Genomic DNA, 57,671 nt, shown 5'->3' with positions numbered 1-57,671 from the left:
TGACCGATCTCTCGGCGACAGTATGCCCGATAGCAGCCTGTGTGCAACATGCACGTTTGAGCGCGCTCTTGTCTGCGCAGGGACAAACACGCAATATACAGGGGTACCAGACACATCATGCATGGACTGATTGCCCATGCATGAACCTCGAGTTCGAAGAGAAATCCAGACTGGAAGGTGTCGAAACCCCAACATACGGAGCATTGTTGTTATGAAACCCACATCCGCCAGGCAGCCAGACGCTCAGTTGCCCACTGGCTCAAGCAAACATTCTTCCCGCTCAGAGCGTGTGGAGCACGCCAGGCGTGAAGTCAGGTTGCTGGTGTTTGATGTGTTCGGATCGGTGGTGGACTGGCGCACCAGCATTGCCCGCGATCTCGGCCACTGGGGCCAGACGCAGGGAGTTGACGCTGACTGGGAAGCGCTGGCACTGGCCTGGCGAGGTCTGTATCAGCCGCAGATGCAGAAAGTCCGTTCTGGCGAGCGCGACTGGACCATTCTTGATGTGCTGCATCGCGAGGCATTAGACAGCCTGTTACCACAGTTTGGTCTGCAAGGGCTCAGTGAAGCCCAGAAGCAACACATTAACCGGGTCTGGCATCGTCTTGACGCATGGCCGGACTCGATTGCCGGACTGACACGGCTCAAATCCCGTTACACCATTGCCCCGCTCTCCAATGGCAACGTGGCCTTGCTGACCAACATGGCCAGACACGCGGGGCTACCCTGGGATCTGGTGTTGTCGACTGAATGGTTCAAGGCTTACAAGCCGCAGCCTCAGACCTACCTGGGGGTGGCTCACATCATGGGTCTGGCGCCTCACGAGGTGATGTTGTGCGCAGCGCATAACGACGATCTGGCTGCCGCGCGTGCGCAAGGCTTGCGCACGGCCTTCTGGCCGCGTCCGACAGAATATGGTCCGATGCAGAAAAAGGATTTCGAGGCGGATGCTGACTGGGACATCGTGGCAACCGATATCCGGGATCTGGCACGCCAACTGGTCGACTGATCGCCCTTTTTTTTCGGTGTTCGATTTGTCTTGGTGCGCGATGATAAAAAAATACCGGAGAGTCCGCTTCGGACTCTCCGGCAATATGACGCCTTGCTGATGTCACTTTTTGTTCTTTTCAGTTCCAGGTCGGTTCTGCCATTCTGTTTGTCGTGGCAATTACTTGTTCCCCCGCCGGATGGAACTGCAGTCAATGACTGGCGCCTGCCAGAGATCCAGCCTCTGGCCTTGCTCTACGTCCTACAAATCCTTAGTACTTAGAGTGCAGCGTCCGTGACTTCGTCTGCCTTGAGGGCGGTCAGACGGAAGATCCCCTCAAAATCCAGATTCCAGCAGGCTTGCGCAATCTGCTCTGCCCGTTCACGACCGATGATGGGGTCGCAGACGGCGTGGAACTTGCCGGTCAGTGCTGCATCGTCGAGCGGGTTGTCTGGCTCACCATAAGGCTGCCGTTGCGTGAACTCGTGACGCGAGCCGTCCTTCATGACAATGATGACGTGAGCGGGACGCTGCATCGGGTATACCGCCTGCATCGACTCGCTGACCTCGACCTTGACTTTGGGAACCAGTGCGGCAATATCCTGACGCTCGCGCGCCTGCCGATCAAACGCGTCGAGCCCGATCTCGTCAAACACGACGGCCGCAGCGACTGCGTAGGGAATCGACATCTGGGCATCCAGGAATGCGGTGTAGTGCGTGTGTGCGTGACGGGCAGCCACCTGGTTGGTCTGGATGATGATGCTGTCAATCTGTTGCGCATCCAGACTGGTGGTGCGCTTGATCTCGAGAATGGCGTCAATCGGCGCGTGCAGGTGACGGCAGCAGGGATACGGCTTGACGTAGGTCATGAGCAGCTCCCAGGTCTGGCCGAGCTCTTCCAGCGTGCTCGGACCATTGGCTTTACCACTGGCGTAGGCCTTGAAATATCCGTTTTTGCCTTCGATACCGGTCAAAGGACCGTCGATACCACGCTTGGCCAGTTCGGCAACCACCACGCCGTCGCGTGCGCATTTGCCTGGGTGCAAGCGCTTGACCTCGGATCCTTCGCCCAGAAACTCGAACAGGCCGCTAGAGAACGACCCCGCCATGCCCAGAGCCCAGTTCATCTGCTGGTCTGACAGGTCAAGCAGCTTGCCAACGCCGCTGGCGCAACCAAATACGCCGTTGACCCCGGTGTTGTGAAACCCGTTCTGCCAGGTGTGTGGGTGGCCTGCCCGTGCCATGCGGCAGCTTAGTTCAAAGCCGATTGCAATCGCTGCGACAATGTCTTGCGCGCTGGAGCGGTACGCCTGGGCGACCGCCATGATGGCGGGCATGCAGGCTGCGCCCGGGTGATACGAGCCTGGTGTGTAGCCATCATCCAGCTCAAGGCCATGGGCAGCGGTACCGTTTACAAACGCTGCGCTGTGCGTGGAGAGCGTGATGTCGGTCCCGACCACTCCAGCGGAATCGCCCTTTTCTGCCGAGCTGAAATAGGCCTGTGCCATCCGGCTGGTGGGGGTGGTGGATCCGGCGATCACGGCACAATAGTAGTCAAGCGTCAGCCGCTTGATCTGGTGAACAACATCCTGAGGCAGATCCGAGTGCTTCAAGCCGGCCGCCCACTGGGCGAGTTCGCGGGTGATCGCAGGAGATTGCGTAGAAGGTGCTGTATTGGTTGCAGCCTGGCTGGCTGTGGCTGTGGTGGCTGTCATATCGGTTCGGTCTCCGTCTCGTTGATAGGCACCGTGTCCTGGCATCGGTGGCCCTTGTTGTCTGGGGTCGGCTCACAACGTGGCCCGCACGCCCAGGCGTCTGGTTTTGCGTCATGCCCGGTTTTTTTAGTCAGCGCTTGCTCGATGTCGACGCTCCAGCCTTCAGGCCCAGGACTGGGCCCCGCTGCCGGTCGTTCGGGTTGACAACAGAATCAGACTACAACGACTTGATTCAAAATCAAACCAAAACACGCCACATCGTGTCGCACCCGGAAAAGTACGTCATCCCGGTGCGAGAGGCGGGATTCAAACCAAATTGATAACCAAACTCTTCACCTGACTTTACGCTATCAAAAAATATTATAAATTCTTTTAAATATACCAAAAAAAATTTATTGTATGTTTAGCGAGAGGTCCGGAGCTTTTGTCTAGGCGATTGCCAGCTTTCATGAACGCAAAGTTAGTTTACACACAAAAATAGACATCGTGTCTATTTTTGTGTGTAAACTTCTCATGCGTCTGTCGTTCAGTCGATGGATGACGATATGCTGAGTGTGAATGACGCGCGAAACAATGGCTTCCTCAGGGAGGTCGCTTACAAGAACAACGATTACCGGAGTGATCGTGGACAAGGCTACGGTCTCACGCCGCAATGATGTCAGCGTAACGCAGGTATCGCGCAGACAAGCAGACAAGCAGACAAGTTGACGATACGACGTCTCGGATGACGCTGTCGCGGCAGATCGGGAAGCCAGGGGAGTGGCGAAAGTGAACAAAGTGAAAATGTGCAAGCAGTATCGCCGGGTCAATGTGTTCCGGGCAGACAGGAAAGCCGGGTTGTCCGGTTGTGTGGATCGTCTGTCCAGACGATCTTTTTTTGCGTGCTTCGCGTCGATTCTGGCGGGAGCGATGATGTTTTCAGCGACGGGGGCCGTCGCATCGGATGCTGACTATCCGAATCAGGCGGTCAAGTGGGTGGTTCCCTACTCTGCCGGGGCTTCCAATGATTCAGTGGCTCGCATTCTCGCTGCAAAGCTCACCCAGATGTGGAATCAGCCCGTTATCATCGAGAACAAGGCGGGAGCCGGTGGCACGATTGGCGCAGCGCAGGCGGCCAAGGCGCCAGCCGACGGATATACCTTGCTGATGACCAATCCCGGGTCTAACGTCAATGCTTTCGCCCTGCGCGAGAGCAACAGTTACGCGCAGGAAGACTTTAAACATGTGGGGCAGCTGGGATGGGCTCCCATCGTTCTGGTCACGCGTAGCGACTTTGCAAGTGACTCCGTCAAAGGTCTGGTCTCCCTGGCAAAGGAGAAGCCTGGTTCGCTGACGGCGGGCTCTTCCGGGATTGGCGGCAGCAGTCATCTTGCACTTGAGCTCTTCAAGCTCAAGTCGGGTACTGACGTTCTTCATGTTCCCTATAAGGGAGCGGCCAACGCCATCAATGACCTGGTTGGCGGCCAGATCGACATGGTGTTTGTCACGCCAGCCTCGGTTAGCTCTCTGGTGCAGTCGGGCAAGCTCAAGGTGCTGGGGGTCGCTAGCGAACAACGTATCGAGAGTGCTCCGGATGTTCCGACCATGCAGGAACAGGATGTTCCCGGATTTAACATGAAGATCTGGTTCGGGGTGTCGGTGCCTGCCGGAACGCCTGACAGCATTGTTAACCGGGTCAATCAGGATATGCGCGCTGCAGTGCAGGATCCGCAAGTCAAGGCGCAGATCGAGTCACTGGGCTTGCAGATCGAAACCAGTAGTCCGCAGGCGTTTGCGCAGACGATCGAGCGCGACATCGCTGTGACGAAAAACATTGCAGTGAACGCGGGGATCACGGCCAGGTAGCAGTGTCAGTTCTTGTCTGGCTTGTTCAACCCGGTCGGGCGCGCGTAGTGGTGTAGTGGCGCAGTGGCGTAGTGGCGTAGTGGTTTTTTACTCATGTTTTGTATTCATGACGGACGATGACAGTGTCTTCGTCTCTGCTTCAGGGTCTGTTTGCTTGTTGCCCGGCCCGAAGTTTTTTTACAGGAGATAAACTTGCAATCACATCAAGAAACCGAAGACCGCACGGAAGAGTACCGGATGATTCATGACCTGGTCGCAAAGTTTGTAGACCAGGAACTCATGCCAATGGAGGCTGCGGTGCTTGAGCGCGAGGTGCGCGGCGAACATCTGCACCTGTTGCCCGAAGAGGAAGCGGTACTGTTCAAGAAGTGCAAGGAGCTGGGACTGTGGGCGCTGGATGCACCCGAAGAGTTTGGTGGTGCCAACCTGCCTGCCGTACCGCTGGTGGCAATCAACGAGGAACTCGGCCGCACTGTCACCCCGTTTACGTTTCCGCCCGACTCGCCCAACCTTCACATGCTGATGGCGATTGCCACGCCTGAGCAGCGCGAAAAGTACCTGCTGCCCTACGCAGAAGGCACTGCCAAGTCGGCAATCGCGATTTCCGAGCCCAATGCAGGTGGTGACCCCACAGGCATGATCACCCGCGCAGAAAAAGACGGTGATCAATGGGTCATCAATGGCCGCAAGATCTGGGTCAGCCGCGTTCCGTACGCTGATTTCACTATCGTTATGGCACGTGTCGGATCGGGCAAGCGTCACGAAGGGATCACTGCTTTTATCGTCGATAAAGGTACCCCTGGCTTTGAGATCCTGCGCGAGATTCCGATGCTGGCAGGCCACCGCACCTACGAACTGGTCTTCGAGAACTGTCGTATTCCGGCCAGCAACATCCTGGGCGAAGTCGGTTCGGGATTTGCACCGATGCAACTACGACTCAACATCCGCCGCCTGCAGATAGGCGCCTGGTGTCTGGGCATGTCGCGCCGTGCGCTGGAAATGATGGCTGAGCACGCAAAGCAACGCGTGACATTCGGTGCCCTGCTGGCAGATCGTCAGGCGATTCAGTGGTGGATTGCTGACGCCACGATCAAAATGCACGCTTGCCGCCTGATGGTGCAGGAGGCCGCACGCAAGCAGGACGCAGGTGAGGACATCCGGACCGAAGCATCCATGATCAAGGTCTACGCCACCGAGATGGCATCAGAGATCATCGACCACGCCATGCAGACGTTTGGCGCGATGGGTGTCACCAAGGAGTTGCCGCTGCATCTGATGGCTCAGCGGACTCGCGTCATGCGTGTGTACGAAGGTCCATCCGAAGTGCACCGGATGTCGCTGGCCAGACGCTACCTGAAGAGCATCAAGTAATCAGGTAGTCGGCTAGCCGGCGTGTGAGCCTGAAAGCTCCGCGTCGGCTCGTCTTTCGTTCGGATTGGCCCAGACTGACGAGTAGGTTTTGCGCCGATATTTCGTTCAAGTGACCGTAAGCAGTCGCGATCCCGACGGGCGCGCTCGCAGTCATGCTCGTCCGAACGTATGCAAAACATCCAGAGGCAGTGCACTGTACAGCCATGAAAGCATGCGCTGGACCCGGCGTTGCTGACGATCGAGTAATGACGCATTGAGTAAAGCTGGACGCTAAAACGTTCGGTTATGAATAACAACGACCAGACAGGCAATGTGCGACAGGCATCTGTCTGGCTAAAACCGGGGGATGGAGTAAATGACTCCACAAGATCATTCAAACGACTCAAACGAAATAGCAGACAGGCCACTGGCCGGTGTGGTGGTGGTCGATCTGACGCAGGTTTATCAGGGACCCTACGCCACGTTTCTGATGGCCAAGGCCGGCGCGCAAGTCATCAAAATCGAGCCAATTCACGGTGAACCCACGCGACTTCGGGCCAAAGTCAGTGGCGGTGCATCGCTGCCCATGGCCATGCTCAACGTCAACAAGAAGGGCATCACCCTGAACCTTAAAACGGAGCAAGGCAAGGCGCTTTTCAAGGAGCTGGTCAGGCACGCTGACGTGGTGGTCGAGAACTTTGCACCTGGCGTCATGGATCGGCTTGGTATCGGCTGGGATGTGTTGCACGAGATTAATCCGCGCCTCATTTACGGCACGGGTACCGGGTTTGGTATCACCGGACCCGACAAGGGCAATCTGGCCATGGATGTCACTATTCAGGCGTCTTCGGGCATCATGAGCGTGACGGGTACGCCAGATGGTCCTCCCCTTCGAAGTGGCGCATCGGTTGTGGACTTTTTGAGTGGTGTGCATCTTTACGCCGGTATCGTGACGGCGCTGTTCGAACGCACCCGCACGGGTAAGGGACGACTGGTCGAGGTGTCCATGCAGGAGACTGCGTATCCGACCCTGGCGTCGAACCTGGGCCTGGTCTACCGCCAGCAAGGCAAGCCGTCCGGGCGTGTGGGTAACCGGCATGGCGGACTTGCCCTCGCTCCCTACAACGTTTATGAGGCGGCTGACGGTCACATCGCCGTCGTTTGCGCGACCGAACACCACTGGCAGAATATCCTCAAGGCGATGGGCCGCGAAGATCTCAAAGACGATCCGCTGCTGTCAACCAACAAGGCACGGGTCGAGAACATCCAGAACACCGATGACTTTGTCGAGAGCTGGACTCGCACGTTGAGCCGGGACAAGCTGTTTGCGCTGAGCAAGGCATTCAGCATTCCCGCCGCGCCTGTGCGCACACTCGACGAAGTAATGAGTGACCCGCACATGCACGAGCGCGGTGCACTGGAGTGGTTTGACGATCGGGATCTCGGCCGAATTGTTCTGCCCACCACACCGATTCGCATCCATGGTGCCGAACAGGTACCCACCGTCTCAAGTCCGCTGCTCGGAGAGCACAATCAGGAAATTTACGGCAAGTGGCTTGGTTTGTCTGACGAGAAGCTTCAGTCACTGCGCGAGCAGGAGGTGATCTGAGGCCTGCCTGCCAGATCATCCATGCTGGCAGGTCGGCGCCGTTACAGATAGACATCAATACAAGTTCATGTCAGTACCGGCAGGCGTCAGACAAACGTCCGTATGGCATCACCTTGCCATCCGGATGATCCTTACGTTAGACGCGCAATCACTGCGAATTATCCAGAAATTCGGACAAGTAAGAAAACCGAATATCCCAAGTACCCCGCTTATCCCAAATCATCATGTCAACTATGGAGACAACCATGACACATGCAGTCACCCAGCCAGGTCGGCTGGCATCGGCAAGCCGCTCTTTGAAGGTGCTGGCTGGCGCCCTGCTCGCAGTGGGCACAGTTCTGTCCAGCAGTGCCTCGCTGGCACAAAACACTCCACAGCTTCCGGACGTCGTCCGGATTGTGGTGCCCTTTACACCCGGTGGCAGCAATGACGTGTACGCACGGGCACTGGCTGAGCAGCTTGGCCAGAACCTCGGCCGGTCGTTCATCATCGAGAACAAGGCTGGTGCAGGCGGGAGCATCGGGTCCAATGACGTGGCGCGCGCCAAACCAGACGGCTCCTCACTGCTGTTCAGTTCTAACTCGTTCGTCACCCGCGCTGCAGTCGACAGCAAACTGCCCTATGACGTGCGCACATCGTTTGAACCCGTCGCGCTGGTGGCACGCGGTCCAATGCTGCTCGTCACCAATACCGAGGTTCCGTTCAAGACCATTCCTGAGCTGATCAAGACCGCAAAAACCTCTCCGGTCAACTATGGATCAGCCGGAATCGGCTCGATTGGCCAGCTCAGTGCCGAGCTTTTCAATTCGCTGGCTGATACGCAGATGACGCACATCCCGTACAAGGGAATTGCAGGCGGTCTGACTGACATGATGGGTGGAAGAATTGAACTGATGATCACGACACCGGCCTCGCTCGGTGGATCGCTCGATGCCGGACGTGTCAAGGCGATTGCCGTGACCTCACCCGAGCCTTCAAAATTCTTCCCTGAGCTGCCGACCATCGCTGAATCGGTGCCTGGCTATTCTGTTGAAGTGTGGTGGGGTGTGTATGCACCGGCTGGCACGCCCAGGGAGCTGGTTGATTACCTGAACCAGGAAATCGTCAAGGTCACCAGTTCGCAACGGATGATCAAGTTGCTGGCCAACGAAGCGTCAGAGCCGAGCAAGATGAACAGCGAGGAGTTTCGCACCTTTGTTGATAGTGAGCTGACCAAGTGGAGCACACTGGCCAAGGAGCGCAATATCAGTTTGAACTAAGGTATGCCGCCACAGGCGCTTGAACCCGGTTGTGCTCACTCAGCCGCTGTGGTTCAAACGCCTGTCTGCTTCTCCACGGCTTCGGTGATTCGCGGTTATTCCAGTGTTGAGTCTGTCGGGTGTTGCAGGGGGGCTTCCCCTCTTTCCGGAAGAACCGGACCTTCGTACGTCGCGTAAGGCGGGTCGAATACAGAAGGGTTACCACCAAGGCGACGCGTCAGGTCTGCTGCGGCCTGCATGACCAGGGGTAATGCCGCTTCAAACACTTGCCGGTTCAGACGGAACAACGGCATGCCGAGGGAAATACTGCAGATGAGTTTTTGTTGTACGCCGAACACCGGGCATGCGAGTCCGATACTCTCGGAGCGGCGTTCCGCCAGGGAAAGTGCGTAGTGAGCTTTTCGGATCTGATCAAACTCCTCACCTGGCTCGCCGGCAAACGCCAGCATGATCTTGCCGGCAGCACCCTTGTGCAGTTCGACACGTTCGCCCTCACGGACATGCATCAGCACGCTACGCGGTTGCGTCATCCGGTGCAGGCAGACACGTTCATCGCCGTCTCGAATGTAGATAGCCGCAGTTTCCTTGGTGACGCGAACCAGTTCGCGCAGGACTGGTGCCGCATGGTCCCAGAGTCGAAACGACTCCTGGTACAGCATGCCGAGAAAGAACGGTGTGGAGCCGAGCTTGAAACGACCATCTTCCAGTCTGACCAGGAACCCGTAATGCAACAACGAGTCACACAGTCGCAAGATGGTGCTGTGGTAGAGGCCAGTCGCTGCGCTCAGTTCGGCAAGACTCATGCCTTCGACACTGTTCTCGAATGCCATCAGGATGGTGAGCGCACGGTTGACTGCAGCCACGCCAGGTTCGGATTTTTGAGTCATAGGCTTGGAAGGGTTTGTCATGACGCGAATTATCCCATTTTGCCGTCCATCGCGGTTGCACAGTACGCGTGTTTGCCGTGGTGGCAAGCGAGCCGGATGCCAGGTGCGCCATCGGGCATTATTTCGATTTGACCGGATTGCGCGCGAAGGTACGCGATCCGCAGCCTGGGCTAGCGCTCAGCCGGTGTTGTGGATGAAGGGCATGTGTGAATTGTCTTTGAATGGCATCCAGTATCGTTCAATGGCACTCTTCAGGCCTTGGTAGCATCGGGACAGAACGCCATTGATCGCTTTTCATTTTTGTTTGTTTTTATAAGGATTATCTGTATGACTGATCAGCTTGTATTTGAAGTCAAGGACCGTATTGCGACGATTCGCCTGAACCGTCCCGACCGCTACAACGCATTTACGCCCGAGATGCTCAAGGCCTGGGCTGACGCGCTGCGCGAGTGCAAGGACCGTGAGGACGTCTATGTGATCGTCCTGACCGGTACCGGCAAGGGTTTTTGCTCCGGTGGTGACGTTGGCAATATGCAGAACCGCACCGAAGACAGCGCCTATTCACGCCGCCTTTTCCTGTCGGATTACGTGCATCAGATCCCCTTGCTCCTGGAGCAGATCGACAAGCCGGTGATTGTTGCGGTCAACGGTGTGGCCACAGGTGCTGGCATGGACATGGCACTGATGGGCGACCTGCGTGTCGCCGCCCGTAGTGCCAAGTTTGCCGAGACATACCTGAAGGTCGGGCTGTTTGCCGGTGACGGTGGCAGCTGGTATCTGCCAAGACTGGTGGGTACGCCTAAAGCGCTTGAGCTGTTCTGGACTGCGCGCTGGGTCAGTGCTGAAGAAGCTGAAAGGATCGGTATCGTCAACCAGGTTGTCGAAGATGACCAGTTGATGGAAGCGACTTACGAGCTCGCAGCAAAGATTGCTGCGCAACCTCCTGTGGCCGTGCGCATGATCAAGCGTGCAGTCAAACAAGGCGCGAGCCTCGACATCCGGACCCACCTGGATATGGCGGCTTCGCACATGGCCTCGATGTACACGACCGAAGACCATAAGGAAGCGGTCAACGCGTTCAAGGATAAGCGCGAGCCCGTTTTCAAGGGCAAGTAAGGCGTTCCGAAAGTGTGTGGGCGGGTGGGCCGAGAATATGTCATGATCGGTATGCCACCCTGCCCGGTCGTCACGCAGATCGACCCATTGATCGAAACTGGTCGTAGGCGTGATCGCCAGTCTCGCTGTTTGCGTGTTTCCTGCTGACCCTCCTGCTGACCTCCCTGCTGGCCACAGCTCTTGAAACTCCCCTGCTCCAGTCCCGTCACCCGGGCGTCTGGTCGCCTGTCGGCGCTGTCCGGCACGCAGCAGCACTGAACTACTCTGAACTACCGCTGAACTACGCTCCGCGTGTATGTCAGGTAAAGCGCTTTACCCTTTACTGCATGACCCACTACCGCATGACCCATTACTTACACGCATGACTTGAGTGGAGCACGGGGGCTGTGCAACGGAGTGAAAAGTAAAACGCAGGATCAGTCTGAGTGCCTGCGGCGTGTGTGGCACAATTGCTGCGCTTGAATCAATGTTTGAACTTTCAACCAGAAGAGTTATGACCGATCCAACCCCAGCGCCACAAGAGTACACCCCACGCGACGCTCAGGTGATCCACCAGCGTATTGTGCAACAGCTTGCCACAGAGCTTGGCGTGCAGCCCCGACAAGTCAGTGTGACCATGGAACTGATTGATGGCGGAGCAACTGTTCCTTTTATTGCCCGCTATCGTAAAGAAGTGACAGGTGGCCTGGATGATACTGTCTTGCGTCAGCTAGAGGTCCGTCTGCTTTACCTGCAGGAACTGGAAGCCCGTCGTGACGTTATCGCCAGCTCGATCGCTCAGCAAGGCAAGCTTTCTGCTTCGCTCGCCAAGGAAGTCGAGCAGGCTGACAGCAAGCAGCGACTCGAGGATCTTTACGCACCCTACAAGCCAAAGCGACGCACCCGTGCCCAGATTGCACGCGAGGCAGGTCTGCAACCGCTGGCTGATACATTGTTGGGCGATCCCGACGCGGATCCGAAAGTACTGGCAGCGCAGTATGTTGACGCCGACAAGGGGGTTGCCACTGAGAAGGCCGCTCTGGATGGAGCGCGCGACATTCTGGCCGAGCAGTTTGCAGAGGATGCTGATCTGGTTGCCAGATTGCGTGCGCTCATCGCCCAGAAAGGTCAGCTTTACGCCAAGGTCATTGAAGGCAAAGAAAGCGAAGGCGCCAACTTCAGGGACTGGTTTGATTTCAGTGAACCGCTGCGCTCGGTGCCCTCGCACCGAATGCTCGCGATGTTGCGTGGTCGCCAGCAAGGCGTGCTGGACTTGCGTGTTGCGCTACCAGAGGCTGAAGAGGCGCTGGTCCCACATCCGTGTATCCGTATTGTCGCCGAACATAATGGACTGGACGACGGTGTGTTTGGGCCCCATGCGACGCCTCGCCAACAGTGGCTGGCTGACGTGTCTAGATGGGCGTGGCGGGTCAAGCTGGCCATGCACTTCGAGATGGAATTTATTTCCCAGTTGCGTGAACAGGCCGAGACCGAGGCAATCCGTGTTTTTGCTGCAAATCTGAAGGACTTGCTGCTCGCCCCGCCGGCTGGCACCAAGGCCGTGATGGGCCTGGATCCCGGAATTCGTACTGGCGTGAAGGTGGCTGCCATCGACACGACTGGCAAAGTTGTTGAAACAGCAACCATCTATCCATTTGAACCGCGACGCGACGTCAATGGCAGCTTGCAGACGCTGGCTCGCATCGTACGGCAACACAAAATCGAGCTGGTGGCTATCGGCAACGGTACCGCGTCACGCGAAACTGAACGACTGGTTGCCAGGCTGTGTGAACTACAGCCTGATCTCGATCTGGCGCGCATGGTGATTTCAGAAGCAGGCGCCTCGGTTTACTCGGCTTCCGAACTGGCGGCGAAGGAGTTTCCGGATCTGGATGTCAGTCTTCGGGGGGCTGTCTCGATTGCACGCAGATTGCAGGATCCGCTAGCCGAGCTGGTCAAGATCGAGCCCAAGGCAATCGGTGTGGGACAGTATCAGCATGACGTCAATCAGCGTGAGCTTGGCCGAAGCCTTGATGCCGTTGTCGAAGACTGCGTGAACGCGGTGGGGGTGGATGTCAACACTGCTTCACCTGCGCTACTGACGCATGTCTCGGGACTGAACGCAACGCTGGCCAGGAACATTGTCCAGTACCGGGACAGCAAAGGCGCGTTTCGCAGTCGCAAGCAGTTGATGGAGGTGCCGCGTTTCGGAGAGAAGGCGTTTGAGCAGGCTGCAGGGTTTCTGCGTATCAGTGGCGGAGACAACCCGCTTGATGCGTCCTCTGTTCACCCTGAAGCCTATCCCGTTGTAGAAAAAATTCTGGCCCGGATCCAGGCCGATGTCAAAGCCGTGATGGGTAACCAGGCCGCACTCAAGGGCCTGTCACCTTCCGAGTTCACCGACGAGCGGTTTGGCGTGCCGACGGTCACCGATATTCTGGCCGAGCTGGAGAAACCAGGCCGGGATCCGCGCCCGGAGTTCAAGACAGTCAAGTTTGAAGACGGTATCGAGTCCATTGACGATCTGAAGGTTGGCCTGATTCTGGAAGGCGTTGTGACCAACGTTGCCAACTTCGGGGCGTTCGTGGACATTGGCGTGCATCAGGATGGGCTGGTCCACATCTCCGCTTTGTCCGAGCGGTTCGTGAAGGATCCAAGGGATGTGGTCAGGACCGGCCAAAGCGTCAAGGTCAAGGTGCTTGAGGTCGACAAGGCGAGAAAGCGCATTGCACTGACAATGCGCCTGTCTGATGACGCCCCGGCCAGAACGGCTGACACCAAGCCTTCAGGCGGTTCGCGTCAGAATCGTGGCGCTGCGACCGGCCGTGCGGCTCAGCCTGCACCTCAGGATAACGCGATGGCGGCTGCATTTGCAAAACTCAAGCGCTAGAACCAGGGGCCTTTCGAGCCCCCCCTCCCACCCAACCGTCGGTAAGTACGGTTGGGTGGGGGCTGGTCTCCTGGTTTCCCGGGTTCTCCGGTTTCCTGATTTCGCCCAGGTCGCGAGGTCTGTCACAGATGATCTGAATTTGCTGCTCACGCTTCGTTCAGGCACCCAGCAGTCGCTTGCGCAATCCCGTGTGACGGATCACAAACTTCTCGATTTCGGATACGAAGAATACCAACAAGCCCGCACCAAGCACTTTCAGCCAGTCTATCGGTTGTAAAGGAGCCGAGCCAAACACCGTATTCATCCAGGGCAGATAGGTAAAGGCCAGTTGCAGTGGCACGCAAGCCGCGATCGCCAGCAGAACATAACGGTTACCAAACAGCCCTTCCCTGTTCATGACTGAGTCGTAAATGTGGCGACTGTTGATCAGATAAAGCATCTCGCACATTACCACCGCATTGACCGCCATGGTACGGGCCGTTTCAAGCGATGTGCCGTGTTCGTATTCCCACAGAAAGAGTCCCAGTGCACCGGCCATCATCAGTACGGAAACCATGATCACGCGCCAGACAAAGAATCCGTTGAGCAGTTTCTCCCCGGGTGGGCGCGGAGGCCGTTTCATGATGCCGGACTCTGCCGGTTCGAACGCCAGCGCCATGCCCAGTGCGCTCGAGGTCACGAGGTTGATCCACAAGACCTGGGCCGCAGTCAGCGGCAACGCCAGTTCGAACAGAATGGCAGCAATGACCACGAGTGCTTCGCCACCGTTTGTTGGTAGCATGAACAACACGAATTTCTTCAGATTGTCGTAGACCGCACGCCCTTGTCTGACTGCTATGGCAATGGTTGCAAAGTTGTCGTCTGCCAGCACCATGTCACTGGCTTGCTTGGCCGCCTCGGTGCCTTTCATGCCCATCGCCACACCGACATCAGCGCGCTTGAGTGCGGGCGCATCGTTGACGCCATCGCCAGTCATCGAGACCACCTGCCCGGCGCCCTGCAGGGCTTTAACCAGACGCAGTTTGTGTTCCGGACTGGCTCTGGCAAAGACATCAACGTTCATGACCACACTGCGCAACGTTGCATCATCCATCATGGCTACTTCTGCGCCCGTGACAGCCGGCTTGCCCACACCAATACCGAGCTGGGCTCCGATTGCCCGGGCTGTCTCGGCATGATCGCCTGTGATCATCTTGACCGCGATACCCGCTTCATGACACTGCGCGACAGCCAGTGCGGCTTCTTCGCGCGGTGGATCGATGATCCCCACAAGACCCAGCATAAAAAATCCAGATCGCGTGTCGGCAAAGCCAAGCCCGTCTCCTTCGGGCGCTGCCTGCTTGCAGGCCAGCGCCAGCACACGCAGGCCAACCGCAGCGGTGTCGGTGGCCATGCGTCGCCACTGATCCACGTTCACAGGGGCCAGATCGCTATTGGCGTACTCACGCTCACACATATCCAGAATGACTTCCGGGGCACCTTTGACGAATATCCAGGGCTTGTCATCCGTGTTTCGGTGGTAGGTCGCCATGAAGCGGTGCTGCGACTCGAACGGCAGCACGTCGAGTCTGGGCCAGGCCTGCTCACCCAGGTCCTGACTGAACCCCGCCTTGGCCCCCAGAACCAGCAATGCGCCTTCTGTCGGGTCACCCATCACTTTCCAGGCCTTGTCTTCCCGATACAGGTGCGCATCGTTGCACAAGACGCCGGCGCGAACAGCCAGTGCCAGTGCATGGTCGGTCTCCAGATCGACGATGTGACCGTCGTGGGTGATTTCACCGCGCGGGGCATATCCGACACCACTCACTTCATAGACATGATTCGCACTGACAATCCGTTGCACGGTCATTTCGTTACGGGTGAGCGTACCGGTCTTGTCCGAGCAGATCACCGTGACCGAGCCCAAGGCCTCAACTGCTGGCAGTCGGCGAATGATCGCGTTTTGTCGCGCCATGCGTTGCACGCCCAGTGCGAGCGTGACCGTCAGTATCGCTGGCAGGCCTTCCGGGATCGCCGAGGCGGCCAGCGCAACGACCATCATGAACATGTCTGCTGGCGCATTGCCGCGCCAGAATGTGCCTAGTGCGAAGGTGAGCGCACAGACCAACAGTATCGCAACCGCGAGCATCTGCCCGAACTTGTCGATCTGGCGCACGAGCGGGGTGCTCTGGGATCGGACGTCTACCAGCATCTGGTTGATCCGACCGATCTCGGTATGTTTGCCTGTGTGGATCACGACCCCTCTGCCCTGCCCGTGTACCACCATGGTGCCCGAGTAAGCCATGCCAAACCGGTCGCCTAGTGGTGCGTCTGCTGGTTGCGCGTCCGTGGATTTCTCGACCGGCAATGACTCTCCTGTCAATGCCGCTTCTTCCACGCGCAGTTCGCGGGCGTGAAACAGGCGTACATCAGCGGGGACACGATCGCCAGAACCCAGAACAACCACATCACCCGGCACCAGGTGTGCGGCGTCGACCTCGGTGGTCTGCCCACCCCGGATCACTGTCGCGTGGGGCGAGAGCATGTTGCGGATGGCCTCAAGTGCGTTCTCGGCTTTTCCTTCCTGGATGAAACCAATGACCGCATTGATCACCACGGCAAATAGCAATACGCCGGTGTCCACCCAGTGACCCAGAAACGCGGTGATCAGCGCGGCGCCCATCATCACGTAGAGCAGGATATTGTGAAACTGCATGGCCAGACGCATCCAGGCAGAACGGCGCTTGATCTGGGCGAGCTGGTTGGGCCCGTGTTTTTGCAGGCGCTCGTCTGCCTGCTCTGCGCTCAGGCCTTTGGGGTTGGTTTCAAGCCGCTGGTGCACTTCGTCGGCATGCAGGGTGTGCCAGACGACCGGCGAGGGAGTGCCTCCTTTGTCGGATTTTCCGGCTTTCCTGCGTTTATGCTGACCGGGGTCGAGACTCTCATCCGGTATGCTGGCTTGCCAGCCTTCTTTCTTGCTGTTCTCGTTCTTGCTCATCGTGACGGACTCTCGCGCAAAAGATTGAACTGAAGCCTCAATATACCTTGCACCACAAACCTGTACCTGCCTTATCAGGCGGGCATGCCGCTGATTTTTGTTGTGATCTGATCATGCTCAAAACCGTCCCTGAAAATTCGCATGTTCTATAGCTACTACCCGTAGACGCCGTGGTCAGATCGCTATGCTGCAAAACCGGATTGAGGGTGTCTTGCGCCTGTCAGAACTCAAACAGGACGTCGCATGCCCTGAGTTCCGCGCCCAGCCACTCAGTGGGTTCTTGCTGCTTTTGTATGCGCTGAGCCCGTTCTCGGCTGGTTGCCATGATTCGTTGCTCAAGTGTTGCCAGTGTGATGGAAGGGTTCGACTGAATATGGTGATTGGCAGCCACGCGCGCGCGCGCCAGCGCCTCTTCTCGTGAACCTGGCTGCAACGCTCCCAGCAGCCAGTAAACCGATGCGCAGGACTCTGCTGTCACGATCAGTGGGGCCAGAATTTGCAAGGCGCTTTTCTGAATCAGATTAGGCATTTTGATCGTCTGGCCGTCAGCTGTCAGCAAAACCGCTTCTGCCCCGGAAAACACGCCCCGTAGAAATGCGCGTTCCTTGTCCTGAGTAAGCTGGTCAGCGGTGATCGTGTTCTTGAACATGCTTGCATCAGCCATTTCGCCATCACGGTCCAGTCTGCCAGGCCGACCAGACCGAGCAGGTACGGACTCCAGACGCTGCGTGCGCTCAGCCGCACCCTCGAAGATCGCCGTGTCGACTTCGATCGGGACCGGATCAGAGGGGGTTGCCAGCACCGGCGATGCCAGCGTCGATAACGACAAGGCGACGCTAGCGGCGATCAAGTGCCTCAGAGAGCGGGTTCCTGGCGGATTGCTACTCTGGCAGTGAGGGCCGGCGTTGGTGTCATGACGCAAGGTGACTGTGTTGGCGCATGCATTGAGCGTTGCTGTGGCGGATGTCATTCATTACGTCCAAGATCACGCAGTCGCTTTCCACTGATCACATTGGCCTCAATCCGCTCAAGCGATGTACCACGGGTTTCGGGGAGATACAGATAGGCAATCAGCCAGCTCAGCAGACACACGCCGAGAAAAAACAGCAGCACGCCCGTCAGGCTGATCCACTGCACCACCGTCAGGAAAGTGAAGGCAATCAGCGCATTGAACAGCCAGCTGATTGACGAGGCCGCTGCAATCCCCTTTTCGCGAAAGGCAGTTGGAAAGAGTTCTGACATCATCACGTATGGCAGTGGTCCCAGGCTGATCGCAAACGCCATGATAAACAGGCACAGGCCGGCCAGTCCCATCCAGGACCACTGATAGAGTGACGCAAGGGTGACCATACCCATGCCGATCGACATCAGGGCGGCTCCGTATAGCAACAACGGTCTTCTACCTGCCGTATCCACGTACTTCAGAGCAACCAGCGTCGCCAGAAAATTGACCAGCCCCAGGCCGAGCGTGGCGCCGAGTGCGGCTTTGCCCGCATCAAACCCCATTGTCTGGAAGATGTGCGGCGCGTAGTACAGGATGCCGTCAATACCGCTCAGGTTCTGCAGCACAAACAGGCCTCCACACAGCGCCAGTACAGACACGATGCTGCGCCGGGAGGCGCTAGCTGGTGCGGGGCGTGTCGTCGTCAATGCCTCTGTATCCCGATGGGCTTGCGCGGATTCGTCGAGTTCCGGAAGTTCTGTGTGCAGACCGAGCGAACTGGCAACCTGGCGAGCCTTCTTTGACTGGCCCACTGCCGCGAGCCAGTGCGGGCTTTCCGGAAGTGCGCGTGCCAGCAGCAACGCGGCGACAGCAAACACGACACCAACTCCCAGGACGTGCGTCCAGGGCCAGGTCAGTGCAAACAGGAAGGAAACGCTGTAAGCGATCAGGATGCCGGCTGTGATAGCAAGCTGAAACAAGGCCACGACTGCGCCGCGGTGTCGTGCGACGGTGACTTCGGCAGCGTACATGGGTACAACCATCGAACTCAGTCCAATGCCCAGGCCCAGCCCGCATCGTGCAACCAGCAGTCCTGTGTAGGTCGGCTCACCCAGGATCAGGACATAGCAGAGTATCATCAGCGCAGCCGCAAACAGCATGCAGACGCGGCGACCATACCGCGATGACAGGGGGCCGGCGAGAATCGCACCGATAAAGCAGCAGATCACCAGAATCGAGACCAGGATTTCCTGAGCGGCCGTGTCTAGCTCGAACCGCTCGGCCAGGGCGTCAAGCACGCCGGTGAGGCTCGTCATGCCGAATCCGAACAGGATTCCAAAACACAGAACCAGTGCAGCGATCCTTAAAACAATGTTGGACATTGACACGTTTTGACCCTTAAACTCGTAAACCGAAACGATCGGTTCCTGGCGCAGTATGCCACGTGTCAGGCCGGGCTGATACCCCGCAAAAGAATGAAAAATAGTGCTAAACAATGCTTTAGACGCGTGCTTTAAACACACACCTGTGTGAGCTCGCTGGCATTGATGATATTGACACCGTTGCGAGCTCTGCGCTTGTTTTTACGGACGGCCGCGTGCCGTGCAAATGCAGTTATGGCGGGTGGGGTTTGCAGAATATCTGCTGTGCAAGGTCTGTGGAAAGGACTTTCCCGTCATTTTTTCCGACCCGGTTGTTCTCGCTGTACCCACTACGCGTCATCGCTCGCATGGCGCAGTCTGACAAATGAGGGGGAGCACATCATGAACGCTAATAATGAGCAGCACCTGGCCAGCTCGGCTCCGGCATCGCAGGAGCTTGCGATCAACGGGGGCCAGCCGGTACGCACTGACCCCCTGCCCTGGGAGTTTCCTGGAGCAGGATGGATTGACGAGCGTGAGCTTGAACTGGTCAGTTCAGTCGTCAAGGCTAAAAGTCCGTTCAGATTCTATGGACCCGATTCCCAGCATATGGTGGACCGGTTTGAGAAACAGTGGCGTGAGCAGTTCGGTCACCCGCATGCGCTGGCGGTGTCGTCTGGCACGGCAGCATTGTCGATTGCCATGGCGGCTCTGGATCTGGGGCCAGGTCAGGAAGTCCTGGTGCCTGGTTACCTCTGGGTGAGTTGTGTCTCGGCAATCGTGCGTGCCGGGGCCATTCCAAAGCTGGTCGACATCGACGAGTCCTTCTGTATGGATCCGGAGGATCTCAAAGCCAGGATCGGTCCGCGCAGTGCTGCTGTACTCTGCGTTCACATGAGCGGCGCGCCTGGCCGCATCGATGAGATTGCTGCGATCTGTCGCGACCAGGGGCTCTTTCTGATCGAGGACTGTGCGCAGGCGGCCGGCGCCAGCTATCACGGAACACCAGTGGGCCGCTTCGGGGATCTGGCAATCTTCAGTTTTCAGCTGAACAAGAACATGACCAGCGGCGAAGGCGGCATGATCGTGAGCCGCACGCCAGATCTTTATCGGCGCACGGTTGCGTTGCACGACCTTGGGTACCCTCGCACGGCTGCTGGCAGGCTGGATACTGAAAGCCCCGACATGCAGCTCTGGGGAATGGGTGCTCGTATGCCTGAGTTGACCGCTGCAATGGCACTGGCTCAGCTCGAAAAGCTCCCTGCGATCACTCAGGCGATGCGGCAGGCCAAATGGGCCATCCGGCAGGCCATGCAGGATACGCCGGGACTGACCCTGCGTCATGTTCCCGACCCGGGCGGGGACAGTGGACCATTTTTGCTGATGTTGTTACCCGATGGTGATACGGCAAGAGCCTGGGTCGATGCACTCAAGGCGGAAGGCATTCGCGGACCAGAAGGCAGTCTGGCGTGCATCGCCATGCAGGACTGGGGCATGCACTGGCACTTCAATATTCCGAGTCTGGTTCACAAGCGTTCCAATAGCCGCGATGGCATGCCCTGGAGCCATCCGGACAACGCGTTCGCCCTGGACTATCGCTACGATCAGGGTGTGCTCCCGAGATGCGAGGCGTTCATGCAGCGCGGTGCGTTGCTGACAATCGGTTCGACGCTGAGTCAGCAGGATGTGGATGACATCATCACCGCGATGCGCAAGGTTGCACGCGTGATGCTCGGCTGATGGATAGCGTCCGATCAGCTGTCAGCATTTATCTTCTCTGCCCTGAGGCGCAGACGCAGAATGGCTCAGAATCGTTTGCGGGGAGCGAGCCAGAACCGGCTCGCGAGTCGTTTGCCGAATCGATCGTCGTGCCGCGAATTTTTGTGCGATCTTTTATGGGCTTTCTTCCGCACTTTTATCAGTGTTTTCTTCAGTCCATGCCGGTGGGCTCCCGTCTCAATCTTCTACGGACGCTACCATGATCTACGTTGTCGCCATCATTGCCGCCATCGCCGGTGTGTTGTTCGGGTTTGACGAAGGTGTGATAGCGGGTGCGCTCGCGGCATTACGCAGTGAGTTCGGTATCTCAGCCTTCGAAGAAGGGTTCATGACCTCGGCTGTGCCACTGGGCGCACTCTTCGGTGCCTTGCTCGCCGGGATGCTGGCTGAGCAGTATGGTCGCAGAGCCACGCTGCTGCTCGCTTCGGTTCTGTTCACACTCGGGGCCGTGCTCGCAGGACTGTCCTCGGGCGTCTGGTCCTTGACGATGTGCCGACTCCTGCTTGGCCTGGCCGTCGGTCTGGCGGCAACCGTTGCACCGCTCTTCATATCGGAGAACGCCCCTTCTGACAAGCGTGGCCTGCTCGTTTCCATCTATCAGCTTGCGGTCACAATCGGCATCCTGTCTGCTTACCTGGTCAACTATGCACTGGACGATCAGTGGCGACTGATGTTCATGCTGGGCGCGCTGCCGGGTCTGGCCTTGCTGTTCGGCATGATGAGGCAAAGCGACACGCCTCGCTGGCTCATGAGCCAGGGACGTGAACAACAGGCCAGACAGACACTGGCCAGGTTGCGCAAGCGAGCGCCTGACGATCCTGCCATCGGCCAGGAGTTGCTGGAAATGACTGATGCGCTCTCGCACCATCAGGATCAGGCGCGCTGGAAGGACCTGCTTGACCGGCGGTTGCGCCCTGCTCTGGTGGTCGGGATCGGGTTATTCGTGTTGCAGCAGTTCAGTGGAATCAATGCGGTGATCTATTACGCACCGTCTGTCTTTACCGAGGCGGGGTTCAGTTCGGACTCCACCCCGATTCTGGCTTCGCTGGGTGTGGGGGTTGTCAATGTACTGATGACGCTGGTTGGTATGTATCTGATCGATCGGATCGGACGACGACGTTTGCTTTACCTGGGGTTTCTGGGCACAGCGATCGGTCTGGGCATGATTGCGCTCGGTGCCGCGACCGGTTCAGCTTATCTGGATGTGCTGGCAGTCGCAGGTCTGATTATTTACATCGGTTCGTTTGCAGCGAGCATCGGGCCGCTGCCCTGGGTCATGATGTCCGAGATTTACCCGCTTCGCGGCCGCAGTCTGGCCATGAGCCTGACCACGATCTCGAACTGGCTGTTCAACTTTCTGGTGGTGTTTTCGTTCCCGGTTCTGATCGCTTCCGCGGGCCTGGGTACGGTGTTCGGGCTCTACGCCTTGACCTGTCTGGTAGGACTGTACTTCACCTGGCAGTACGTGCCGGAAACCAACGGTGTGTCGCTCGAACATATCGAGCGCCACTTGTACAGCGGCATTCCCTTCGCCCAGCTCCGTCCGCCGCCTGTGATCGAGGTCGAAACCAGTCAACCCGATATCTCCTATGACACCGCCTTGCTCATGGTGGGCTCACTGATCGCGCTCAGTCCTTACCGCACCGGGCTTGCCGGTATTCAGGAACGCATCGCTGTGGTCGCATTCGATAACAGGCAGATCCGCACCGCCCTGCGGGAGGTTCACGCGCGTGCGGGTGTCTCTCGTATCTCCCGGTTGACGCGTAACGATCTGGGTCCTCAGCGCTGGGTCTTGATGACATTCCTGGAGCATGTCTGGTTTGCGAGTCCCGAGTTCTTGCGCTCTGTCGGACAGCCGCCCTCAAACGACCGCTTCGATCAGCGATCCGATCTTGACAAGGAGTCCTCATGACAGAGCAACTCGAGCTGAATCTGGCTGATCTGGGCGAATCCGCAGAGACCTTCGATGTCTGTGTCGTGGGTACCGGCGCAGGCGGTGGTGTACTTGCCTACAGGCTGGCGAAGGCGGGTTTGCGCGTGCTGTCGCTTGAGCAAGGCCCCCTGCTCGGAGCCGATCAGTTTAAAACCATCATGCCACCAGGCCTTGGCACCACGTTCGGGGTGGGTCCCGAAACGGTCTGGCCCACGGACCCACACGACAGTCTATTCATCCACCCCCTCTTTGCACGAGCCGATACCGGATCGACGCCGCGTGAGCCTGGCCAGTTCAACCACTATCAGATTCACGCGGTCAGTGGCCTGCAAAACCTCTGGAACGGGGTTAGTGTGCGGTTTTCTGGTAAGGACCTGCAGGGATGGCCCATCCAGGGCGGTGAGCTCGATGCGCACTACTCGGATGTCGAACGCCTCGTGACAGTCTGTGGCCATCGCGATGGGCTGTCCGATCTGCCTGACGGGGAATTCATCGAGCCCAAGCCGTTCAGGCCAGCTGATGAACTGATTATCAAGGCAGTCAAGGCACTCGGAGATGGGTATTCTCACGCGATTGCCAATCGCAAGGCGATCAACACCCGGCCCGGGATGAGCAGCAGTTGTGTTTCGACCGGGATCTGCACGTCTGGTTGTCCGGTTGGCTCGGTCTACAAATTCTCGGCGCGTCTGTTGCCAGAGATCGAGTCGTTGCCGAACTACGAGTTGCGTGGCAACGCCAAAGTCATGCGACTGATCAGGGATGGGAACACCCAGCGTATCGGTGCAGTGGAGTATCTTGACACTGCGACCGGTCAGACACATCTGGTCAGGGCAGCTACCGTGGTTCTGGCCACCGGTGCGGTCGAGACGCCGAGAATCCTGTTCAACTCCGCCGATGACAAGGATCCGAATGGCCTGGGTAACCATCATGATCAACTCGGCCGTGGATTGCAGGACAACCCCAAAGTCGTGCTGTCCACGTCGCTATACAAGCTCTGGGGAAGTCGCCTGGACTATGACATCGGCTACGGGGATCTGCTGATCCTGATGTCACGCGAGAAGCTTCCGGATGGTTCCGAATTTCCGTTCATTGGTCACGCAATACACGGCATTCCGGACTATCCGCACTATCTGGGTCAGATGGCACTGATCCCGCCCGCTATCAAGGAGAAGCTCGCCCGGCATCTTTTCTATTCTTATGTCACGCTAGGACTGTTCTGTGCCGGTGAGCGATTGTCTGAGAATCGTGTCAAACCAGGCCATAGCCATGATCGATACGGTGTGCGCCAGGTCGATATTGATTTCTCCACTACTCAGAACACCCACGAGCAGATGGATGCAATGATGCGCTGGGGTACCCGGGTCTTGAAAAAGGCATCTTGTACGCGAATCTACAAGACGCGTGACTGTAGCGGGACCGGCATACACTATGCCGGGACGACTGCCATGGCGAATGATGAGACCAGGGGTGTGGTCGATGCTAACCTCAAGGTCTTCGGTTACGAAAACCTCTATGTCTGTGATGGTGGCGTGATTCCTCTTTTGCCGGACAAGCACCTGACGCTCACCATCATGGCGCTTTCGAACAGACTGGCCTCTCACCTGGAGGCGAAGCATGCCAGACGAAAAGATCGGTTGCAGACTGTCTGAAAGTGTTTGACTCAGGCTTGTCACGGCACACGTCCACTGGCCCTGCCCCGATGCGTATCATCTGGCCGGATATGTGAGGCGTGGCAAACCTCGTTTGTGTTGAGCCATAAGGTATGCAGAAGGATCGGGGGCGACCTGACGAGTGCGTTCGACATCAGAGCTGATGAGGCACAGGCCAGGATCGGGATGTTTGCGAGTCTGGCGTATGATTGAACGCAGGGGCGGTCAGTTCTTGCTTCTCACGATGTTTAATGCCAATCGAAGTCTATTTCTGGAACAATCATGAGCGCTTTACGAAACATCCTTGCCGCAACCGACTTTTCAGAGGCCGCTGACAATGGCCTGGCGCGTGCGACTATCCTTTCGCATGACGTCAGCGCGGATCTCATCTTTGTACATGTCTTTAATCGGGATGCCAGCGATCGGCTTTTGCAGTGGGGCATCGAGAAACTCAAGCAGCCTGATCTGGAAAAGATAGCACTTGATGCTTTGGGTGAGCGGCTCTCAGGCGTTGTGGATGAGTTCGGACAAAGCGGCCAGACGATTGGTGCCGAAGTACGCTGTGGCGCCCTCATTCCGACGCTTAATACGGCACTCGTAGAACTGAAGGCCGATTTGCTAGTGTGCGCAGCCCGGGGAGAAAGTTTGTTCCGGCATCATCTGCTCGGTAGCACTGCATTGCGAATGTTGCACACCGCCCGGATTCCGGTTCTGGTCGTCAAGTCAGCGCCCAGCGCGACGTACGGCAAGGTGTTGCTTGCCGCTGATTTCTCGGAAGGGTCGATGACAGGCGCCCGATGGGCTCGTGCCGTTGCCCCCGATGCCTCCATGTCGATTCTGAATGTAACCGAATCGCCGTTTGAACACGCGATCTATGTCTCAAACATTGAAGAAGTCTTGATGGGGAAGTATCGCGATCAGGCAAAACGTGAGTCCGAGACCTCACTGCGCGAATTGCGTGACCAGATTGAAAAATCGCTTGGCGTTTCTCTCACGAACGATCAGCTGATCACGCATCAAGGCGATGCGGCTCACACCATTGTCGAACAGGCCCAGGCACTTGGGTGCGACCTGATCGTGATGGGTCGTCACGGTACCGGCGTATTACAGGAGCGTTTGTTGGGGAGCGTCACCAAGCAGGTGCTCGAGGCCTCGCCAGTCGATGTGCTGGTGGTTTGACCGTTCTGCTGCGGTGACGTTAGGCCGTGACGTTAGGTCGTGACGTTAGGCCGATGAGAGTCGATGGATCGAATCCATACGCCTGATCCACGTGCTGAATACGGATTGCCGGTTCCTTCATTTGACCAGGCGCGGCAACCCGGGATTCACGGTGTCTGTGAGGATTTCAGCGACGGTGAGTCGCGACATGTCTTGTGTCTGGTCGTGCGACACGTGCTTTGCCAGGTTGCCGTTCCAGACCTGACTGAAAAGGCAACCTGATGTCATGCTCACTTACGGGCTGATCAAAGGTATGAAGCCCTTAAATTCCTGCTACATCCTTGATTTCTGACAGTTTCCAGCCTTTTGCCATGTTGACCAGTTCATCCTTGGATGACAGGCGCTTGCCCTCGATCTTCAGCATCACCCTGCCTCCAAGAATCAGTGTGATCTCGCCGGAACTGTTCTTTTCGTTCCACTTGAGCATTGCGTTCTCCCGGCCCAGGCGAACCCTGTCGAATCCCTGCTGCTGCATCAGCATGGGGTTGTTGAACATGCCACTCATCATCCCCAGCATGGGATTATCCAGAGACAATTCGGCCTTGGCGGTGGAGTCGCCTTTCTTGTATTGCTGACTCATCATGACTCCGGTCATGACGTTGGATCGATCACCGCTCGCCTCCTTGGTCACTTCCCAGCCGTCTTGCGCGGGCGGAAATGCTGCGGCCATGGCATCGATCTGGCGATCGGTTACGTGCTTGAGTGCATCCTGCAGATCCAGTTTGGCAGTAGCCCAGTCGCCGCTGTCGACTGCTTCCTGAGCATTCTTGAGCAGTGCGTTGATATCCTGATCGGCCAGGGCAGCCACTGGTGACAGAGCTAGCGGCAATGCCAGGATGGCGATGCCTTTCGAGGGGCGGGTCGTCAACGTTGCAAAAACGCCATGTGCTTTTTTAAGTGCCATCATCGATCTGGTCTCACTCATTATTTGCTCCTTTTTGTTTGTTACATGTTGCTTTGGTGGTCAAAGAAGCCCCACAGATGAAACCTCACCAATCGTCCTGTACAAGGTGATTGATGTTGGCTGACACAGTTCAAGTGTCTGTGAACCTTCCCCGGTGAGGCTCTTGTCCAGTGCTCCGCCTGTGGCGGCTAACCCAGTATCCTGCTGTCTACCCGGTTTGTCTGCGCAAGCGTCTGGGTCAGTGGTCAGTGGCCAGTGTAGTGGCTTGAATCGGCTTTGACCACCCTGTGCACAGGATTTGCGCGTGATCTGGTATGCGACCTGAACCATGGAATCCAGACAAGTGTCTGGCACACCCGGCACGAGAACCAGGACGTTCTTTGTCGATGGTTCCTTTATATTGACGGGGGTATCTGGTTTTTGAGGAGTGCCGGGAGTGTCGAAGGTTTCAGGAATGCTGCAGTCGCTACGCAGGCTCACGCGCCTTGGTATTCGGTACGTCGACCGTGCGCTGTGTATACCCCTTGAACGTGATTCTGGCGCGAGTTTCTTGTTCGAGGGGGAATATACGATCGCTGCGGGCAGTGGATTTCTCAAAGTGCAGTCAAGATGGGAGGTCGGGATACGATCAGGCCACTGCATCCTGAACACGTCTTGAGTCGATTTAAATCTTGCAGTGATACGACACAGATAGATGGCCAGGCCATCTATCTCGGGATCCTGCACAATCATTATGGCCATTTTCTGTGTGAGACCCTCTCCAGGCTCTGGGCGATCGACTCCGTAGATTCTCACGCAAGACTCGTCTTGCTGGTCACGGATGCTGGCGTGCCTGGATTTGTGGATGATTTTTTCCGGATGGCGGGATTGCAGGATCGACTCGTCTATGTTCGAACGCCGGTTTGCGTGGAGTCTCTCGTGATTCCCGATGCTGCCGTGATTTATCCCCACTTGTTTCATCCGGCGTTCTTGCGTCTGACGCGCAGTGTGCTGGAGCGAACCGCCTTCCTGTCAGACAATGAGACTGCCCCGCTTTTTGTGTCACGGGGCAATCTGGTACCTGGATATAGCAGGTATGTGGTGGGTGAACGCATGTTGCATGAAGCAATGGTTCGGGCCGGCGCCACCATTGTCTCACCTGAGACGCTTGGTATTGCCGAGCAGATCCGCCTATTCAATGCTCACCGCCGTATTGTGGGCTACGCAGGTAGCGCGATGCACAATCTGCTGTTCACGACTGGTGACAAAGATGTCCTGTACTACTCGGCCCGTGCGATACCGAAGATATATCGTCTGATCGATAAAGATCTCCGAAACCGGGCGCGCTATGTTGATGCGCACCTGCTTTCCTGTCCCGGGATGCTTGCGTTCGAAATCGGGTTTAAGCCTGAGGTGCTCGACCTCCCTGGTGTAGTACAGGAAATCTCTTCGTTCCTGGGAGTCGAACTTGTCCTGGAAGGACTTGACCACCTCGCATATCAGAAGTGCGCGGTGGTCGAATTCAATACGGCGTCGATGTTGCGCTACGTTGTCGAGCAGCGAGCGCGGGGTTCCAGCACTCTCGAGGCAGAGTTTGCAGATCTTGAGCACTCACATGTATTTGATCGGGAGATGATTGCCAGATCCATGCAGCGTTCGCCTGTATTGCGCAAGTTCTTTGGTGATATCGGTTGGGAGAAAAGTGCTCATAACTTCAGTTACTGATATATGACTGCACTACTTCGAGATCACAGACATGGACGTCGATCCACACGTCTGTCAGGACGATTGCAACTCAGATGTATGGATTCTTTCGCTGAAGGTATGGCGACCAGTCAATTACCGTGATGGTTCTGTTTGCGAAATGATTAGCGAGTTGGATAGCCAGCCAGTTCGTGCAAAATCCCATTGGCCCAGCAGATCAATGTCGTCAACAACCCATTTGCCTGACTCTTTGGTGAGTAAGACTTCATCTGTCCAGTCAAACTCGTCTGTCCCTGGCTGACCGTAGGCGAGCGTGACAGCCCACATGTTGGGCGTGTCGTCTGGTTCAATCGCAATGACGCGGCTGGCGCCTTCAAATAACGAAACAAAAACAGAGCCTTGAATCAGGGGTGGTTCAGTGCCTCTGTGAAGGCCAAGCTCCCTCGCCTCGTGCGCTTTCGCTGTTTCCAGCAGTGAGACGAGTCGCCCGGACATCAGTGGGGCCAGCTGGGACATTTCCGCCTTGTCGGGCAGACCGTGGATATTGAGCGTGATGACCTGGTCGTAGAACTCATGTACGGCTTCGCGCTGGCTCACTGCTTCCTGATCATTCACCAGCTTCGAGGCACAGCCCATCAATGCGAAGGCCACTACCAGGCTTGTGCACGCCAGAATCAGCTGTCTGCCGGGTATGCTCAGTCCTGTCTGGATGCCAGGCCACGGTCCATCGGAATTCTCTGCCATGAAACTCCTTCGCTATCTGGGAAAAAATCGGGTGCGAACAGTTGCGTTGTCTCACCTTGACACGGGGCGCTTGAGCCAGCGCGCGAAAACCTTGGGCAGCGCCCAGCGTCCAAAGATCCACCCTGGGATCAGGACAACCAGCCAAGGGATGGTGCCCGCAACAAACAGCATCACATCACCGACACTTCGAGAGAAGGTGCCGGTCATGTTGTGCCAAGCATGACGAATCGGATCCCAGATGTCACGCGACACAGTTTGCGGCGCACTGCGGTAGGTGAAGTTCATGCGGACCTTGTCGGTCTGCCGGGCCATGACCCGGGACTGCGACTGCATGGAGTCGATTGTGGATTGCACCCGGTTGAGCTCGCGTTCAATGGCCAGCAGATCCGATAACTTGTGTTCCTGATCTGCCTGCCTGATCATCGCCTGTAGTCTGTCGCGCAGGTTCTTGGCGTTATCCAGCCTTGACTGAAGGTCGACCCATTCAAGCGTGCGGTCCTCGCGAGTGATGCTTGTTTCGATCGGGGCTGGTCCTGCCGACTGCATCGAACTGAGGAAATGGTCGAACGCAGTGTGGTCCACCCGCATTTCAATGTTTCCATAGTTTGCGCCCTCTCCTGGGCCTCGACTGGAAATCGATGCTTGCACAATCTCGCACTCCTGACCAAGCTTCAGGCAGATATCCCTGTGTGCCTGCCAGACTGACTCCAGCACATCTGATCTGGTCTCGAACACCCATTGCTGGGATTCGGCTATCTTGCGAGTAGCTTCCATGTCTGCCGCCTGCCCACCTGCGTCGGCGTTCGCCACCGGCGCTGCCCGCATGAGACTTGCAGTGGAACGATCCGATATGGGGTCGCTGGCAATAGAAGCATCCTGCGAGTTGTAAACGCCCTGTTCCGCCGTCTGCTCGTCGTACGAGTCGTAGCAGCCGCCAAGACCGAGCGTAAGGGTCAGAACTGCCAGAGAAATGAGTTTGCGTTGCATCAGTCAGCCCAGAGTGGATGGAAACCGGTATCAGAAAGTCCTGAGCCAAGCATAGCAGGATGAGCTGTCATTTTGAGTAACTGGCTCGTGCTCCTGTCGGGTGAGCTACCCGACATCCGGACGCGGTTGATGACTTGCAAGTATTCTGGCGGGGTTGCTCAGAGCTTGCGCTCACGCGTACAGTCTGAAAGTAAAGATGAACGTGACCTTGCAGGCCGTCTCACAAAGTCAGAACACTGCTAGTGTGTACTTGTTAGATGCCTGAGGATGCCAGCAGGAGCTCGCAGGTGCGAGTTTCATGTCTTGATCAGATGTCTGGAGTCTGCCTTTCTGGACTCGTCGTTTGATTGAGTGGTTAGGCGCCAGGCGCAATCTGCGCCTGGGTAATAAACAGGATGGAGGCGAATGATGAAGGCGGCATGGTACGAGCGTAACGGGGCGGCAGCCGAGGTATTGCAGTTTGGGGATCGTCCAACGCCAGAGCCCGGTCCGGGAGAGGTGCGAATCCGACTGGCGTATTCCGGGGTGAACCCTTCTGACGTCAAGTCCCGTGCAGGCAGCCGTCCGGTGAGTGATCTTTACATCATCCCGCATAGTGATGGCGCGGGCGTGATCGACCAAGTCGGAGCTGGTGTTGATCCTGCCCGGGTCGGCCAGCGTGTCTGGACCTGGAATGCCCAGTACGGACGTCCTCTTGGAACGTGCGCTCAGTATGTGGCACTGCCCGAGAATCAGGCGGTCTTTCTGCCCACGCGCGCTTCAATGCAGGAAGGTGCTTGCCTTGGGATCCCGGCGCTGACGGCTTATCAGGCGGTCGAACTGGCAGAGATTGAGGCTGGGCACGTTGTGCTGGTCATCGGAGGTGCCTCAGCAGTGAACTTCTATGCCGCGCAGATGGCCAGAGAAAGAGGTGCACGAGTGATTTGCACCGTTGGATCTCAGGCCAAGGCAGATCTGTTGCGCGAGGCAGGGTTTGACGAGCTGATCCTGTACAAGGAGCAAGACGTTGCCCGGGAAGTGCTGAAACTGACAGGTAGCAAAGGCGTGAATGCCATCATTGACATGGATTTTTCGACCAGTGCTGCACTGATTGAGCAAGGTGTGCTGGCCTCTCATGGCCAGTTTGTATGCTTCGGGTCAAATGATCGTGGGTGGATCCCGGTGAGTTTTGGGGCTTTGCTACCGCGTTCCATCTCGTTGAAGTTCTTCCTGGTGTATGAGCTCACAGAAAAGCAACGCAAGGTATGCGTGGAAGGGGTCAACCGACTGCTCGAACAAGGAGTGTTGCAGCATCTGTCAGGACCCTGCTTCGCACTTGAAGAAATTGTGGCAGCCCACGAGGCGGTCGAGTCCGGAAAGGAGGTTGGCAAGGTGCTGGTGCATTGCGAGTAGACTCGCCGTGCGGGATTTTGCTTGACTTTGGTAGCATGATCATCGAAGAACGGTAACACTTTCAGTGGTGGCACCTCCAGTGACCAGAGCTTTGCACTGACGTCGACGATGGCAAACCGGTTAATCCCGAGATAAACGGATTGAGAGGGCCCCCTTCATGGCCTTCATGAGCATGCTGTCTCTGCTGTTTTTGTGCATCGTCTGACCTGTGAGTAGCCCAGACAATGCGTTTGATCGGGAACATTCCTGATCATTTGCGTGCTCATTGAAGGCGATGACATGCGGGCTCCAAAAAATGCGGGCTCCAGAAAGCCCGACACACTACCGCATGGTTGAGAAAAACACGCATGACCCAGTACCCTCTGACGGGCTGGTCACAATGACCGGAATGAGTGGTCACGATCATCGGAATACGCACCTAAAGGCTCGCAGGCGAACCAGCCGGACCAGAAAGGGGACTGCGTGGACAAATGCTCAGTCGTTCACGCCTAAGACCACCAGCAGTTGCTCAAGAGTGATATAGCCCTTGTTGTCCTGATCGATTCTGTCCCAGGACTTTGCGACTCTTGGCATACCTTGCTCTGCTTCTTCGCGGGTGACTTTCCCATCACCATCCTTGTCCGCAGTCGTAAAACGTTCAACGACCTCCTGTTTGTTTTGAGGGGCAGCAGGCAGGTCGGAGGCAGCCCAGGCGGCCGTCCAGGGCACGATGAACGTGCTGGCCAGTATGGTCTGTGCGACTTTTTTGGAGATCATCGTCATGTCAGTCACCTTCTGCGATGGACGCGAGCATTAACAGGCCGGAAACTTAATCGCCAGACGCTGCGCGATCAAGTTTAGAAAGCCAGACTATGCCCTGGATTTCTTGGTCAATCAGTAATTATCGTTTATTCACGCGGAAAGCAACAATCTGTGTGTGCCCTGCCGATGCGGTCTCGATCGTTGCGTAATGGATGAGGTCATAGTCGAATCCCGAGGGCCTCGCACTGTTCGCGCATATGGGCTTCGTAGCGGGCGTCCAGTGCAATGTTACGAAACCCACCGCGCACGCTGCCAGGCTCTATGCTGCCAAACGACGTGTGCCAGCTTTCAGGGAGCGGCTGTGACTGCTGTAAACACAGCCAAAGCCGGATGAGATGACGCTTGCGATCGGGCTCATCGAAGTCTTCGAACGCGGTTCGGGAATGGATGATATGAAAGTTGTTGAGAATCTGGATGTCGCCCTCTTGCAGGTACATCCGATAGCAAAATCGATCTGATCCCGCGAGATCCTGAAATTTATACAGAAACTCCATTTCTTCGGACGAGAGCGTCATGCCGGCCTGGATGGCTCCATTCTTGATGTTCTTGATATTGATCCGAAATGCGCAAGCATCTCCCTGCTGCTCCATCAATGGCAGTAGATAGTGTTCCTTACCGTCGACTTTGTAGCCACCCAGGCTAAAGGGATATAGCTGAGTCAGCATTGGCGCGTGATCCGGATTTTGCTTGATCAGGTGTTGCGCGACTGAGAAAGGATTGGTGATGAGACTCTCTCCACCTGACCTGGCTTCTCGCCGGCAGTACAGCAAGACAGCATCAGCGGAGTCGATGTGGAAATCCAGTTCAGAACTGGTGTTGTAGCCACGACCGTTGACCACTCGGTAGGCTGAAGATCCTGCGTCGCGCACATCCGTCAGAAAATCACCAGCAACGTTCTGAGGCCGAGCCAATCCCATGTAGAGTCCCGTTCCCCAAGTCGCTACCCGGAACTCTGCTTCAGAAAGGTCTCGCGCTGGAAATCCTTTGATCAGACTGACACCATAGGCGTGTTGGGTCATCTCGAGCGCCGTCGTGAACTCTTTGACAGTCTCGGGTGACAAGTGAAACGTCTTTCGGTCAATTCTCAGCAAATCGTCTGCAAGATGAGATGACCGCCTGGCTTGCTCAACGATCTCCGCGATAGCACGATCACTGAGCCGGAAGACCCAGCGTTTGTCAGATTCCAGATCTGGAGCGGTCCAGTTCACAAAACTTGGCATGGTTCAATCCCGTCAGTCTGTTTAAGCGAGGAGCAGGTCTTGATTGCGTGGATCTTGGGCGTTAATGTGACCTGCGTTGCACGTTTGGTAACAGTTGCTCTTGTTGCCAGTCTACTCAGTTGAGTATACCTTTCACCATAACTTGCCAGCGGGCCTTGTTAGCAGACCAGGTCTTGGCTCAGACCTCACTGCGTTTGCAGAAAATCGGACAAACATGGAGCGATAACGCTGTCACTCAAGCCTGAATTGCTGTCTGCCTGAGTATTGGCGGGTTGCTGCCAGGTGCCAGTCAGAACCCTGCACAAAGCCAACTCGCCAGGTCATGTCAGGTCAGGCCAGCCGAGCGTCTCGACAAAGACTGACGCCACCCCCCAGTTTGACGGCAAGAGGCGTGGAGTCAGGGATGGTGCTTGAGTTCTGATACTTCAGTTATGGCGTCAGTTGTTGAGCGTGAGGTAACTGGATCACAAACCGATTGTGTAGTTCAGAAACACGGCGTTGCTGTCAATCCCCTGGTAGGGAGATTGCCGGTACACATAGTCGAGCGAGACGCGCTGGTTCTTGGTGATGTCGAACCACAGGCCAGCCGCAAATGTTGCGCGAGTCTGAACAGGATCGTTGTTGAGCGCGCTTGCATTAAGACCCTGCAGTCCGGTGACTGTGACGGAGTCAGTGGACTGGTTGAGGTCAGATTCGACACCAGCACTGAGCATCAGGGACCAGCTGTCATTGAATTGGTGACGCAGGCTCAGACCTGCTAGCAAGGTGGTGAGATCGGAGCTCAATCCGCCATATGACAGCGCAGCCCGGACTCCGGCTGACTGGGATTCCGTGTATGCACTGCTGCTGGATTCGGTGTAGCGCACTCCCAGATAGGGCGAAAGGACTGTCCTTTGTGCCACGCCCAAGCCATAGGTCGTCAGTAACTGAAATCCTTGGCCGGTCAGGTTGGTGGTTCCCGTGGCAAGTTCAGTTCCATTGATTGGCGATCGGACAACGGATGCTTGTTGTTCGCCATAGGCGGCAGAGAGCTTGATGCCCGCCCCGATCCCGTCGGGGCGTTCCTGCCATGCACCAAACAGGCCGATCAATGGCATGGTGGTGCTCAGGGATGCGATGTTGTTGCTGTTCGCGTTCGAGACTGTCTGGTCGATATAGGCTCCGAAGCGAAACTCGGGAGTCAGGCGATACGCCAGTACGAACGTTCCTGCCGACTCATCCATACCACTGGCGTTGATGGCGGTGTAGCGCATCCCGATCGAGGCGCAGACCCCATGCTCGTTAAAGAGACCACAGTCGTACATGAAACTGTTGACGAGCGCAGCGTTCTGGACGGCAAGTGTCTGTTGCACTGATGCGAGCGTGCGGTTAACCGAGAGTTGAACATCAGCAGTCCTGAACTCGAACACATCAACGTACATACTGTTGGCGTCGTAGCCGAACCGGTGTGCGTTCTGCAGGTTGGTGTTGATGCTCTCAAAACGTCCGGCCAGTCCCTCGCTTGCACTGACCAGGGTGCGTCTGGCAGAACCGTAGTCGTCATCAGCCGCGACCAGCGTCAAGGCGCCAGCCACCCGGGCTGTTCCGGCGACTTCGAGTGCGTCAGCACCCGATGCGTTGATACGCAGACCGAGTTCACCGTCGCTTGTCTGCACGAACGTGCCACTGATCTGGTGAGTCGCACCGGCGCCAGCCTCTGAGATTGTCATCAGGCCGCTGTTCTCAAACCGGGCGAACCGGCCCGACAGTGCCGACACCCTGCCATCGATCACGCCGCCAGTTCCGTTGACAATCAGCGATCCTCGGGCTGAGGCGTCAGTTCGAATGGCATAGCCACCATCTCGTGCGCGCAGGGTGCCATAATTGACCAGTGTTCCAAATGTCCCTTGCATCCTGACCGCAGACAAGGTGTTCGAACCACTGACACTGACAGTCCCGTAATTCGAGACCACGCCGCCATAGGCGGTCGAGCCTGCGCAGCCCAGGTATCCACAGCTCGATCCACTTTGAATACCATCGCCGCCAGCAACGCGCAGCAAACCGTGATTGATCACATCCGCACCGCCGGCGAAGACGGTTGAAGTGCGTCCATCTGGAACGTGTATGGGACGATAGAGGGGCTGATCGGTACCGGCGATCGATATCCTCTTGTCGCCGATATCGGCATAGTAGGCGTATGTGATGCCACCATCGGTATACACGCCAATCACGTTTCCTTGATACATCGAGTTGGCCGAGGTTAACTGCTTGCCCACGGCAATCTCGGTCCAGGTGATAAATGGCTGTCCGGTGGCGGGGTCTATGGCATTTAAGTCAACGGTTGCGACGTACGCTTTGACGGGTTTGCCAAACACATCCACCGCATCGGCGACCATGTTGTAGACACCTGGCTGACCTGCGCTGGTGATGCCCTCGAAGTGCGTCACAATCGAGCCATCAGGTGATGAGAAGGTGTAGGTTTTTCCGTTGCCCTGGTTGTGGATGTAGGCGTAAGTGCCATCGACACCGTTGAACTTGCCGGTGTAGCCACCCGAGATCACATTGTTGTAGACCCCGTAGGCAGTGTTGCTCACTACGTCGGATATCGGTCTGGCCGGATCGAACTGGGTGCCTGCCAGTGGTACCGATGAGTACCTTTGCGTGGCGATGTTGTAAATGAACGAGTTACCGGTCTTGAGTTGCGTGTCATAGTTGCCGACTACCTGGTTCCCGAAGTTGCTGTGTGCAATGGTGAACAGAACCGGATCCGGCGTGAGTGAGGATGGCAGCAAAACCGTACTGCGGCGCGTTGCTCCGTCGAAAAGGTAGCCCTGGTCGTAGGAATCGCCGGCGTTTTTGAAGCTGCCAACGGCACGCAAGATCCCTGCTGGGGAGCCGAAGCTCGGCCCGTAGGGCGTGCTGGCAACAGATCCAGGATAGTTCGACTGATTGGCAGTGGCGATGGGATAGGCAGAGGCGGCAGACATCGACAACACATTGTCGTACAGGACCCCCCGGTGTTTCCGGTAGTGCCGATACTGAAGTTGCCGGTGATGTTCCTGTCCCGGATGCCTGTGATCGTCGTTACCGAACTGGTGCCGTACTGAAGTGATGCGTAATCTGGTGCGCCTCGCAGGTCTATTCCTGCTGATTTGGCAACCGGTGCGATGACCAGCATGCACAACAGGTAGAGAGGATTGATGCGGAGGGCTTTCATAATGATTTCTCGGTGACTCAGAATAATGAACCAGAGCTCACACCAGGGATACACCCTCGCGCGGTGAAGTGAAATCCGGTTTTCGTGGACACCTGAAACCCAGAAGCCATTCGGCGCTGAAGGTCCTCGTTCAATCAAACTGATGTGGGATCTGTCCTTGGTAACTCAGGACAAAACAACTGCGGGCCTGGCTTTAATACGGTACCGACGGAACAGGTAGGAATGGTTGTGCTGGTGAAAGCATTGAATGGGTGGCAGTTTTTTACTTGTTTATTAGTGCCTGATCGTTTTTAAGCATATCACCGGGAACATGATCTGGCTCAAGAATGGGGCCAGGATCAGGGAGCTTTTTTGTCAATGATGTTGTACAGCAACGTTTTGATATTTGATACGCGATTGCGGATAAACTGGACGCTTATACCGGGCGGCAAAGTTCGAGGCAGACAGGCTTGGTGCGTCCTCTCCCCTGTTTTGCAGTTGCCAAACCGTTTTCATCATCACTTCATCTCCCCTGCATCTTATGCCTGGAACCCGAATGAGGAATATTGTCCAGTCGGTCGCGGTTTTTGGAGGGACCATACTCCTGACCAGTTGTGGTCTGGTGCAAGACTACGTCAGCCCAAAACAGGCGACAGTCTTTCCGACTCCGTCAAACTGGGTGGCGCTGAGTACGACCGCAATGGCGATTACGGGTGACATCAGGTTGTCAGATAACGAGTTGCAGTTTTCCAATGGGGTGTCGATCTATCTTGATCTTCTTGAGCACGAACCACAAACAGGTCAGACGCTTTTTGGACTGAAGGATCGAGCGAACCCGGTTCTGTTGAACGGCAACTTGTTGTGCGGGCAAAAACCGGTGGACTACCTGGTGATTCAAGTCAGCGATGGCCTCTCCGGGCAACCTGACATGCAAATGATGGCCTACTATTACCCGGGCCATCTCCATCTGGCGCAGTTGCCTCTCAAAGATCAGAATGATCCGGAGCGCATGATGTGTGCACTTTACACGTACGTTAAGTCCGGATGAGGTAAAGGCGATTGGACCAAGGGGGGCGACAATGTTCTGGAGGATTGAGGCCAGAGTCGCTGGGGGCAAAGCAAGCCGCTGCGGCGATCCATTCCTTGCATTTCTGTATTCCAGTAAGCCAGCAAGTCAGCTTCGATGATCTCCGCGCGGCTCTTCAATCAGTCTTTCAGTCGCATGACGGATAAGAGCTGGTCCAGCGTAATGTACCCCTTGTTGTCCTCGTCGATACGCGACCATGACTTTGCAACTTTTGGCATTCCTTCTTGTGCCTCTTCCCTGGTTAGCTTGCCGTCGTCGTTTTTGTCGGCCGCATTGAAACGATCAATGACCTCCTGACGCTCCTGCATATCAGCAGAACTGTCCGAAGCACCCGACGCCTGGGCCCAAAACAAAACAAACACGCTTGCCAGCAGGATTTGTGCGAATTTTCTGGAAAGAACCAGCATGTTAGTCACCTATGCAAAAGGTTTGCGATCATTGATCGATTGAGCCATCCATCGTCTCGGGTCGCGCAGTGGAGAGTCAAGGCGCAAGACTATGCCCTTAACCTCTTGTCGTCAATTGCGATCCGAAGTGACCATTGCTGCGGCCTTGACCTGGGCGGATCGTAATGCATGCCCGGGCACCATGCGATGACATTCCGGACAACGCGATCCAAACCTTGCCCGCATAACCATCGGCATATTGATCAGGTGCGTGTCTGGTTTCTGGTCAGACGTGTATGTCAGACCAGACAGGTCCTTGCATGCACCCACCGTCAACTTTCCATCAATCCGCTTCAGCGTGGCCCAACGCGGTTGACAGGCCCGCCGCGGTTCATGGGATTGCCGACATTCCCCGCTGCGCCTGGTTGATTGATTCCTGGGTCGTAGACCCCTGCTCCGGGTGCTCCGACGCCGACTGCGGGTCGAACTACGCCGACGTTGCCGGCAGCGCCTGGCTGATTAATGCCAGGGTCGTAAACACCCGCCCCTGGCGCGCCGACCCCCATGCCTGGTGCACCAACACCGACTCCGGGCGCACCTACCCCTGCGACCGGTCGCACGACGCATCCCTTCGGTACTCCGACACTAGTGCAATAAATGACTGCATGCGCGTATGGGGTCACAAGCGTGAGCCCTAACGCGACGAGTATGGTTGTTTTTCTCATGGGATCGACTCTTCGGTGTGGAGACCCGACAAATCGTGATCGGACTGATCAGAGATTCCGGTACGGAAATCGTATCGCACAGTAGTGGAAACCGGTAGCATATTTTTTGGTCATCGAACAGAAAGAGTGATTGAGAATTCCGGTTGATCACTCTCTGCTCTTCCCTCTGTGCTCTCTTCGTGCCTGGCCATGGGATGGCATCACGCTCATAATGCCGCAGTCAAGGAACAGGCCGGACGTTGATCCGGCCAGCGGTCTGATTGATTCAGCGTTTAACCAAGCCAGCCCCACAACGCATTGCCCAGAAGGCGCCCTGGCAAGAGCGTAAACAGACCGGTAATAACCAATGCGCCGACATAGAGTGAGATCATATTGGCACGATGTGCCGCGATATTGTGAGATCGTGCGCGCATCACTCCGGTTGCCAGCATCAAAAGGGTCAGGACCGACAGGCCGTGAATCCAGGAATAACCGTCGGGGCCATAAATCGCAAAAGAAGAGCCAGCGACTGCTGCCATACAGATCACCCAGCCCCACGCCGCTATCTGGTGAGCACGGTTCCCTTTGCGGCCCCACAGGAGAAGTGCTCCTGATAGTAGCGAGACCGCTGCCAACGCCGTGTGCACTGCGATCGTAGCTGTCCAGATGTGTGTCGTATCGGCCACTGTGCCCCTGTCTGAATCGTCACAAATTCTTGCTTATTTAAAAAATTGACGGATCTCCTGTGCGACCTCCTGCGGCTGCTCTTCTGGTAAGTAATGGCCTGTATCAAGTGCGCGCCCTGATACTGATTGTGCCACTTCAAGCCAGTCATTGATCGGATCAAAACAGCGTTCAATCATGCCGTGTTGTCCCCACAGAACCCTCAAAGGCTGCGACAGCCTGGTGCCCTTTGCGCGGTCAGCTCGATCATGCTCAAGGTCGATCGTGACGGATGCCCGATAGTCCTCGCACATGGCATGCAGACAGGCTGGGTCTTTAATGGCTTCAAGGTACTGGGCCCAGTTCTCAGGTTCGAATACGGCGCGGCCACCGTGTCGCTTCAGCATGAACGCTTCCATGAAGCCTTGTGGATCCGCTCCAATGAGTTGCTCTGGTAACGGCGCTGGCTGCACCAGAAAAAACCAGTGCCAGTATCCAAGCGCAAACCTCATGTCTGTCTGCTCATACATTTTCAGGGTGGGTGATATGTCGAGCAGCATCAGTCTCTGGACTCTGGTCGGAAAGTCTGCCGCCAGACGATGGGCAACCCGGCCGCCTCGATCATGACCGACGACTCCAAACTGTTCAATACCCAGTCGATCCATTAGTGCGATCAGATCGAGGGCCATCTGGCGTTTGGAGTAATTCTGATGGTGAGGATCCGATGCAGGTTTCGGTGAGCTGCCATAACCGCGCAGGTCTGGCATGACGAGAGTGTATGTGTCGGACAACTGTTCGCAGACTCGTCGCCAGATGGATCGGTTCTGTGGAAACCCATGCAGCAACAGCAACGCCGGGCCGGTCCCTTTCATTTGATAAAAAAGCTCAACCTCGTTAACTACCTTGTTCTGCTCGGGCATGACATGCTCCTCTGACTCAACATAGTGTTTGATCGAAAGCGTATCACGCCAGTTCGGGCGTTGACCGGCCAAGGTGATGACGCATCCAACCTGGGCACGTGGATGCCGTCTGCCCGTGACGGGAAACAAGCCCTGACGTCAACGCTTGCAGGACTCGGAAATGATCAGGCAGGAAGCTTCTCTCTACGATTGAAAGATCATGGTGTCAATGCAGCACACCTCAATCGTTTAAACACGCCCTCCTCTCAGAAATGTCGGAACCAGAGAAGGCACCTTTACTCTTTCGTGATCATTGGAATGGCCTCGCTCACCACTTCCAGGCACTCGTCTTCAGTGGCAACCACGAAAGACCACCCATTCGGTGTCAGGAAGGAAATCACACTTTCATGCATCCAGGCGTGATTGCGCACCCGAAATGTTGTACGGCCAGGACGGCCTCCAAGTTCCTCGGTTTTCTGCCAGAACTCAAGTAAGCCGCCTTCATCAAGTAGTCGCCTTGCCGCAATCCTCGTAAAAAGAATGCGGTAGGTAGCGTCTTCCTCGGTCGGGGAAACTGTGACGAGTGCGTTATCCGCCAGAGCGCGCGCAGATGAAGCACCCCATAAGACGCTGGCAGACCATGCTATCTACGTATTGTGCAAAAAAACTGGCGGGCCTGATATCGACCCAAAGTTCCAGTCACTGAATCAGGCAGGCTGCGGGATCCCAGGCCCGGGGTCCATCGATTACTTTCATGGGTGTTTCGATCCCTGTATCCGTAGTGACTTACCCCGTACGCGGTCCATTGGACAGAAGGGGGCGTGCAAGGCCGAAAAACGGTATCGTGATGGCCAAAGGCGAGGCCTTGAATCAACAGGTGTCGCATGTACTTTGGCAAGCATGGTGTTCGCAGATCAATTACTGTACGTCTTGTGCAGGTGGTTTAGTCCATCCCATTACACACAACTTTAGGAATGGCGCGTAACATACTGACTTTGTATTGAGTTGCGGAAGAATGGCGTGAGTTGGGCTGCAGAAGAGTTCAAGAACATTGACCTGGGCGACAAACGCCTGAACAAACGTACGGCTTTGCTTGCCGAGCAAATGGCAGCCAATCCGATGGCGAGCATCCCGCAAGCGTGTGGTGGCTGGGCTGAAACCCCAGGCGGCCTATCGGTTTCTGGCGCAGGATGAGATCGGATGGGAAGATATCCTTGCACCGCACTGGCAATGCGCCGAGACGCGTATGCGAGCGCATCAGGTGGTGCTATGTCTGCAAGACACCACGGAGCTAGACTTCAACGGTCAGAGCATTGGCGGGCTGGGTCCGTTGTCTTACGAGGCACAGCGAGGGATGTATCTGCATCCCACGTATGCAGTCACCCCTGAGCGTGAACCACTGGGCGTGCTTGATGCCTGGACGTGGGCCCGGGAGCCCCGAGATGAGAGTGGCCAACGAGCAGGTGTCACCGAGAGTACGCGCTGGAGTGAAGGTTACAGCCGTGTTGCAGAGCTGGCACCGACTCTGCCCGAGACCCGGCTGGTGTATGTGGCTGATCGCGAGGCTGACATCGCAGCACTGATGGCGCTGGCCCGGGATCTGGGCCATCCGGCTGACTGGCTGATCCGCTCACAACACAACCGGGCATTACCGGAAGGTGGCAAGCTGTGGTCGACGGTGACCGAGGGCGATCCACTGGGAGGCATCTGCTTTACGATGCCCTCGCGCCAGGGCCAGAAGGCTCGTGAAGTGCGGCAACGCATCTGGGTGCGACGCCTGATGATTGCCGATGGCAAGGGCGGTGAGATTGAGGTCAGTTGCCTGGTCGCACGTGAGGACGAGGCGCCCAAAGGTGTCAAGCCAGTCGAATGGCGATTACTCACCAACCGCGAAGTGCAAACGCTCGAGTCAGCCATTGAGTTGATTGACTGGTATCGGGCGCGATGGGAGATCGAACTGTTCTTTCATGTGTTGAAAAATGGCTGCAAGGTCGAAGCTTTGCAGCTGAGTACCGTGGATCGACTGGAGCGCGCACTGGCCTTGTTCATGGTGGTGGCCTGGCGCATTGCGAGGTTGATGCGCTTGGGCAGAACCTGCCCGGATCTGGATGCAGCCCTGCTGTTTGAGAAAGACGAATGGCAGGCTGCCTACATCTTGAACAAAAAGAAAGCCCCGAAGTCACCGCCCAAACTCAATGAGGTGATCCGCCTGATTGCCATGCTCGGTGGGTTCCTGGGTCGAAAGGGTGATGGCGAACCGGGTGTCAAAACGATCTGGCTCGGATTACAACGGGTGGTCGACTTCGCGGCCGGATTGAAATTTGCCCGGGAACTTCAGGACGAATGACTTGTGTGTAATGACATGGGTTTAGTCTGCGCAAGATCGATCGCGGGATCGGAGGGTGTTATGTCAAAGAATCAACCTCTTTACAAAGAACTTTTTACGCTGCTGAGTCGACGGCAAAATGCGGAGTCATTACACATCCAGGCATTGTCCAACCTGGCGTTCAAGTTTCACCCGGATGATTTCTGGCGATCAAAGAAACTATGAGTCAATCAGGGCTCTGATTATCTTCGCAACGGCCATCGTTTCCGGGCGGATCATGTTGTTTGCATACGATACAAAGATGCAAGGCTAAAGCCCCCATCGACTGTTAACTCCTGGCCCGTCATGTAAGTCGATGCCTCAGACAGCAGGAATGCAACAGCGTTTGCGATGTCCTCGGGCTGACCAATTCGCCCTGATGGAATCATTGATCGCCTCCTGGCATGCAAAGCTTTATCCTCATAGAACTGCGCGGACATTGGCGTCATTATCATCCCTGGACTGACCGCATTGGCCCGAAGACCACACTCTCCCCATTCAACTGCCATCTGTCTCGTCAGTGCCAAAACAGCTGCCTTACTCGCCCCGTAAGCGACACTATTATTCGGAAGGTGTGCCGCGATTGATGCAATATTGACGATACTACCGGAACAACCGGAGGTGCGAACGCCTTTGGTCAAGTATCGGGAGCACCAAAGTACCGACTGCAGATTGACCTGCATGACGGCATTCCACTGGGTGTCTGTGCATGAAAGCAGGCTGTCGTTTTCAGGCAGGATTGCAGCATTGTTAACCACACCACTTATCATTCCATACTTCTGATGTAGCGAGTCAGAAAGTGCTTCAACCTGTTGCAGATCACAAAGGTCACACTGGAGTGCCTGCTCATTTTCGAGCTTAATCGAACGCACCACTGTATCCAGTGCTTGCATATTTCTATCCACTGCTATTACGGTTGCACCGGCATCCCGTATCGTTCGGACAATGGACGCACCTATGCCCCCCGCAGCACCAGTAACGACAATCACTTTGTCTGCAAGTGCCTGCGGTGAAAAAGTTTCGGTACTCAAGTTGTCTCCTTCTTTTTTGAGATCGATTGTGCGGCCCGGTAGCCAAAGGTCATGGCCGGACCAAGCGTGATACCTCCGCCTGGATAAGCTCCCCCCATGACACTTAATGCGTCATTGCCTACGCAGTAAAGGCCTGGAACAACGCTCCCATCCGATCCTATTACCTGACCGTTCTCATCTGTTCTGACACCTGCAAATGTGCCTAGATCGCCCATGACAACCTTCACCGCGTAAAAAGGTCCTTTTTCTATCTCGGCAAAGCACGGATTTGGCAAGTGAGAAGGATCGCCAAGAAAGCGGTTGTAGGCTGTCGAGCCTTTTCCATAATGTGTGTCAACACCCGTCGCAGCATCTCGATTGACTAACTCGACGGTTTTAAGCAACCCTTCTGAATTAATGCCAGCCTGAAGAGCGAGGTCTTGAATTGTTCTGGCACGAATGAGGTAGCCGGACTTGATCAGCCCTCCTTTTGGGACTGGGAATGGCTTGGCATAACCCAAGCCGTAGCGATTGATCGTTCTGTCATCACAGATGAGCCATGCTTCACAGGTGCCACCTTGACAGGCCTGACGCAACGCGCACCCAAAATCGTGATAAGAATTTGCTTCATTTACAAACCGCTGCCCATTGGCCAGTACCGCAATGATTCCTGGTTTGTATCGATCGACAAGATGAGGGAAAACGCCAAACTTTCCATCACCATGTGGGACCTTTGAAACAGGAATCCATGCGGCATTGTTTGGCAGCATGTCAAAGGTCTGACCTCCAGCGGACTCAGCCAGACGCCATCCATCCCCCGTATTTCCTGGAGGAGCAGGAGAAACATGCTCGTGCCCTGTCGGTGCGTGCTCGAACAAATGCTGTTTCAAAACCGGATCTTGCGGAAAGCCTCCACTGGCCAGCACAACGGCCTTGCGAGCATAGAGTTGACGACGATCATTTCCATCACCGCTGACTTCGACTCCAATAACAGTCGCCTTCCCGGAGCGACTCTGCCCGATAATTAATCCCGAAACTGGCGTTTCAGTTCTGATTTCCACGCTCTTGTCGTAAGCGCTTCGAGCCAGCCTGGCTATCAAAGCATTGCCATTGGTCAATCGCTGAGCACGACCGTATCGAATCATTTCCAAAGCGTGAGTCGCAAGGCGACGAACAACATAAATGGCGGAGCTCAGGGAGCGAGTGCAGTTAAAGAAGTGCGAAACTTCTTTACTGGCATTAAACATCATGCCAACAAATGTGATTTCTTTCAGGGGTGGACGGAGTCTGTTGGCAAGTTGTCCGAGTTCACGTGCATCGTAAGGGGCAGCAAGTAACGATCGTCCCCCGGCATAGCCCCAGGTGCATTGGGATGGTAGTCCGAGAACTCAGGTACTGAAACAAACTCAAGCGAGGAGTTGCGTTCGAAAAACTCGATCATTTCAGGGCCGCTGCGCAAAAACGCGTCAACCCTTGCTGAATCAAAGTGATCTCCAGCTTCGTGCAGCATGTAGGTTCTAGCGGCCTCAATTGAGTCTTTGATTGAGGGATCCTTGCGATGACAGGGTATCCAGAGAACGCCGCCCGAATAGGCAGTGGTTCCTCCAAAAAACGCCTCTTTCTCCAGAACACGAACACTTAGCCCCATCGCTGCAGCGGCCACCGCCGTTGCAAGCCCCCCTGCTCCGGAACCCACCACGATCACATCGACTGGATCGTCGAGTTCACGCACATCATTTCCCATGTTGCCCACCAGCGAATCTCGAATACATTTGACAGTGTGGCAGTCACCAGGAATCTCATTCGTATCCTGCCACACCTGCCGCCAGACTGCTCAGATCACCTTGACGGAAATCTCGCCGAGTCCTTCGACATAACCCGTCATCTGATCTCCCGGTTCGACGGGACCTACACCAGCGGGTGTTCCAGTAAAGATGAGATCCCCGGGTAATAAACTGATCGATGCACTGACATGAGCAATGATCTCAGGAACTGACCAAATGAGATCAGTCAAGCTTGCTTTCTGTCGAGTTTGACCATTGACATGTAGGCCGATTTCACTGCTTGCAAGCGAGCCGACGGTCTCGGCTGTATAAATCGGTCCGCATGGTGCACTCTTATCAAAACCCTTTCCCCAGTCCCATGGACGACCCATCTCTCGCGCCTTGAGTTGCAGGTCTCGGCGAGTCATGTCGAGTCCTACCGCATAACCATAAATGTGACTTTGCGCGGACTCGGTGTCGATGCTGGTGCCTTCCCTGCCAATTGCCACAACAAGTTCGATCTCATAGTGCAGGTTAGAAGTCATGGGCGGATACGGCATCTCGGTGCCGTCGGCATGTGCTACAAAGATCGCATCAGTGGGTTTATAAAAGAAAAACGGTGGCTCTTTGTCCGGATCGTTTCCCATTTCTCGAGCATGATCTGCGTAGTTACGACCTACGCAGATTACCCGGCGCACTGGAAATCGTCCGTCCTGCCCAACAACAGGTAACGAGGTTACCTTGGGAGGGGGTAATACATATGCATTCATAGTATGAGCGAGTTGAGTCTAGGGCTGACCGCCAGGAGAGAAGTCAGTGGGAACCATAATTCGGTTCTCCATTTGTTGAATCATGGGACGAACCTGCGCGAGGTAGTCTTGCCAGGCAGGCTCCTGGGAGAGTAACTGTCGCCTGCGGGTTCGTTCTTCAAGCGAGGAGTAGCCCCAGAGATGTACCAGCGTGTTCAGCATGCCAAATTCGGTCACGTAGTACCCGAGCAGATTTCCGAGAATCTTTCTCTGTAACGCCAGGGCACCGGTATCCTTGTAAATCCGCAAGTAGTCTGAGACATTTGCAGTGGGGATCAACGTGTATGTCCGCTGTTCTACAAACATGATCCACTCCTCAATCAAGCAATAGTTCTGCGGCCTGGCGCGCAGTTTGCCCGACACGCACCCCTTTGGCTGCGGCTGTCTTGTTGACAGCGCTGATCACACCATCAAAGTAGGTGCTTCGACCATCACCCATTCGGGCGGTCAGCGCATCAACCGAAGCGCCGGCAATTCCGTCTGCATCGACTTCCTCAAGTGCACTGATTCCGCTATTGTTCTTTCCGATGCCACCGTCAGAGCAGATGAATGCCCATGGACGGAATGTGCGGAAGTATTCAATAACGCTGCGTCCGGTATGGCCTGCTGTACACAACACGTTTCGTTCCTTGTCCTCTGGGAGGGCAAACGCAATGGAGTCTGTGCACACAATGCTGCGCCCAAGGTCATTTGTGTGAATGACCAGTCGTCGTGCAGGGTCGAAATCAGCAGGCTGGCGTGATCCTGTCATGAGGGCATCGACAGCTTCCTTGACGGTTAATCCGGGCACAACGCCCAGACGCTCAGCCGCTTCATTAACGCGACTGATCACGCCGTTCTCGTACATATCCGTTCCGTTTCCCATCTCTGCGGTCATCGTGTCCACGGCAGCACCCGGAACACCGAGCGCCTCGTAATACCAAAGCCCGGCGATACCGGCTCCGTCCTTGCCAATGGCACAGTCCAGTCCAATTGCCGCTTTGGGTCTGGCTGACATCACCATCCGGGCGCACAGCACGCCAGCGTAGGATGCGGCAACCAGCACATCACCTTGGGTGGATGGCTCATGATCGACGTATTCTTCGACGTGAGTTGCTGAATCAAAAACCAGAGCACGACCGGCGTCAGAGGTTTTTATTTGGGGAAGATGTAATGCCATCGTAATTTTTCCTTTCAAGATAGTGAATCGAGTTGGATCGATCGCTGATCCGTTATGTTTGTTTCCAGCGATTCAAGCGCGGTGAGTCACCGAGACACATCAGGAATCAACTTTCTTGCTACTAACTCATCAAAACGCGCTAGCAGAGTTGTCTCAGTATCAAGGCATTGGTGAAAGCCTGCCCGGCGGATCTTTCCTGTTTCAAATAGGACATCATTACTGAATGCAACGTTGAACATGTAGTGTGCCCACTGCCAGTTGACTAAGCGGCCTATATCATTCTGGACAAGACCTTGCTCCAACGAGATAGATTTCCACAGGTCGCCAAACGCTTCAGGAACCATGTCAAGTGGAACTGGGATTGGGTCTGCCATTTCCATGTCAAAGTATCGAGCCAAAACTGCCCAGGTGTTCTTCCAGCGGCTCGGGTCGCCATTGGCAATATTGAAAATCTCGTTTCCAGCGTTCTCGCTTGTTGATGCCCAGCACGCTGCCGCAGCTATCTGGTCGGCGTCGGCGATGTGGTGCAGTGCATTCCAGGCAGCGGCCGTACCGGGAAATCGAAGGGGCACTTTCTGCGCACGTGACAGCGTGCCAAGCACGCCTAACGTCATCACCAGATTCATTGGGGCACGCTCGGAGTAGCCAGTCACATACGGTGGAATCAGATGGCTCCAGCTCCATCCGCCAGCAATACTCCGCTCTACCAGGTGATCGTGTTGCTGGTAATAGAAGTTAGGAGCAAGATGTCTGGGGTCTGTTTCGCGCGCAGGCGTTTTGATCGCACCCCATTGCAGTCCGTAGTACTTTCCGCCGGTAATGAGCACAACTCTCTGGAGGGATCCAGCGTGGACCTCAGCCAAGTCAATCGCTCTGCGCAGCATGTCAAGATTCGGTTCGATTTCCAGGAACCGACTGGAACGTGGCTGATATGCAGCATAGAAAAGGTGGGTCACCGCGGGCATTGACTTGAGTGCGGCCTTGAATGACTTGTCGTCTAGAATGTCCAGTGCCAGCGCGTCGGCTCCTTGCGGTGCCGTACCAGATCGATTAACACACGTTACCCGCCATTCGCCCTCGTTCAGAAGCTGTTTGACAATAGATCCACCAATCACACCTGTCGAACCAAGTACAAGCGCATGTTTCATGATATTAACTCCAGCCAGTCAGGCGATGCACGACGTAAATTGTCGAGTTGTGGCCACTGGGTATTCTTGGTCACGGGGTCAACCCTGAGCCGTGTCAATCGCATGAAACAGATCAGCCATTGATCATTCTCCCGCCTGTATGCCTCCTCGTAGTGACCATATCCGGTAAAGCCGACGGCATCGGGCGCCTCACGCAGCACGATTGGCGATGGCCATTGCAGAAAATCCTGCATCGCCCATATCCCCTTTGCTTGTCCCTCCCCATTAAAGGCAAGCTCGGGCATATGGCAGTGATGAACTGAAATTGCGGTTTCGAGTCTTTTTGAGACACCTGCCACGAACTGGTCAGCGCTAGATCCATCAGGAGCTGAGCCAAAACCTTCAAACCGGGCATCGTCGGTGAATAAAGTTCGCAACTGTGCCCACTGTTTGGTGTCGACATAACGGCAGTACCGTGCTTTCAACTGATGAATGGCGAGTTCATCTTCTTGTCGGGTGCCGAGTTTTTCCTGACGAGTGCGTGTCAGACTTTGCGTCATTTCAGTTCCTCACCAGCAAGAGGACCCTCCAGAAACTTGTTCGGTTTCAAAAAGAAGCACAACACCAAAGCGCCCTTCGGTGAACGGGCATCGTGACGATGGCCAGCGGGACGCCAGACAAAGTTTCCTTCGGTATAAACACCGTCATCGTCCTCGAATTCACCCTCAAGGACATAGCTCTGCTCAATCTGAACGTGCTCGTGTAAGCCGAGAACACTTCCTGGTGCCCAGCGAAACAGTGCTGTCAGCAGACCGGATTGTTCGTCTTGCATCAGTATCTTGATCTCCACGCCAGGTGAAGGGGTGGTACGCCATGGAAGTGATTGAACATCAACAATTCTTGAGTCCAGGGGGCCAAGCTGCTCCTGATTGGGCAGAAACGGGGTGACGGCGGTTGTCATCAAGTAACTCCTTTCTTTCGTTTAGTAGTACTGATTTTCTTATCAGATGTTTTAATTTTGGCGGTAGCATGCACTGGCTCGGCGCATCGTTCCGCGATCATTTCAGAAGCCTTTCTTCCGGCATCAGTGATCCACTGCGCGAGCTGGTCGAAGTCGGTTGACGGAAATTCAGATTCGGCCAACACGATAGTGATACTGCCAAGAACCTTGTTTTCGGCATCGAAGATTGGTGCAGAAATGCCACCTGACTGGGGCATCATCTCGGCACGGGTGATCGAGTAGCCCTGGCGCCCGATCTCAGCGAGTTTTGTCCTGAACTCAGGCCAAGTTTCTCCCATCCCGGCCCGTTTAATTTCGTCTGGATAGTTCAGCGCCAGATTTCTTTGCTGATAGACTGAAAGATTGGCAAGGATGATCTTTGCCATGGCTCCTCGGAACAATGACATCGGCTTGCCGCGCTCAAACAGGGCTGGAATTGCGGGATCTGGCCATGCGATGTCCACGCACATAATGCTGTTTCGGAAATAGCTGGCTAACAGCATGTTCAGACACTTAGCGTCGCTCAGCTGGCGCATAACCTTCCGCCCTGCTGTCAGTAACGGGTCTCCAATCTGCATGATTCGGTCGAGTTCGATTATTCTCGGACCAAGCACATAAACGCCTCCCTTGGCTGGCGATAACAGACCAACATCGCACAAACTGGCCAAATAGCGATAGGCGGTCGCTCGCGAGGTTCCCAAAAACTCGACTACCTCATCCAGGTGTACTGATAATGCACCTTCCCGGAACAACTCCAGGATGCTAAGTCCTTTCGCAAAACTACTCATTTCTCGTCCTTTCATCAGATCCTCTCGAGATCGCAATTCGGACCGAGACTTAATCTCGTCGTCAAATGTGCTGCCATCAGCGCCCCCACAAAAACTCCATCGGCACCATCACGATTGCAGGAAAAAGAACTAACAACACCAGGACGGACACTTGAGCAATGATGAATGGAAATGCACCCCGAGCGACTTGGTCCATCTTCATCTGACCAACTCCGGACACCACATTCAAAACAGTCCCGACCGGAGGTGTCATCAGGCCGATCGCAGTGTTAATGATGAACAACACGCCAAAGTAGGCTGGGTCAATACCCGCTTCCTTGACAACTGGCATCAACACAGGGGTAAGAATCAAGATGGTCGGCATCATGTCCATCGCCATGCCAACAGCCAGGATGAACAACATCATTGCAATCAAAAGTAATGTCGGGTTGTCCATGAAGGGTTCGAGAATATCGATGATCTGCCCTGGTATGTCCGCGACAGTAATCAACCATGCAGCCACCATGGCAGCTGCAATCAGGAACATCACGATCGCTGTAGTACGCGCGGCGCAGGCAAATACTTTATACAGACTGGCTAGCCTAAGTTCCCGATAAATGACGCATGCCACGAAAAGCGAGTAGACCGCTGCAACCACCGCTGCCTCTGTTGGTGTAAACACTCCCATCTTGAGGCCAACAAGAATGATCACGGGCAGCATCAGTGCCCATATGGCGTCCTTGAATGCACTGACTTGTTGCCGGAATGACGCCTTTGGGGGCAACGGCACATTTTCACGGCGAACCACCCAGGCCCAGGCTGCAGCAATCGCGATACCCAGCAACAACCCTGGAACGATCCCGGCCATGAATAGTTTGCCAATTGACACATTACCAGCCACGCCAAAAATTATGAAAGCGATTGATGGTGGAATAACTGGGGCGATGATGCCAGCAGAGGCAATCAATCCCCCTGAGGTTGCCTTATCGTGACCGGCTCTGACCATCATGGGCAATAGCAAGGCAGCAAGCGCGGCTGTATCAGCAACTGCCGAACCAGACAGTGCGGCCATCAGGCAGGCGGTTACCACAACGACATAGCCAAGCCCGCCGCGTTTATGCCCTACCAGTGTCATGGCAAACTGCACCAGTCGCTTGGACAGCCCGCCAGCGTTCATGACCTCCCCGGCCAACATGAAAAAAGGAATTGCCAGCAGAGGAAAGCTATCGGCTCCATTGATGACATTCTGGGCAAGAATCTGCGCATCAAACAAATCCAGATGCATCATCAGTGCCACGCCAGAAAGCAATAGCGCGTAAGCAATCGGCACGCCAATCAGCATGGCAGCAAGCAAAGAACTAAGAAAAATCAGGACTGTCATGATAAGGTTACTTTTACAAAGGGCAGCCGCCCGGGAAGTCGCATCGGTTTACAGATGCGACTGGTTCGCATCTTCCTCTTCGGGCAGACGTCCCCTCAGAAGCTGATACAACCCGTAAAGCAAGATCCACAAACTCGAAATACCGAACACAACGCCCGATGCGTAAAAAACCCAAACAGGTGTGCCCGTCACTGGAGCAGTAACGAACCAGTTGAGCTCTGCTTGGGTAAGACTGCCGTCGAGGACCAGCCAGCTGGCGTAAATCATGAGAATCTGCGCCAGAATAAGACAAACCAGCCGTGCCTTTTTAGGGATTCTGGCCAGTAGGACGTCCGTTCCAAGATGGGCTCGCTCTGCCAGGGCGATGATCGCCCCGAGGAAGGTCATCCAGACAAACAGCCATCTCGACAATTCCTCCGAGACAAGCAGGCCCGAGTTGAATCCGTACCGCAACACCACGTTGCCCATGACCATGACGACCATCGCGGCCAATAGCAGGACACAAACGAGACGTAGGAATTTGCAATACTGCTCAATCAGACCTTGCATTGTCATCAATCCTTCAATTGCACCAAAATCCGCATGATTTATGGATAAGCCGCGCGGATACGCTTCATCTCGCTGCGATACAGATCAACGAGAGCTGGGTCGTAGCTATTTGCGAAACCATCCGCGACTGGATCCGTCGCTGCGCGCATCTGGTCAAGGGAGTCCTGAGGAACAGAGTTGATCTCCATGCCATTTGCAATGAGTTGGTCACGTGCCACCTTGGCTTTCTCTCTGCTGATCGTTCTCTGATACTCTCCGGCTTCGGCAGCGGCTTCAGAAAGAATCTGCTTCTCCGTATCGGACAATTGATCCCAGAAACGCTTGCTCATCATCACAAGATTAGCCGTGTAGACATGATTGGTCTCGCTCATGTACTTCTGGACTTCGTAGAACTTGCTGGTCAAAACGATGCTGTATGGGTTCTCCTCTGCATCGAGTGCACCAGACTCCAGTGCGCCGTACAGTTCACCAAACGCCATGGGAACCGGATTGGTTCCGAGCGCTTTGAAGGAGTCCAGAAACAGTGGATCGCCCATGACGCGAGTCTTCAACCCACGCATGTCTTCCATCTTGATGATGGGTTGGCGATTGTTCGTGAAGTTACGAAATCCTGTCTCCCAAAAGCCCATGCCAACGATTCCTCGCTCCGGAAGGCGTTCCTGAAGCGATGTTCCAAAAGGTCCGCCAAGTAAAGCATCAACCTGGGACGTATTCTGAAAGGCAAAAGGTGTATCGATCAGACTGAATTCTTTAACAAGTGCCGATGCTGTGGTTGTGGCGGGCACAAACATTTGCTGCACGCCCCCTTGCACAGCACTCATCTGCTGGCTCTCACTACCCAGGACCGACCCACCAAACTCGCGAACCTTGATCTTTCCACCACTTTTCTCGGAAACCAGATCAGCAAACTTCTGTACACCTAAGGCTAGCGGATGACCCGGCTGAACCAAATGTCCGAAACGGATGGTTCGTTCCTTGATGTCCTCGGCTAATGCACTGGAAGAGATCGCAAGCAGCGCTGATAGCGCCAAAACCCGGATTTTCATGTAAATGATCCTTTTCTGATTGAAAGCAAACATGCTGGACAAAAAGTCCGTTAGCACCCTCCTCGAGGTTACGGAGGAAGTGTATAACAGTAAATTTCGCAATATGTGCGATTTTTGTAATGATTTTCCCTTATTGTGAAAATATTTAATTTTCTTCTATATTGCAAATCTCATATTGCGATAAAAAAGTTCGCACAAGATGGGGCAGATCCCCTCTGTCAAGAGTGTTCAATTTTCAGATCTGGGATTGAGCGCGGCAAGTCAGGCTAGTCCGGTTGGCACAGTCTGGAGATGTCTAATCGCTAGCGGCTTTTTGAACGTTTGGTTGCAAACAGGAGTTTCGTATGACGATCTACCGGAGTGCGCTTATTTCGCGAAAAGCCTCTTTAAGCGAGGCTGCCTTCAAAAGCCACTGGATCGAGGTGCACGGTGAGCTTGCGCGTAAATTGCCGGGGCTTTTGCATTACAGGCAGAACCACATTCTTGATCGCGTTTACGAGGCGCCAGCCTTTCCATTACAGCGCATTGACGGCATATCACAGCTCGCTTTCCAGAGCATTGAGGCAATGGAGCGATCCGATGCTTCTCAAGCGTATGCATTGACGAAGGAGGACATTCCAAAGTTTCAAGGTGAGATCACGATTCTGGTTTTGAAAGCATTTGAACTTGTGCAACGTCGATCGGCGGAAGTTCTCTACAAGGTCATTCTGGTCAGCACGCGAGGAATGCACCAGCAGTCGAGTTGGGATCCAGTAGAGGATTGGTGGCCATCAGTAAAGGCTCAGATCGAGCAACTTCCGGGCCTTAGAGGACTGACGCAGAACAAGGTTATTGATCGGAACCACCCGGTTTCTGCCGGCATTCCTTCAGGAGACGGACGTCGTGCAGAAGCACTTACAGAACTTTGGTTCGACAGCGAACGGAATCTGAATGAAGCGATTTCAAGTGAGCTATTTTCACAGTTCATGACACAAGACTTTTGGCTGAGGACTGTTGCGATTTATAGAATCCAAGAGGTCAAGATCTGTTAAAAAACTGACAAATCTCCTGGACCACTTCTTGTGACCGCTTGGCGCTTGTTGCCCGGTCCTGGCGATCGTGATCCAGGTCGATCGTGATGGATGTCCGATAGTCCTCACACATCGCGTTCAGGCGGGCCGGATCTCTGATGGCTTTGATATATTGCTGCCACTTCTCTGGGTCAGATGAGGCGCGACCGCCATGTCGCTTCATAGTGAAAGCTTCCATGAAGCCATTGGGTTACTCTTCGATGAGTTACTCAGGTAGCGCTGCACTAGAAAGAATCAGTATCACTAACCAGCCGCAAACGACATGCCTGTCTGCTCGAATATCTTCAGCTTTGGCGATAAATCAAGCAGCATCAGTCGCTGAGCCCTGGCCGGAAAGTCTGCCGCGAGACGATGGGCAACCCGGCTGCCTCGATCATGACAGACGACTCAAAACTGTTCAATACCCAGTCGATCCATTAATGCCATCAGATCAGGGGGCATCTGACACCTGGAGTCGTTTTGATGGTGGGGTGCAAAGGCGGGTCTGGGTGAATTGCCGTACCCTCGCAGGTCTGGTATGACGGGGGTAAATGAGTGCGGCTATTGATCGCAGACCCGCCACCATATAGATCGGTTCTGAGAAAGTCCATGCAGCAACAGCAACGCCGGGCCGGTCCCTTTCATTTGATAAAAAAGCTCAACCTCGTTAACTACCTTGTTCTGCTCGGGCATGACATGCTCCTCTGACTCAACATAGTGTTTGATCGAAAGCGTATCACGCCAGTTCGGGCGTTGACCGACCAAGGTGATGACGCATCCAACCTGGGCACGTGGATGCCGTCTGCCCGTGACGGGAAACAAACCCTGATGTCAGCTCTCGTTTGAACATTCAGAAACGCCCAGGTGTAAGGCGGCGTCCATTATCCAAACTCAAAGTCGCCAGACCCGAACATTGACCTTTGCTCGATGTTGTACGTCCCAAAGGGATGGACTTATGCGAACAGCATCCGTAAACCATATGCCCTGAATCCGTTAGGAGGATTCGTGGCATATGGTTTACGGATGCTTCAGTCAGGTTTGACACGGCACTCAAGCCGATGGTTTATCCATCAGTTGAGTTTGTGTGTTTGGTGCAAGCCCATGACACAATTCCTGCAGAACTAGGCGAGTCGGTTGATGATTTCGTTCAAGGTTGCACTCGGGCGCATCGCCATCTGTGTCTTGACTTCGTTCGGTCGGTAGTAACCATCAATATCAGAGGGCTTGCCCTGGACTGCATTCAGCTCGGCAATGATGGTGGACTCTGACGTGGTCATGACTTGAGCAACCGGTTTGAAAGCCGCTTGCAGTTCAGCATCTTCATTCTGCTGGGCCAGTTCTTGCGCCCAGTACAGCGCCAGATAGAAGTGACTGCCACGGTTATCGATGCCGGCACCCGGTTTGCGCGCTGGAGATTTGTTGTTTTCGAGAAAGCGACCTGTTGCTGCATCCAGTGTCTGAGCCAGTATCCGGGATTTCGGGTTCCTGTCATGAGCGGCCAGATGCTCAAGCGAGGCAGCCAGGGCCATGAATTCACCAAGCGAGTCCCAGCGCAGAAAACCTTCCTCGACAAACTGCTGAACGTGCTTGGGTGCAGAACCACCCGCACCTGTTTCAAACAGGCCACCACCATTCATCAGCGGCACGACGGAAAGCATCTTGGCCGAGGTTCCAAGCTCGAGAATGGGAAACAGATCGGTCAGGTAGTCACGGAGCACATTACCTGTCACGGAAATCGTGTCAAGACCTTTGCGGATGCGGATCAACGAATACTGTGTCGCTTCAGCAGGTGACATGATCTGGATATCCAGTCCGGTCAGATCATGCTCTTTCAGATAGGTCGTGACCTTATCAATCAAGACTGCGTCATGTGCACGACACGGGTCGAGCCAGAATACTGCCGGTGTACCTGAGGCACGTGCACGACTGACAGCCAGCTTTACCCAGTCACGGATCGGGCCATCCTTGGTCTGACACATCCGGAAAATGTCACCCTCCTCCACTTTCTGTTCGAGCAACACCTGACCGGATTGATCAATCACACGTACTGCACCGGCTTGCTCGATCTCAAAGGTTTTGTCGTGACTGCCGTACTCTTGTGCGGCCTGAGCCATCAGACCTACGTTTGGAACTGATCCCATTGTGACCGGATCGAGTGCGCCGTTCTTTTTGCTGTCGTCAATGACGGTCTGATACACACTCGCATAGCAACGATCCGGAATCACGGCCTTGGACTGTTGCAGCTTGCCGGCAGCGTTCCACATACAACCCGAGTCACGAATCATGACGGGCATCGATGCATCGACGATCACGTCTGACGGAACGTGCAGACAGGTGATGCCCTTGTCACTGTTCACCATTGCCAGAGCGGGTCGCTGATCGGCCAGTGCTTTCAAATCAGCTTCGATCTCAGTGCGTTTGTCAGCAGACAGTTTGTCCAGGCGAGCGTACAGATCACCAATACCATTGTTGGGATTGAATCCGATCTCTGCCAGGGTTGCGGCATGTTTGTCCAGGACCGGACCGTAGAAGACCGATACGACATGGCCAAAAATGATCGGGTCCGATACCTTCATCATGGTGGCTTTCAGGTGTGCGGAGAACAGTACGCCTTTGGCTTTGGCGTCCTGCACCTGCTGCTCCAGAAAACTGCGCAAGGCCTTTTTGCTCAGGACTGCTGCGTCGAGTACCTCACCAGCCAGGACTTTGGTGGATGCTTTCAGGACGATGGTATGTCCTGCATTCGTTGTCAGCTCGACTCGAACCTTACCCGGTTGCGCGAGGACTGCGGATTTTTCACTACCGTAGAAGTCACCCTCCTGCATGTGTGCGACATGGGCCTGGTTGTCAGGTGTCCAGACACCCATCTTGTAGGGATGCTTGCGAGCATAGCGCTTGACTGACAGAGGAGCGCGCCTGTCCGAGTTGCCTTGACGTAGCACGGGATTAACGGCCGAACCCTTGACTCGGTCGTAGCGAGCCTTGACATCTTTCTCGTCGTCATTCGACGGGACATCGGGATAGTCAGGCAGCGCAAAGCCTTTGCTTTGAAGCTCCCTGATGGCCGCCTTGAGCTGGGGAATCGAGGCTGAGATGTTGGGCAACTTGATGATGTTGGCTTCAGGCGTTTTAGCCAGGTCACCCAGATATGACAAATCGTCATTGATGCGTTGTGCATCGCTCAGAAGCTCCGGGAACTGCGCCAGAATACGACCCGACAAAGAGATGTCACGGGTCTGGACGTCGATACCCGCCGAACGCGTAAACGCCTGCACAATCGGCAGTAGCGAGTAGGTTGCAAGCATTGGAGCTTCGTCAGTCAGGGTGTAGATGATTTTGGACATTTTTGGAATACGTTATCTGAAGTAAAAAATACGTCTGCGCACGCGACCGTATTATCACCCAGCAATACAAAACACTTAGTGCGCGTCAGACACGGTGTGATGTCAAATACACGCATCACACTCTGAAACAAAGCGGGAGGTTAGCATCTGGGCTCACTT

At 55.4% G+C, this 57,671-nt stretch carries 45 protein-coding genes and 2 pseudogenes; 17 read left to right on the top strand and 30 right to left on the bottom strand.

Annotated elements, in window-relative coordinates:
• Window positions 1-211 precede the first annotated feature (211 nt).
• Window positions 212-1,009 (top strand): haloacid dehalogenase type II, encoded by a 798-nt coding sequence (locus DBV39_RS05115; RefSeq protein ID WP_108620620.1) that lies wholly within the window; start codon window positions 212-214, stop codon window positions 1,007-1,009.
• A 257-nt stretch (window positions 1,010-1,266) separates the two neighbouring features.
• Here DBV39_RS05115 and DBV39_RS05110 read toward each other — a convergent pair whose 3' ends face one another.
• On the bottom strand, window positions 1,267-2,703 hold the full coding sequence (locus DBV39_RS05110; protein ID WP_159078813.1) for an MmgE/PrpD family protein: 1,437 nt from the start codon (window positions 2,701-2,703) through the stop codon (window positions 1,267-1,269).
• A 768-nt stretch (window positions 2,704-3,471) separates the two neighbouring features.
• Between DBV39_RS05110 and DBV39_RS05105 the strand changes: the two genes are divergently transcribed.
• The 4 genes from DBV39_RS05105 to DBV39_RS05090 all read left to right on the top strand — a co-directional run bounded on the left by DBV39_RS05105 (window position 3,472) and on the right by DBV39_RS05090 (window position 8,766).
• The gene (locus tag DBV39_RS05105) at window positions 3,472-4,548 is read left to right on the top strand and encodes a Bug family tripartite tricarboxylate transporter substrate binding protein (protein WP_159078812.1); all 1,077 of its coding nucleotides are present in this window, start codon (window positions 3,472-3,474) and stop codon (window positions 4,546-4,548) included.
• A gap of 192 nt (window positions 4,549-4,740) precedes the next feature.
• Window positions 4,741-5,919 carry an acyl-CoA dehydrogenase family protein gene (locus tag DBV39_RS05100; protein WP_227870820.1) on the top strand — a complete coding sequence of 393 codons (1,179 nt, stop codon included), beginning with the start codon at window positions 4,741-4,743 and terminating at the stop codon, window positions 5,917-5,919.
• 355 nt (window positions 5,920-6,274) lie between these two features.
• The gene (locus tag DBV39_RS05095; RefSeq protein WP_108620617.1) at window positions 6,275-7,507 is read left to right on the top strand and encodes a CaiB/BaiF CoA transferase family protein; all 1,233 of its coding nucleotides are present in this window, start codon (window positions 6,275-6,277) and stop codon (window positions 7,505-7,507) included.
• A 245-nt stretch (window positions 7,508-7,752) separates the two neighbouring features.
• Window positions 7,753-8,766, top strand: coding sequence for a Bug family tripartite tricarboxylate transporter substrate binding protein (locus DBV39_RS05090; RefSeq protein ID WP_159078811.1), 1,014 nt, complete (start codon window positions 7,753-7,755; stop codon window positions 8,764-8,766).
• 95 nt (window positions 8,767-8,861) lie between these two features.
• On the opposite strand, the gene DBV39_RS05085 is transcribed toward DBV39_RS05090, so the two are convergent.
• A complete protein-coding gene (locus tag DBV39_RS05085) occupies window positions 8,862-9,674 on the bottom strand; it encodes an IclR family transcriptional regulator (protein ID WP_227870819.1) in 813 nt (270 codons plus the stop codon).
• 306 nt (window positions 9,675-9,980) lie between these two features.
• Here DBV39_RS05085 and DBV39_RS05080 point away from each other — a divergent pair, with 306 nt between their 5' ends.
• Window positions 9,981-10,769, top strand: coding sequence for an enoyl-CoA hydratase/isomerase family protein (locus DBV39_RS05080; RefSeq protein ID WP_108620614.1), 789 nt, complete (start codon window positions 9,981-9,983; stop codon window positions 10,767-10,769).
• Window positions 10,770-11,262: 493 nt separating this feature from the next.
• Window positions 11,263-13,638 (top strand): Tex family protein, encoded by a 2,376-nt coding sequence (locus tag DBV39_RS05075; protein ID WP_108623097.1) that lies wholly within the window; start codon window positions 11,263-11,265, stop codon window positions 13,636-13,638.
• Window positions 13,639-13,795: 157 nt separating this feature from the next.
• Here DBV39_RS05075 and DBV39_RS05070 read toward each other — a convergent pair whose 3' ends face one another.
• The 3 genes from DBV39_RS05070 to DBV39_RS05060 all read right to left on the bottom strand — a co-directional run bounded on the left by DBV39_RS05070 (window position 13,796) and on the right by DBV39_RS05060 (window position 18,940).
• Window positions 13,796-16,615 (bottom strand): cation-transporting P-type ATPase, encoded by a 2,820-nt coding sequence (locus DBV39_RS05070; RefSeq protein ID WP_108620613.1) that lies wholly within the window; start codon window positions 16,613-16,615, stop codon window positions 13,796-13,798.
• Between the two features lie 220 nt (window positions 16,616-16,835).
• Window positions 16,836-17,585 (bottom strand): hypothetical protein, encoded by a 750-nt coding sequence (locus DBV39_RS05065; RefSeq protein WP_108620612.1) that lies wholly within the window; start codon window positions 17,583-17,585, stop codon window positions 16,836-16,838.
• Window positions 17,582-18,940 (bottom strand): sugar porter family MFS transporter, encoded by a 1,359-nt coding sequence (locus tag DBV39_RS05060; RefSeq protein WP_108623096.1) that lies wholly within the window; start codon window positions 18,938-18,940, stop codon window positions 17,582-17,584. The genes DBV39_RS05065 and DBV39_RS05060 overlap by 4 nt, the downstream gene beginning before the upstream one ends.
• 381 nt (window positions 18,941-19,321) lie before the next feature.
• Between DBV39_RS05060 and DBV39_RS05055 the strand changes: the two genes are divergently transcribed.
• From DBV39_RS05055 to DBV39_RS19425, 5 genes are all read left to right on the top strand, one after another.
• Window positions 19,322-20,659, top strand: coding sequence for a DegT/DnrJ/EryC1/StrS family aminotransferase (locus tag DBV39_RS05055; protein WP_108620611.1), 1,338 nt, complete (start codon window positions 19,322-19,324; stop codon window positions 20,657-20,659).
• A gap of 238 nt (window positions 20,660-20,897) precedes the next feature.
• The gene (locus DBV39_RS05045) at window positions 20,898-22,610 is read left to right on the top strand and encodes a sugar porter family MFS transporter (RefSeq protein WP_108620609.1); all 1,713 of its coding nucleotides are present in this window, start codon (window positions 20,898-20,900) and stop codon (window positions 22,608-22,610) included.
• Window positions 22,607-24,280 (top strand): GMC oxidoreductase, encoded by a 1,674-nt coding sequence (locus DBV39_RS05040; RefSeq protein WP_227870817.1) that lies wholly within the window; start codon window positions 22,607-22,609, stop codon window positions 24,278-24,280. The genes DBV39_RS05045 and DBV39_RS05040 overlap by 4 nt, the downstream gene beginning before the upstream one ends.
• Before the next feature lie 282 nt (window positions 24,281-24,562).
• Window positions 24,563-25,459: a universal stress protein gene (locus tag DBV39_RS05035; RefSeq protein ID WP_108620608.1), complete on the top strand. Its 897-nt coding sequence runs from the start codon at window positions 24,563-24,565 to the stop codon at window positions 25,457-25,459.
• A gap of 63 nt (window positions 25,460-25,522) precedes the next feature.
• The gene (locus tag DBV39_RS19425; RefSeq protein ID WP_159078810.1) at window positions 25,523-25,720 is read left to right on the top strand and encodes a hypothetical protein; all 198 of its coding nucleotides are present in this window, start codon (window positions 25,523-25,525) and stop codon (window positions 25,718-25,720) included.
• Between the two features lie 40 nt (window positions 25,721-25,760).
• On the opposite strand, the gene DBV39_RS05030 is transcribed toward DBV39_RS19425, so the two are convergent.
• Window positions 25,761-26,423 (bottom strand): hypothetical protein, encoded by a 663-nt coding sequence (locus tag DBV39_RS05030; RefSeq protein WP_108620607.1) that lies wholly within the window; start codon window positions 26,421-26,423, stop codon window positions 25,761-25,763.
• 633 nt (window positions 26,424-27,056) lie between these two features.
• Here DBV39_RS05030 and DBV39_RS05020 point away from each other — a divergent pair.
• Window positions 27,057-28,106: a glycosyltransferase family 61 protein gene (locus tag DBV39_RS05020; RefSeq protein WP_159078809.1), complete on the top strand. Its 1,050-nt coding sequence runs from the start codon at window positions 27,057-27,059 to the stop codon at window positions 28,104-28,106.
• Window positions 28,107-28,220: 114 nt separating this feature from the next.
• On the opposite strand, the gene DBV39_RS05015 is transcribed toward DBV39_RS05020, so the two are convergent.
• Both DBV39_RS05015 and DBV39_RS05010 read right to left on the bottom strand, forming a co-directional pair.
• Window positions 28,221-28,829 (bottom strand): DUF3828 domain-containing protein, encoded by a 609-nt coding sequence (locus DBV39_RS05015; RefSeq protein WP_108620604.1) that lies wholly within the window; start codon window positions 28,827-28,829, stop codon window positions 28,221-28,223.
• A gap of 51 nt (window positions 28,830-28,880) precedes the next feature.
• Window positions 28,881-29,816: a DUF4349 domain-containing protein gene (locus tag DBV39_RS05010; protein ID WP_108620603.1), complete on the bottom strand. Its 936-nt coding sequence runs from the start codon at window positions 29,814-29,816 to the stop codon at window positions 28,881-28,883.
• 405 nt (window positions 29,817-30,221) lie between these two features.
• Between DBV39_RS05010 and DBV39_RS05005 the strand changes: the two genes are divergently transcribed.
• Window positions 30,222-31,208 carry an NADPH:quinone reductase gene (locus DBV39_RS05005; RefSeq protein WP_227870816.1) on the top strand — a complete coding sequence of 329 codons (987 nt, stop codon included), beginning with the start codon at window positions 30,222-30,224 and terminating at the stop codon, window positions 31,206-31,208.
• Between the two features lie 474 nt (window positions 31,209-31,682).
• On the opposite strand, the gene DBV39_RS05000 is transcribed toward DBV39_RS05005, so the two are convergent.
• The 3 genes from DBV39_RS05000 to DBV39_RS04990 all read right to left on the bottom strand — a co-directional run bounded on the left by DBV39_RS05000 (window position 31,683) and on the right by DBV39_RS04990 (window position 36,195).
• Window positions 31,683-31,970 carry an EF-hand domain-containing protein gene (locus tag DBV39_RS05000; RefSeq protein WP_227870815.1) on the bottom strand — a complete coding sequence of 96 codons (288 nt, stop codon included), beginning with the start codon at window positions 31,968-31,970 and terminating at the stop codon, window positions 31,683-31,685.
• A gap of 197 nt (window positions 31,971-32,167) precedes the next feature.
• Window positions 32,168-33,229: a TauD/TfdA family dioxygenase gene (locus DBV39_RS04995; protein WP_108620602.1), complete on the bottom strand. Its 1,062-nt coding sequence runs from the start codon at window positions 33,227-33,229 to the stop codon at window positions 32,168-32,170.
• Window positions 33,230-33,693: 464 nt separating this feature from the next.
• On the bottom strand, window positions 33,694-36,195 hold the full coding sequence (locus DBV39_RS04990; protein WP_108620601.1) for an autotransporter outer membrane beta-barrel domain-containing protein: 2,502 nt from the start codon (window positions 36,193-36,195) through the stop codon (window positions 33,694-33,696).
• 765 nt (window positions 36,196-36,960) lie between these two features.
• On the opposite strand from DBV39_RS04990, the gene DBV39_RS04985 reads away from it, so the two are divergent.
• Window positions 36,961-37,452 carry a hypothetical protein gene (locus tag DBV39_RS04985; RefSeq protein ID WP_108620600.1) on the top strand — a complete coding sequence of 164 codons (492 nt, stop codon included), beginning with the start codon at window positions 36,961-36,963 and terminating at the stop codon, window positions 37,450-37,452.
• A gap of 158 nt (window positions 37,453-37,610) precedes the next feature.
• On the opposite strand, the gene DBV39_RS04980 is transcribed toward DBV39_RS04985, so the two are convergent.
• The 4 genes from DBV39_RS04980 to DBV39_RS04960 all read right to left on the bottom strand — a co-directional run bounded on the left by DBV39_RS04980 (window position 37,611) and on the right by DBV39_RS04960 (window position 40,236).
• Window positions 37,611-37,898, bottom strand: a complete 288-nt coding sequence (locus DBV39_RS04980; RefSeq protein ID WP_193853049.1) for an EF-hand domain-containing protein — start codon at window positions 37,896-37,898, stop codon at window positions 37,611-37,613.
• Between the two features lie 332 nt (window positions 37,899-38,230).
• Window positions 38,231-38,602, bottom strand: a complete 372-nt coding sequence (locus DBV39_RS04970) for a hypothetical protein (protein WP_108620598.1) — start codon at window positions 38,600-38,602, stop codon at window positions 38,231-38,233.
• A 272-nt stretch (window positions 38,603-38,874) separates the two neighbouring features.
• On the bottom strand, window positions 38,875-39,120 hold the full coding sequence (locus DBV39_RS04965) for a DUF2306 domain-containing protein (RefSeq protein ID WP_407669248.1): 246 nt from the start codon (window positions 39,118-39,120) through the stop codon (window positions 38,875-38,877).
• Between the two features lie 180 nt (window positions 39,121-39,300).
• Entirely contained in the window at window positions 39,301-40,236 is a 936-nt protein-coding gene (locus DBV39_RS04960) for an alpha/beta fold hydrolase (protein ID WP_227870814.1), read from the bottom strand.
• A 912-nt stretch (window positions 40,237-41,148) separates the two neighbouring features.
• Here DBV39_RS04960 and DBV39_RS04955 point away from each other — a divergent pair.
• A pseudogene (locus DBV39_RS04955) lies at window positions 41,149-42,490 on the top strand (IS4 family transposase).
• Between the two features lie 254 nt (window positions 42,491-42,744).
• On the opposite strand, the gene DBV39_RS04950 reads toward DBV39_RS04955, so the two are convergent.
• The 13 genes and pseudogenes from DBV39_RS04950 to DBV39_RS04895 form a co-directional block, all read right to left on the bottom strand.
• Complete coding sequence (locus tag DBV39_RS04950; RefSeq protein WP_159078807.1) at window positions 42,745-43,539, bottom strand: SDR family NAD(P)-dependent oxidoreductase; 795 nt, start codon at window positions 43,537-43,539, stop codon at window positions 42,745-42,747.
• A pseudogene (locus tag DBV39_RS04945) lies at window positions 43,536-44,807 on the bottom strand (FAD-binding protein); the annotation flags it as partial. The gene DBV39_RS04950 and the pseudogene DBV39_RS04945, both read right to left, overlap by 4 nt.
• Entirely contained in the window at window positions 44,789-45,262 is a 474-nt protein-coding gene (locus tag DBV39_RS20410) for an FAD-dependent oxidoreductase (protein WP_322348743.1), read from the bottom strand. The gene DBV39_RS20410 and the pseudogene DBV39_RS04945, both read right to left, overlap by 19 nt.
• A 90-nt stretch (window positions 45,263-45,352) precedes the next feature.
• Window positions 45,353-46,051 carry a fumarylacetoacetate hydrolase family protein gene (locus DBV39_RS04940; RefSeq protein ID WP_108620595.1) on the bottom strand — a complete coding sequence of 233 codons (699 nt, stop codon included), beginning with the start codon at window positions 46,049-46,051 and terminating at the stop codon, window positions 45,353-45,355.
• A gap of 18 nt (window positions 46,052-46,069) precedes the next feature.
• Window positions 46,070-46,396, bottom strand: a complete 327-nt coding sequence (locus tag DBV39_RS04935) for an NIPSNAP family protein (protein WP_108620594.1) — start codon at window positions 46,394-46,396, stop codon at window positions 46,070-46,072.
• Between the two features lie 10 nt (window positions 46,397-46,406).
• Entirely contained in the window at window positions 46,407-47,249 is an 843-nt protein-coding gene (locus DBV39_RS04930) for a hypothetical protein (protein WP_108620593.1), read from the bottom strand.
• Between the two features lie 86 nt (window positions 47,250-47,335).
• Window positions 47,336-48,397 carry an NAD-dependent epimerase/dehydratase family protein gene (locus tag DBV39_RS04925; RefSeq protein WP_108620592.1) on the bottom strand — a complete coding sequence of 354 codons (1,062 nt, stop codon included), beginning with the start codon at window positions 48,395-48,397 and terminating at the stop codon, window positions 47,336-47,338.
• Complete coding sequence (locus DBV39_RS04920; protein WP_108620591.1) at window positions 48,394-48,936, bottom strand: nuclear transport factor 2 family protein; 543 nt, start codon at window positions 48,934-48,936, stop codon at window positions 48,394-48,396. The genes DBV39_RS04925 and DBV39_RS04920 overlap by 4 nt, the downstream gene beginning before the upstream one ends.
• On the bottom strand, window positions 48,933-49,337 hold the full coding sequence (locus DBV39_RS04915) for a cupin domain-containing protein (protein ID WP_108620590.1): 405 nt from the start codon (window positions 49,335-49,337) through the stop codon (window positions 48,933-48,935). Before DBV39_RS04915 ends, DBV39_RS04920 begins: the two co-directional genes overlap by 4 nt.
• Complete coding sequence (locus tag DBV39_RS04910; protein ID WP_108620589.1) at window positions 49,337-50,179, bottom strand: IclR family transcriptional regulator; 843 nt, start codon at window positions 50,177-50,179, stop codon at window positions 49,337-49,339. The genes DBV39_RS04915 and DBV39_RS04910 overlap by 1 nt, the downstream gene beginning before the upstream one ends.
• Before the next feature lie 61 nt (window positions 50,180-50,240).
• Window positions 50,241-51,524 (bottom strand): TRAP transporter large permease subunit, encoded by a 1,284-nt coding sequence (locus DBV39_RS04905; protein ID WP_108620588.1) that lies wholly within the window; start codon window positions 51,522-51,524, stop codon window positions 50,241-50,243.
• A gap of 48 nt (window positions 51,525-51,572) precedes the next feature.
• Complete coding sequence (locus DBV39_RS04900; protein WP_159078806.1) at window positions 51,573-52,073, bottom strand: TRAP transporter small permease; 501 nt, start codon at window positions 52,071-52,073, stop codon at window positions 51,573-51,575.
• A 38-nt stretch (window positions 52,074-52,111) separates the two neighbouring features.
• The gene (locus DBV39_RS04895; RefSeq protein ID WP_108623090.1) at window positions 52,112-53,119 is read right to left on the bottom strand and encodes a TRAP transporter substrate-binding protein; all 1,008 of its coding nucleotides are present in this window, start codon (window positions 53,117-53,119) and stop codon (window positions 52,112-52,114) included.
• Window positions 53,120-53,463: 344 nt separating this feature from the next.
• Between DBV39_RS04895 and DBV39_RS04890 the strand changes: the two genes are divergently transcribed.
• Complete coding sequence (locus tag DBV39_RS04890; RefSeq protein ID WP_108620586.1) at window positions 53,464-54,150, top strand: EthD domain-containing protein; 687 nt, start codon at window positions 53,464-53,466, stop codon at window positions 54,148-54,150.
• Here DBV39_RS04890 and DBV39_RS04885 read toward each other — a convergent pair.
• Both DBV39_RS04885 and DBV39_RS04875 read right to left on the bottom strand, forming a co-directional pair.
• Window positions 54,137-54,352 carry a hypothetical protein gene (locus tag DBV39_RS04885; RefSeq protein WP_108620585.1) on the bottom strand — a complete coding sequence of 72 codons (216 nt, stop codon included), beginning with the start codon at window positions 54,350-54,352 and terminating at the stop codon, window positions 54,137-54,139. The two genes, DBV39_RS04890 and DBV39_RS04885, sit on opposite strands and share 14 nt — an antisense overlap.
• 937 nt (window positions 54,353-55,289) lie before the next feature.
• Complete coding sequence (locus DBV39_RS04875; protein WP_108620583.1) at window positions 55,290-57,512, bottom strand: NADP-dependent isocitrate dehydrogenase; 2,223 nt, start codon at window positions 57,510-57,512, stop codon at window positions 55,290-55,292.
• Between the last annotated feature and the right edge of the window lie 159 nt (window positions 57,513-57,671).

The organism is Orrella marina, from assembly GCF_003058465.1.
GTDB lineage: Bacteria > Pseudomonadota > Gammaproteobacteria > Burkholderiales > Burkholderiaceae_B > Algicoccus > Algicoccus marinus.
This window is presented reverse-complemented; position numbering and strand designations above follow the sequence as displayed.

Excerpts from the sequence above, each read along its gene's own strand:
- DBV39_RS05115 (WP_108620620.1), top strand. The coding sequence starts at position 212 with ATGAAACCCACATCCGCCAGGCAGCCAGACGCTCAGTTGCCCACTGGC.
- DBV39_RS05110 (WP_159078813.1), bottom strand. The coding sequence starts at position 2,703 with ATGACAGCCACCACAGCCACAGCCAGCCAGGCTGCAACCAATACAGCA.
- DBV39_RS05095 (WP_108620617.1), top strand. The coding sequence starts at position 6,275 with ATGACTCCACAAGATCATTCAAACGACTCAAACGAAATAGCAGACAGG.
- DBV39_RS05090 (WP_159078811.1), top strand. The coding sequence starts at position 7,753 with ATGACACATGCAGTCACCCAGCCAGGTCGGCTGGCATCGGCAAGCCGC.
- DBV39_RS05085 (WP_227870819.1), bottom strand. The coding sequence starts at position 9,674 with ATGACAAACCCTTCCAAGCCTATGACTCAAAAATCCGAACCTGGCGTG.
- DBV39_RS05080 (WP_108620614.1), top strand. The coding sequence starts at position 9,981 with ATGACTGATCAGCTTGTATTTGAAGTCAAGGACCGTATTGCGACGATT.
- DBV39_RS05075 (WP_108623097.1), top strand. The coding sequence starts at position 11,263 with ATGACCGATCCAACCCCAGCGCCACAAGAGTACACCCCACGCGACGCT.
- DBV39_RS05070 (WP_108620613.1), bottom strand. The coding sequence starts at position 16,615 with ATGAGCAAGAACGAGAACAGCAAGAAAGAAGGCTGGCAAGCCAGCATA.
- DBV39_RS05065 (WP_108620612.1), bottom strand. The coding sequence starts at position 17,585 with ATGACATCCGCCACAGCAACGCTCAATGCATGCGCCAACACAGTCACC.
- DBV39_RS05060 (WP_108623096.1), bottom strand. The coding sequence starts at position 18,940 with ATGTCCAACATTGTTTTAAGGATCGCTGCACTGGTTCTGTGTTTTGGA.
- DBV39_RS05055 (WP_108620611.1), top strand. The coding sequence starts at position 19,322 with ATGAACGCTAATAATGAGCAGCACCTGGCCAGCTCGGCTCCGGCATCG.
- DBV39_RS05045 (WP_108620609.1), top strand. The coding sequence starts at position 20,898 with ATGATCTACGTTGTCGCCATCATTGCCGCCATCGCCGGTGTGTTGTTC.
- DBV39_RS05040 (WP_227870817.1), top strand. The coding sequence starts at position 22,607 with ATGACAGAGCAACTCGAGCTGAATCTGGCTGATCTGGGCGAATCCGCA.
- DBV39_RS05035 (WP_108620608.1), top strand. The coding sequence starts at position 24,563 with ATGAGCGCTTTACGAAACATCCTTGCCGCAACCGACTTTTCAGAGGCC.
- DBV39_RS19425 (WP_159078810.1), top strand. The coding sequence starts at position 25,523 with ATGGATCGAATCCATACGCCTGATCCACGTGCTGAATACGGATTGCCG.
- DBV39_RS05030 (WP_108620607.1), bottom strand. The coding sequence starts at position 26,423 with ATGAGTGAGACCAGATCGATGATGGCACTTAAAAAAGCACATGGCGTT.
- DBV39_RS05015 (WP_108620604.1), bottom strand. The coding sequence starts at position 28,829 with ATGGCAGAGAATTCCGATGGACCGTGGCCTGGCATCCAGACAGGACTG.
- DBV39_RS05010 (WP_108620603.1), bottom strand. The coding sequence starts at position 29,816 with ATGCAACGCAAACTCATTTCTCTGGCAGTTCTGACCCTTACGCTCGGT.
- DBV39_RS05005 (WP_227870816.1), top strand. The coding sequence starts at position 30,222 with ATGATGAAGGCGGCATGGTACGAGCGTAACGGGGCGGCAGCCGAGGTA.
- DBV39_RS05000 (WP_227870815.1), bottom strand. The coding sequence starts at position 31,970 with ATGACGATGATCTCCAAAAAAGTCGCACAGACCATACTGGCCAGCACG.
- DBV39_RS04995 (WP_108620602.1), bottom strand. The coding sequence starts at position 33,229 with ATGCCAAGTTTTGTGAACTGGACCGCTCCAGATCTGGAATCTGACAAA.
- DBV39_RS04990 (WP_108620601.1), bottom strand. The coding sequence starts at position 36,195 with ATGTCTGCCGCCTCTGCCTATCCCATCGCCACTGCCAATCAGTCGAAC.
- DBV39_RS04985 (WP_108620600.1), top strand. The coding sequence starts at position 36,961 with ATGAGGAATATTGTCCAGTCGGTCGCGGTTTTTGGAGGGACCATACTC.
- DBV39_RS04980 (WP_193853049.1), bottom strand. The coding sequence starts at position 37,898 with ATGCTGGTTCTTTCCAGAAAATTCGCACAAATCCTGCTGGCAAGCGTG.
- DBV39_RS04970 (WP_108620598.1), bottom strand. The coding sequence starts at position 38,602 with ATGAGAAAAACAACCATACTCGTCGCGTTAGGGCTCACGCTTGTGACC.
- DBV39_RS04965 (WP_407669248.1), bottom strand. The coding sequence starts at position 39,120 with ATGGCAGCAGTCGCTGGCTCTTCTTTTGCGATTTATGGCCCCGACGGT.
- DBV39_RS20410 (WP_322348743.1), bottom strand. The coding sequence starts at position 45,262 with ATGGGAAATGATGTGCGTGAACTCGACGATCCAGTCGATGTGATCGTG.
- DBV39_RS04940 (WP_108620595.1), bottom strand. The coding sequence starts at position 46,051 with ATGAATGCATATGTATTACCCCCTCCCAAGGTAACCTCGTTACCTGTT.
- DBV39_RS04935 (WP_108620594.1), bottom strand. The coding sequence starts at position 46,396 with ATGTTTGTAGAACAGCGGACATACACGTTGATCCCCACTGCAAATGTC.
- DBV39_RS04930 (WP_108620593.1), bottom strand. The coding sequence starts at position 47,249 with ATGGCATTACATCTTCCCCAAATAAAAACCTCTGACGCCGGTCGTGCT.
- DBV39_RS04925 (WP_108620592.1), bottom strand. The coding sequence starts at position 48,397 with ATGAAACATGCGCTTGTACTTGGTTCGACAGGTGTGATTGGTGGATCT.
- DBV39_RS04920 (WP_108620591.1), bottom strand. The coding sequence starts at position 48,936 with ATGACGCAAAGTCTGACACGCACTCGTCAGGAAAAACTCGGCACCCGA.
- DBV39_RS04915 (WP_108620590.1), bottom strand. The coding sequence starts at position 49,337 with ATGACAACCGCCGTCACCCCGTTTCTGCCCAATCAGGAGCAGCTTGGC.
- DBV39_RS04910 (WP_108620589.1), bottom strand. The coding sequence starts at position 50,179 with ATGAAAGGACGAGAAATGAGTAGTTTTGCGAAAGGACTTAGCATCCTG.
- DBV39_RS04905 (WP_108620588.1), bottom strand. The coding sequence starts at position 51,524 with ATGACAGTCCTGATTTTTCTTAGTTCTTTGCTTGCTGCCATGCTGATT.
- DBV39_RS04900 (WP_159078806.1), bottom strand. The coding sequence starts at position 52,073 with ATGCAAGGTCTGATTGAGCAGTATTGCAAATTCCTACGTCTCGTTTGT.
- DBV39_RS04895 (WP_108623090.1), bottom strand. The coding sequence starts at position 53,119 with ATGAAAATCCGGGTTTTGGCGCTATCAGCGCTGCTTGCGATCTCTTCC.
- DBV39_RS04890 (WP_108620586.1), top strand. The coding sequence starts at position 53,464 with ATGACGATCTACCGGAGTGCGCTTATTTCGCGAAAAGCCTCTTTAAGC.
- DBV39_RS04885 (WP_108620585.1), bottom strand. The coding sequence starts at position 54,352 with ATGAAGCGACATGGCGGTCGCGCCTCATCTGACCCAGAGAAGTGGCAG.
- DBV39_RS04875 (WP_108620583.1), bottom strand. The coding sequence starts at position 57,512 with ATGTCCAAAATCATCTACACCCTGACTGACGAAGCTCCAATGCTTGCA.